Below are 57671 nucleotides of genomic sequence, written 5' to 3' on the forward strand. Positions count from 1 at the left end.
ATTGAGTCATGATGAATCCCTCCATTGAATGTCGTCTCGACAACTTCATTCTAAAGGAAATAATTCATCATGGCTCTTCTTATTTTCTTCCAGATGCATTTTACACAATTATATGGACTTTACTGCTTTCTATGACCTTTATACGATAAATCGTACAAAACTGGCAGTTCTAGCGGCTTTCTATGACCTTTCATATGATAAATCGTACAAAGCTGGCAGTTCTAGCGGCTTTCCATGACCGTTTATACGATAAATCGTACAAAGCTGGCAGTTCTAGCGGCTTCCATGACCGTTTATACGATAAATCGTACAAAACTTGCATTTCTAGGAGCTCTGTTGGGGCGTTCAGTAGAACCTTTCACTGACTGAACAGCCCTTTTTTAAATTAACTATGTTCAATTAATTCCAACCACTCATTGTATTCATGCTGCAATTTTTCATATTCTGTTTTTAATTTCTCATGCTCTAGTTCTAATTGTTTGAATTGTTGCTGTTGATGTTCATGCTCACTAGTCGATCCAGCAGCAACTTCCAATTGACTTAGAGCAATTCGTTCGCGCGCTGCTGTTATTTCTAACGTTTCCATTAGTTCTTGCTCACGCTGTTCATACTGCGCCAGTTGCTGCTCAAATTGTTTTCCTTGTTCTTTAGCTTGAGCTAGCCATTGTTCTCCTGCTTCTAACTGCTCCGACACGTTAGCAAATTTACGTTCTACATCATTTGCTCGTTCCGTACTCTCCTGCAATTGGTCTTGCAATTGATCCGCCCGTTGCTGTGCTTCTACTAACGATTTTGCCATCAAATCCATCTGTTGTTTCATTTGTTGTATTTCTTGTTCCAACTGCTCCACTTGTTGCAGTGCGACTAGTAGATCATCCTCATCCTTAGTAACTTTTAACTGGAGCTTTTCTATGCGTTGTTGATCCGTATTTCGCTGCTGCTTAAGTTGTTGTACCTGCTCTAACAATTTTGATTTTTCTTCCTCTAGCGCCACTCTATTCGTATGAAATTGTTCTTTTTCCTTTAGCGCCATTTTTTCTGATTGTTGCAAAATTGCTTCTAACTGCTGGCATTTATTTTCTAATTGTTTACTTTCTAACGTATATTGCTCAGTTAATGTCGCTTGTTGCGATTCCATTTCACCTATCAATTCCATCGCTTGATCGAATTCGAGTTGCAAAGCTTTCGAATTATTTTGCAGTTGCTGTACTTCGCGCTCTATCGTCTGTTGCTTTGCCCGTAGTTGCTGTATTTCCTGTTCCTTTGTTTCTTTGCTTAGTTGCAGTTGTTGCAATTGTTCTTTATATTGCTTATCTACCAATTGTTGTTGCTCGGCTTGTTCTTCGACCTGTAATTGCAAAAACTGCTTTTCTTCTGCCTCCGCAACTAAGTGAGTATTGCACAGTTCCAACTGTTCAGCTACTTGAGTAATCTTTTGTTCGTACTGCTGCTCACTCTCTGACCAGTTCTCGATTAATTGTTCTCGCTCGGCTATCCATGTTTGCTGGAGCTGCTGCTCTTGACGTTGCAACAATTGTTGCAGTCTTGCTTCATGCTCTCCTTCTAATCTAGCTATATTGCCAGCATGCGTAATTTGAAGTTCAGAAACAGTTTCTGATGCGTACTTCCGTTCCTTATCCAATTCCATATTACTATGATTTTTTTGTTGTTCTAATTGCTCTTCCAACTCCAAAAGACGTAACTCTAACAGCTCCACTGTTTCCTGATGTTGTTGTTGTAACGTTGCTGTGTTCGCTTCGTACTCTGCTTGTTGTATCGTCGCCTGCTCTTGTAGTGTCTGAAGCTCACCGTGCAATTCTGCCACTACTGACTCTCGTTCCGCTTTCAACATAATAGTCGATGTTTCATGTTGTTTGTGCAAACGTTGAATAGTTGCTTCAAATGTTTGTTTGCTTTCCTCTTCTTGCTGAAGGAACTCTACTTGTAACGCATCAATTTCTTTTTCTTGTTGCAACTGCATTTGTGCAGTATTCTCTTCTAATCGCTGTTCCCATATCCCTCTTTCGGATAACAACTCTGCTTGTAACGATTCTTTCATCGTTTCTAACTGTTTTATCGTATCCGCTAATTGTAACTCCAAGCTTTGTTTTTCTTGCAGTGCAACTTTATTCAATTCGTCCATTTGTTGATCATATTCTTTTTGCACTTGTTCTAACTTGTGCGTATAGCTTTGCTGATTTTGATGCAATTGTTTATTATACTGTTGTTGTTCTTGCTGCAACTTACTCGTATAATTTCCCTCTAATTGTTGTTGTAACAATTGTTGCTCATTTGCCGCTTGTTCTTTTAATTGAGCAAGTGTCGTTGTATATTGTTTCTCCTGCTGTTCCAATTGTTTTAGCACTTCATCTAGTCGCTGTTGTACACGCTCTAGATTAGGTTCTAATTCGGCTCGAATTTCCTTTTCTTTCTCTAGCAATTGCTCCGCCGACTTCGTCGTTACTTCTTGTAGCATTTGACGCAACTGACTCATTTCTTGTCGTTCATACTCTAACAATTGCGTTGCCTCTAGTAATTTTTCTTCTTCGCGATACAAACGAGCATTTTCTTTGCGAATGCGAAAAACTTCCTCCGTTACTTGAACAGCTGATAAAACAGCTAATTTATGCATATCAAGTGATGGAAAATTTTTTGCCAATTTTCTCATCGAATCATCGATGGAACTAGCAATTTGCTTCATGTAGTCACCATTCGTGTGACCTTTTAATTTATACTGCATGCCATATATATCAACGGTAACAACAATTTGATCCGATTCCATATCTAGTATTCCCTCCGTCAATTACAGTCATTGACTTTGATTGCATTTTTTTCTATATTATTTGGGTATGAATTACAAAATCAAAAAGCCGCATCAAAGTCCACTAGGATTATTTCGATACGGCTTTGCCTGTTTCCTGCTTATTTTCTTAATTGTGCAGCAAAAGTTTGCTCTAGCTGTTCCACTACATGTTGATGTCGCTCGGTAACTTCTTCATCTGTCAACGTTCGTTCGCTATGTCTGTAAATTAATGCCACTGCAACACTCTTTTTCCCTGCACCAAGCTTATCGCCAGTATACACATCAAATATACGAGCCGACTCTAACAATTCACCTGCTGCTGCTCTTGCTACAGCTAATAACTGTGCCGCTGCAATCGTCTCATCTACAACAAGCGCAATATCTCGTTCAATCGCTGGGTAACGTGGTAGAGGTATATACTCAATTTCAGCATCAGCTCTAGCATATAATGGTTCTAACGCTAATTCTACCACATACGTATCCGCCAAATCTGCCGCCAACTGCAAGGACGGATGCAATTGTCCCACATAACCGATAACTTGCTCGCTACCGTCTGCCAACTGCATATAAATGGCTGCCGTTCTACCTGGATGGAAGTTTTCTGGCTGCGCAGCAGCATATGTCATATACTCTGTTACACCAAGCACTTCAAATATCGTCTCCGTAATTCCTTTTGCATCATAAAAATCAACCGACTGAGCTTTCACATTCCATTGCTCCTGTTGCTTTTGACCAGTAATTAAGGCAGCAAATCGATGCTTTTCATTCGGCAGTTTTGTCAATTTCACTTCATTCGTATGATAGACACTTCCGATCTCAAAAAACGCCAACGAATCATTTTTACGATTACGGTTATGTGTTGCAATATCTATTAACTGTGCAGCCAAAGTCGTTCGAAGTACACTGCGCTCTTCACTCATCGGCATCGCTAATTTAATCGGCTCTACCGCTTCCGCTAGTTGAGGGAATAATGTTGCTTTATCCGGTGCAGTAAGAGAATAACCGATAACCTCGTACATACCAGCACTAGCTAAACGTCGACGCAACTCTCGACGAATCACTTGTTCTTTCGTCAACGCACCCGGTATAACTTCCCCATAAATTGGTGTTGTCGGAATAAGATCATAGCCATAAATTCGGGCAACTTCTTCAATCAAATCAACTTCTCGCGTTATGTCACCCCGTCGTGATGGGACAGTCACTTGGAATGTACCTTGATTAAGCTCACGATTGTGTTCATAGGAAAATCCTAAACGTGTAAATATAGCTGCTACTTGCTCGCCTACCAATGTTGTTCCCAAATAGCGGTTAATACGATCAACATCAAGCGCAATAACGGTATCCGCTTGCTCACTTACACGATCTTCCACTACGCCACTAGCAACTTCTCCACCCGTTAACTCTGCAATCAATGCAGCTGCACGATCTAACGCCGGCAATACATAATTACGATCCGATCCTTTTTCAAATCTAGCACTTGCTTCAGAACGTAGCCCCAACTGACGAGATGTTTTTCGAACGACATCTCCAGCAAACTTCGCAGATTCAAGTATAATACTCATCGTAGTATTTGTTACTTCTGAACTAGCTCCACCCATGACACCAGCTAAGCCAATCGCACCTTCGTCATCTGCGATAACGAGCATATGCGCTTCTAGCTTACGTTCTTGGTTGTCTAACGTCACTAGCTGTTCGCCTTGTTCAGCTAAACGTACTGTTATGTTTCCATTTGCTATTTTGGCTGCATCAAAAGCGTGCAACGGTTGTCCATACTCCAGCATAACAAAATTGGTCACGTCAACTACGTTATTAATCGGACGAATACCGGCTGCTAGTAGACGATTTTGCAACCATTGTGGCGATTGGGCAATTTGAATATTCGTAATATAACGAGCACTATAATGGGTACATTGCTCAGCAGCTGCTATTTTTACAGCGATGTGTTCTTTTGCCTGTACAGCACTTTCTTGAACATTCAGCTCTGGCAATTGCACTTGCTGCTCTGTTAAAGCTGCCACTTCATAAGCTACTCCAAGCATACTTAAACAATCGGAACGATTCGGAGTTAAATCTAATTCTAATACTTCGTCGTCCAAATCTAACCATTCTATAATAGGCGTACCAATATCAGCATGCTCCGGCAATACTAATATTCCTTCTTGCTGTTCCTTCGGTAACAATTTATCATTAATACCTAACTCTTTGGCAGAGCAAATCATTCCTTGTGATTCTACTCCACGCAATTTGGCACGTTTAATTTTAAAATCGCCAGGTAATTTTGCACCAACTACAGCAACAGGCACTTTTTGACCGGCTGCTACGTTAGCTGCTCCACATACAATTTGCAGTTTTTCTGCTTGTCCAACATCAACTTGACAAACATTTAATTTATCCGCATCTGGATGCTTTGCAATAGACTCGACGTAACCAATAACAACGCCAGTAATTCCTTTATTCAATTGCTCAATTATATCTATTTCAATACCACCGCTAGTCATCAATTCTGCTAACTTAGCAGCGGACATTTGATTAAGATTTACATATTGCCCTAACCAATTATAAGAAACTTTCATCGTTACTCTGTCCTCCCTTTACGATCACATTTTGGCAAACTGTTTCAAAAAGCGTAAATCATTCGTATAGAAATGGCGAATATCATCAATGCCATACTTTAAGAGTGCAATTCTTTCAATCCCCATACCAAAGGCAAAACCACTCACTTGCTTCGCATCGTAGCCACCCATTTCTAGTACACGAGGATGAACCATACCACAGCCCAAAATTTCAATCCAACCGGTATGCTTACACATTCTACATCCACTGCCATGACATTGCGCACAACTAACATCTACTTCAGCACTTGGCTCTGTAAATGGGAAGAAACTAGGACGCAAACGAATCTTCGTATCTGCGCCAAACATTTGCTGTGCAAACTGTAGTAACGTTCCTTTTAAGTCACTCATCCGAATATTTTTCCCAATAACAAGTCCTTCAATTTGGTGAAATTGGAAGGAGTGCGTAGCATCATCATCATCTCGACGATACACTTTACCTGGACAAATAACTCTAATCGGTGTTTCCCCATTACTCGCTTGCATCGTACGAATTTGTACAGGGGACGTTTGTGTACGCATCAATATTTCATCTGTTATATAAAAAGAATCTTGCATATCACGAGCCGGATGGTTTTTCGGCAAATTAAGTGCTTCAAAGTTGTAAAAATCCGTTTCTACTTCCGGACCTTCTGCAATCGAATAGCCTAAGCCTATGAAAATATCTTCAATCTCTTCCGCCACTTTGTGCAGGGGATGAATTGCTCCAGTCGCCAGCGCCTTACCAGGTAACGTCACATCAATCGTCTCTGCTTGCAATCTACGATTCGTTTCTTCTGCCACAAATGCAGCTTGCTTACTAGCAATAATCGATTCAATAGCCGTTCGCACTTGATTCGCCACTTCACCAACTTGCGGTCTTTCCTCCGCAGACAAACTGCCCATTCCTCTTAATACTTCTGTTAACGCACCTTTTTTACCCAAATATTTTACCCGTAGGTCATTCAGCGTTTGTGGATTAGATACGTCTTGCAACTGCTGCAATGCTTCTTCTTTCAGTTGCACTAATCTTTCTTTCATCTCTTTCGCCTCCATCGACATCATACTTGACAACAAAAAAAGCCCTTCCGTCAGCCAGGGACGAAGGACCGTGTTACCACCCTAATTTAGATTAAATAACGCTCTACAAATAAGAGCTATTAACATTAACCTCTTCAGACCCCTTTAACGGTGGGCAACCGGACTACCCTACTCTAGCTTCGCAATAGCAACATAGTTACATCTCGCACTGAGCTAGCTATTCAGGCATCTGCTCCAGAGTGAATTTCAACAATTCGGCTTCATAAAGTCGCTTGCAGTCTACGGCAACTTCTCCCTGTAAGATCGATACTGTTTACTTATCTCCATCATAGCAATTTCCAACTTTGCAATCAGTACAATTATAAGCAATAAGTCCGTTTGATGCAACTATTACTCTGCTTTTCATTGAAATTTGCTCACTAACCTACTAACTAAACTGAATTAGCGTTGCTTTCGTATCATTTACTTTTACCGGATCTTGATAGTTAGTATTAGTTTCTTGCACTCGATAATAAACTGAAAACTGTGATATACTCAAATGGTAAGCTTTAGCATTCATTGGTTTACTGTGTAGTACAAAAAATAGAGTATGCACGTATTAATGAAGGAGGAAATTCAGCTTATGGCTAGCCAAACAGACATAATTATTCAACAATCCTTGCAATCTCTAATGGGGGATATTACTTATTTACCGACTGTAACCGATCAACATCGCGAGCAAGTTTTTCAATCGATTGCGGCTATTTTATCTACCCCAAACAAAGTACACAAAGCTTTTTTACGAATTCCGTTGCAAAATGGTACGGTACAGCGTATACCAGCATACCGCGTGCAACACAATGATACACTTGGTCCGTACAAAGGCGGCATTCGATTTCATGAGCATGTGAACGAAGCAGAAACTATTAATTTAGCAGCACTTATGACACTGAAAAACGCCCTACACGAAGTACCTTTTGGTGGTGGAAAAGGCGGTATCAATATTAATCCTCGGGATTATACAGAAAAAGAACTGAATCTAATTTGCAAAAAATATGTGCAAAATTTCAACGATATATTAGGGCCTGATAAAGATATTCCCGCACCTGACCTTGGTAGCGGCGAAAGAGAAATGGATTGGATGATGGCTGAATACAAAAGCATTAATCCAGGAAAGGCATATCTCGGCAGCTTCACAGGAAAAAGCATTGTAAACGGAGGATCACTTGGGCGAAAAGAAGCGACCGGCAGAGGCGTTTATTTCACTTTCCGCTATCTGTTACATGACTTTCTCGTGAGGGAACATGAACAAATAAAACAAAGTACACAAGTATACGCTCAAACGTTGTTAGATATATCGAATCGTCCACGACCTTTGTCTTTAGCTTTTCAAGGCTTTGGTAATGTTGGAGCTGCTGCTGCACTCGAAGCTTACAATTGCTCACATATTAATGGACAAGTAGTTGCTGTCAGTGACCGAAATGTAACTTTATATTGTGCTGATGGTCTACCGATTCCGAAGCTAATTGCTTTTGCTGATGCTAATCGTGGTGACTTACCTACTGAAGCTGAACAACTGGAAGCGCTAGGTATAACAGCTGAAATATTAGATCGTGAAGCTGTTCTTTATTTGGATGTTGATGTGTTATTTTTAGTAGCGCTCCAAGACCAATTGCGCCAAGATAATGTCGAGCGAGTCCAAGCTAAGCTTATTGTAGAAGGTGCGAATGCACCGATTACTGGTGAAGCAGATCAAGTGCTTTCGGATAAAGGAATCGTTGTTATACCTGATATATTAGCTAACGCTGGAGGCGTAATAGTTTCTTATTTCGAATGGCTTCAAGGACGAGAGACGCAATTTTATAGCGAAGAGCAAGTTTACGATCAGCTTTTTAATAAAATGGAACAAACAATGAATAGTGTTTTGCCACTGTTTTTCGCCAACTCTCAACCGTTACGACAAAATTGCTACATTCATGCGATGATGAAACTATCTACTGCACTTTATCGTCAAGGAAAATTATTTTAGATTGTGTTAGACGCAAAAAAGACTACTTGCGTAGTGAGGATATACGACGATATCCTTCGCTACAGCAAAGCAGTCTTTTTTATTCTTTATAATACTGACTTAAGGTTTAACGACAACTTCCGGTGTTGTTAAGCGATCATAAAATTGTACAGCTTTATCTTTATCCGCAGAATTACGAAGTGCCATTGCCGAACGTGGATGCTCATCTAATATACCAGTAATCATATAAGGAATTAAATAACCCCATTCTTCTTTCTCACGCAATGGAATCATATACTTTTCAATCATATCCAGTACTGGACGTACCGTATACTTCGTACTTGGCAGCTCTGCAACGATCAGTTCCGTATTACAATTTCCAGCTGCTCGTCCCATACCATATACCGATGCATCCAGCAATTCTACTCCGCCTTCAGCTGCAATAAGAGTGTTAGCAAAAGCCAACTGCATATTATTATGAGCATGTACACCTAATCGTTTATTAGGCAAATGTTCACGGAATTTATTTACTAAATAAGTCATATCGCTTGGTTTTAAACTACCGTATGAATCAACGATATATACAACGTCTACCGTACTCTCTGCAATAGTTTTAAATGCATCCAACAGTTGGTTTTCCATCACATTGGATAGAGCCATAATATTAATCGTCGTTTCATATCCTCGATCATGGAATGTTTTCACTAGTTCAAGCGCTTTATCCACATCTTGTATGTAGCAAGCAACACGAATCAAATCTAGCATACTTTCGCTACGTGGCAAAATATCATTTTCGTCCACTCGACCAATATCAACTAATGCTGATAGTTTGGTGTGTCCTTTTTGCGGAATAACTTCTTTCAAAAAATCATCGTCCAAAAAGCGCCATGGGCCAGCAGCTTCTGCCCCTTGTAGTAACTTAGGAGAGTTTTTATAGCCGATCTCCATATAGTCTACTCCAGCTTCATTCAAACTGTTATACAAATGCTGTACAAATTCTACGCTAAAATCCCAATTATTAACTAACCCACCATCGCGAATTGTACAATCGACAATTTTGCAATGTTTCTTGTTTGCTGTCATCCAACATACCCCTTCAACTAGAACAAAATTTAGTCCAACTCTCAACACTTGACTACTATTTTAGCTTGTATTCCATCATACTTGAAATTGCCTATAAACGCAAAGCAAAAAGCAATATTTTAGGAGCCAGTTGAACGATAATACCGAACACCAAAACGCCAAAACAACAAACTGACCATTAAAAATAAAAGCGCTGTCCACGGTAAACTTAATGCAGCAAGCAAAGACACCGATTGTTTATCAAGTAAAAAGAGCAGCGGATAGTAGCCAACGGCTCCAAATGGAATAACAAAAGTATAAAAAATCCGCACCCATTTCTCATAAATATGTAGTGGATACTGTACTAACTCTCTACTGCCATCTGTAAATATATTTGCAACTTCCAACGATTGAACTGTCCAAAAGCATAGTGTTGCCTGCAATATAAAAATAGACCCGAAAATAACGATTCCGCCGACAATCATAAATATAAGTACTAACACTTTTTCTAACGAAAAAGCAATAGGTAACTGATACAGTACTACAATAAAAATAATAACACCTTGCAGCAATCGACCAATTCTAGAATAATCTATTTTGGAGCCGAGTACTTGAATAAGCGAATGACGAGGTCTAACCAGTAATCGGTCAAAATTACCACTGACCACTAAAGATGAAAACGTGTCGAAGCCACGAAAGATAAACTCGCCCAAAGAGTAAGCCATGTGCATAATCGCATAACATAGCGCCACTTCCAAAAAAGTCCATCCTTGCAAACTACCAAATCGTTCAAACATGAAATAAACTCCGGCAAAGACTGACAACGGCACAAAAAGCTGCCCAATTAAAAGTAATAGTAATGATGTTCTATACTCTAATTGAGCTTTGAGATGAATCGCCATATATTTTAAAAAGAGTCCCATCGCCTATTATCCTCCCTGTATAACCACTTGTCGTAATGCTTTCTTCATCAGCCAATAGCCTGTAATTACAATGAACACCAACCATAACAATTGAATACCGACTCCTATCAGCGCTTCCGGAATACCAATGTGACCAGAATAAATTCGAAACGGAAAATCGGCGGTAAAACGAAATGGTAATAAATAAGTGAGCTGTTGTAGCCACGATGGCATTAACGGAACCGGAATAATAAGTCCAGCGAGAAATTCAGCTATAATCGCAATAATTAACATCGAGCCGGTCGGATTCATCGTCCAAAACACAGAAATATAAATATACATGGATATAGCAACGACTAACAACGTACTAATCGTCAAAGCAACTATAAACAAGAGAAAATGAGTTGTAGAATCCGGCATTTGTAACCGATATTTCTCTGGCAAAAATAATACAATTGGTATAATAAGCACACTACGTAACAGTGCATTAATCATCCTTTCACCGAGCAAACGCATATACCAAAGTGGATAAATAGCAACTGGTCTCGTCAATTCATAAGCTAAATTGCCATCCGTAATTAACTGAAACAACTGCATGTTTCTCACCCAAAATACGATCAGCGACAAAAATATTTGAGTAAGCCAAACGTAGCTAACTACTTGTTGCCAATTCATCGGCTGCTTTGCAGAGGAGCTTTTATAAAAAGCAGCGTAGACCATTATAAATACAAAACCAAAAAAAATTTGCGTCAATAATCCCGCCACAGCAGCAGCGCGATATTGTAAACCATTCATAAAATTCATCCGCCATACTGCCAAATAAACTTTCATACTTTATACTCCTTGTATAATTTCAAAATAAGTTCTTCTACCGGTGTCGTATGTACAGCAATATTAGCCACATCAACATGCACAGAGAGATCTGTTACTAACTCCGTTAACGTAGCTGCTGCTGGATCAAATCGAAATACCGCTTCCGTATTGGTCCAACTGACACATGTGAATTTATCGTGCTGATGAAACGTAGAGAGGAATAATTCTCGTTCAAGCGCTGAGTTTGAGCTAGTAGGAGCAAATTTCACTGTTACTTGACTTAACGAATCATACTGATGACGCAACTGTGTCAGCGAGCCGTCGTAAAGTTTTTGACCACTACCAATCATAATAATCCGACTAGTTAATGCTTCAATATCACTCATATCATGCGTAGTCAGTAAGACCGTTACACCTGTTTCTTGATTGATTTGTTTAATAAAACTCCTTACCGCTAACTTACTTTCTGCATCAAGCCCAATGGTTGGTTCATCCAAAAACAGTATTTTGGGATGGTGCAACAGTGAGGCTGCTATTTCACAGCGCATTCTTTGCCCCAAGCTTAGCTGCCGCACGGGACGTTGTAACAATGACGTCAGTTCTAATTTCTCACTCAGCATCGTGAGCGTATGTCTGTATTCCTGTGACGGAATTTTATATATATGGCGAAGCAATTCGAATGAATCGAGAACGGGTACATCCCACCATAGTTGAGAGCGCTGTCCAAAGACGACACCAATATGCTGCACATATTGCACACGGTCCTGCCACGGCGTCATACCAAGCACCTGACAAACTCCTTGATCAGGCACTAAAATACCACTCATTATTTTGATCGTCGTTGACTTTCCTGCACCATTAGGACCGATATAACCAACGATTTCTCCTTCATACATCGAGATAGATACTTCTTTTAATGCTTCGACATACGTATACTTTCTTTTAAACAATGCTTGTAGCGCCGCTGACATCGTTTCCTTCCGTTCTGCTATTCGGTACGTTTTGCTTATACTTTCCAATCTAATAATTTCCTGCATTATCTTTCCTCCTTTTCATTGCTTATGTTAAAATAACGATAGCTTTCCATATAAATAGTAATGATGTAACGAAACGTTACATAGAAAGAAGTTGATTGCTTGGCAACCCAAAAACAAATTTCACCTCATTCTTTGCCAAACAAATGGAAACATCGGTTTATTCAACTGCTACATTTTGGTTATCATCAAGCGATGAGCTGTTTATTTCCAGTCATTATCTTTGCAACACTAGCCATTTCCAAATGGGTAGAGATCCCCTTTTTAGCTCGTTATGACTTTATATTGCTCGTTTTATTGCTGGTGCAGGTAGCAATGGTAAAAAGCGGGCTAGAATCTATCGATGAGTTAAAAGTCATCTGTATGTTTCATCTCATTGGTCTAGCGATGGAGCTTTACAAAGTGCATATGGGATCTTGGAGTTATCCGGAATTTGCTTATAGTAAAATCGGTGGAGTTCCACTATATAGTGGATTTATGTACGCAAGTGTTGCCAGCTTTATGTGTCAAGTTTGGCGTAGACTAAAGATGGACTTAACTGGGTGGCCACATCCCTTCCTTGCCATCACGCTTGGGGCTGCTATTTACTTTAATTTCTTTACCCACCATTTCATTGTCGATTTCCGCTGGTGGCTCACTGCGGCAGTATTTATCGTATTTTTGCGAACAAAAATATATTATACTGTTAGAAACACCACATACACGATGCCACTGACAATTGCTTTTTTATTAGTAGGTTTTTTTGTTTGGTTAGCAGAAAATATAGCTACATTTTTGGACGCATGGAATTACCCTAATCAACAAGATGTTTGGAGAATGGTCGGGCTTGGGAAGTTAAGTTCTTGGTTTCTATTAGCTATCATTAGCGTCATCATCGTTGCCCAATTAAAAGTAATAAAAGCGAAACAAACGAAAAAACATACTTAGATACAGTTACACAAGTTACACTTTGTAACCGTAAACAAGGATTGAAGTTTGTTGCTTGAAAGTAGACGAGTGAATTTCTCATGAAGAATGAAATAGAAGATACTCTAGAAGTGAATGCCATTTGAAAAACGAAACGGATTGATAATATACCATATCATTGTAGAATAAGCAATAACTTTTTATTGCATGCCAAAAAATCTCGTTTCCTTTTAGATAGAAAGGAAGGCGAGATTTTTTATATAAGGCATAGATGTTAGATTAAATTATATGACCGAATATTAACGTACTAACCAACCACCATCTACTGCCAATATATGACCGTTCATATAGTCAGAAGCAGTCGATGCGAGGAAGATTGCTGGACCTACTAGATCTTCAGATTCTCCCCATCTACCTGCTGGAATACGCTCTAGTATTTGTTTACTACGAACAGCATCATTACGAAGTGCTTCCGTATTATCTGTACTCATATAACCAGGAGCAATAGCGTTTACTTGCAAACCTTTACTTGCCCACTCATTAGCCATTGCTTTCGTAAGACCAGCAACTGCATGTTTACTTGCAGTATAACCTGGAACATTAATACCACCTTGGAAAGAAAGCATCGAAGCAATGTTAATAATTTTCCCTGATCCTTGCGAGATCATATGTTGCCCTGCTAGCTGACTAAGTACGAATACAGCATGCAAGTTTACATCCAACACCGCTTGCCAATCTGCATAGCTATGCTCTGCTGCTGGCGTACGACGAATAATACCAGCATTATTCACTAGTACATCAATGCGACCTAAACTAGACAATGTTTGCTCTATAACAGAAGGCAAGTTATCTGTGTTACCTAGATCTGCGGTAATCGTAATAGACTTACGACCAAGTTTCGCAATTTGCTCCGCTGTTTCATCAGCTGGTGTACTATTTGTGACAAGTGCTATATCCGCACCCGCCTCTGCAAGTCCGATAGCGATTGCCGCTCCAAGACCTCTACCTGCTCCGGTTACAATTGCTGTTTTTCCAGACAAATCGAATAAATTCATTCGATAGTTCACACCTTTCCTCGCGATCGCTTATTGTTACCTTTAAGTGGTGCTCTACAGAGCTTCACACCGCTTTGCTCGTATTTCATTGCCACATCATCCGCAATATTAGCATCTGTAAATATCATATCTACTTCGCTCAGTGAAGCATAAGTAATAAGTGCCCCTTTATCGAACTTACTATGATCAGCTAAACAATAGACATGTTTGGCATTTTGTATATATATCTGCTTTAATTTCAATAATTTCTCGGTAAATATCGTTAACCCGTACTCCAAATGAATACCAGTAGTTGACAAAAAAACTTTATGCACATTTAATTTGGCAATCCAATCGAGCGATTCTTCCCCAATTAGCAAATTATTTTGTCTGTATCCGCCCGGCACAACTAGCCGTACTTGCTCTTTCATCGCTAATTCACGAATAATAAGCAAATCGTTCGTTAGTACAGTAATCGGCGCATTCGGCAGCAGCTTAGCAAGTTCAAGTGTAGAGCTGCCGGCATCGAGTGCAATGATATCATTTTCTTCAATGCAATCCAAAGCAAGAGAAGCGATAGCTTGCTTCTCTTGACTTTTACGGCTATTCGGAATTTGTAAAGGAAGAATACTATCTTCCCCTTCTTGCATAAGGACAGCACCACCATGAATTCTTCTCAAGAGGCCTTTTTCCTCTAGCTTCTCCAAATCTTCGCGAATTGTTTTCTCGGTAACTTGAAACTGGCTGCTTAGCTCGGATACTTTTACTGCACCATCACGTTCTAACAGGTCTACAATTGTTCGATGACGTTCTGCTGCTAGCATAGTTCTCCTCCTAAACCAATCTCGTTTCCTCTATTTTACTTCAATCCGCTTGCTGGTACTACATCCATATCAGTAAAAGTGTAATTTTCACCAGCCATTGTCCAACAGAATGTATAATTGCTCGTACCTACACCAGAGTGAATCGACCATGGTGGTGAAATAATAGCTTGCTCATTCGCTACAACCAAATGTCTTGTTTCACTTGGCTCTCCCATCATATGAAACACTCTTGTTTCTTCTTGCATATCGAAGTATAGATAAGCTTCCATTCGACGATCATGTACGTGTGATGGCATAGTGTTCCAAACACTACCAACTTGTAGGCTTGTAACTCCAAGCATCAATTGACAGCTTTGAATACCGTCTGCATGAATATATTTGTACAACATACGCTCATTAGAAGTTTCTTGCGATCCAAGATGGTTAGGATTCGCTTCTTCCATTGTCATTTTACGAGTTTCAAATTCACGATGAGCTAATGCTGAACAGAAATATAGTTTAGCTGGGTTAGCTTTATCAGCACTTGCTAGTTGTACATTGCGCTTACCTTTACCTACATATAGTACGTCAAGGCGGTTCAATTCATAAACTACACCTTCAACAGTAATTACTGCTGGACCACCAATATTCAAAAATCCAATTTCGCGGCGCTCTAGGAAGTATTCTGTACGAAGTGCATCACCAGCATCAAGTGCAATTTCTTTGCTCACAGGGTAAGCGCCACCTACGATCATTCGGTCATAATGCGTATAAGTCATACTTAGCTCGTCTGCAATAAATACTTCTTCCTTCAAAAACTCTTCACGTAAACGTCCTGTATCATACTGCTTAACATCTGTTGGGTTAGTTGTGTGACGAATATCCATTGTTTAAATATCCTCCTCATAATCGTGCGTTTTCCGTTCGAAAAACAACACATTCGGTTTGTTATTGTTCGTTATTAACTATAACACACATTTCCGAACATTAACACTACTATTTACAGATGTTTCAATTACTTTTAACAAACTTCAGTACATTAACCGCTTACAGTTACAAATTCGTTAGATATTACTCATATACTAGAAATCAGTAATTTTCCCGGTTATAATAGATATTGCTGTATTACTTTTCAGTTATTAACAATTGCGATTTTCGACTTCCACATATAGCCATATTTCTCTTTTTGTTGTAAACTTAATGTAGCAATAGTTTATGTTGAAGGAGGTAACGCATATGACATCTTGCACTTGCAGAGAAAATATTGAAGCATTACGAGCTTCAATGGAACTTACTTATATGAAGTATGAATCATTTACCCATGCTAATGTTCTCGCAGCTAGTCAACAATTAGATGATGCTTTGGTCAGTTTTCGCAAATGCCCCTGCTATAACTATTGCATCTCACCTAATTATCTCGTTGCCGATGATCACTCTATTATAGTAGTAACGAAGAGTGTTGCTGTGTAATTTCATAGATGTTCCCTTCATATAAACAACTAATTTCTATTATAGATAGAACTCTAGGTAAACCATGAAAAATAGCTTGTTCCATCTTCGTGGTAGTAAATTGGATTGCTCCAATCGTCTGCACACATCGATAGGACAAGCTATTTCTCTTTGCTCATCTATTTAATTAAAATTGAAAGTAGTTTTTTGCATTGTAATATGAAATATTTTGCACCATATCACCAAGTAATTCGATATCATATGGAACTTCTCCGCTTTCCACCCATTCACCCAGTAGATTACAAACAATTCGTCTAAAATATTCATGCCTTGTGTAAGATAAAAAACTGCGAGAGTCCGTTAACATACCAACAAATCTACTTAGCAAGCCTATATTCGCAAGCGAGTTTAATTGAGCTAACATCCCTTGCTTCGTATCATTAAACCACCAAGCAGAACCAAGCTGCATCTTTCCAGCAACGCCACCACCTTGAAAACTACCAATTAATGATGCCAATACATCATTATCTTTTGCATTCAACGAATATACGATTGTTCTAGGTAATTGCTCAAGTGCATCTAACAAATTAGCTAATGGAGCAGCTATTACATTATCATGAATCGAATCAAAACCAGTATCTGGCCCAAGCTTGGCAAGCATTGCAGTATTGTTACTGCGAGATGCATTAATATGAAGCTGCATCGCCCAATCTAGTTCCGCATATTTACGTGCCATATATAAGAAAGTAAATGTTCTATATTGTTGCTCTTCATGGAACGTAACTTTTTCTCCGGCAAGTGCTTTGGCAAAAATTGCAGCCGCTTCCTCTTGTGCAACTGGAGCATAAGCAACATAATCAAATGCATGATCAGATACTCTACATCCTACTTCATGGAAAAAATGGATTCGTGCTTGTAGCGCATCTAACAATTGCTCATAATTTGAAATAGCTGCTCCATTTACGGACGCTAGTTTTTCAATCCATGTTTGGAATGACACTCCATTAATGTCCAATGCTTTGTCTGGACGAAACGACGGTAACACCTGCACATTAAAATCATTTAATTGTTGAATAGCAATATGGTATTCCAATGTATCCGTTGGATCATCCGTTGTACAAATTACTTCTACGTTAGACATTGTAATTAAATCACGCGCTTTAAAGTTACCGGATGCTAACTTTTCATTTACTTTTTCCCAAATAACCGGAGCATTTTGTTCATTAATTAATTCTTCAACACCAAAAAAACGACGTAATTCCAAATGCGACCAGTGATATAGCGGATTACCGATCGTTTGTGGCACTGTTTTCGCCCACTCTAAAAATCGATCATAATCTGAAACGCCTTCTCCACTGGTAATGTACTTCTCCTCTACCCCATTTGCCCGCATAGCTCGCCATTTGTAATGATCACCGTACAACCATGCCTCTGTTACATTGGAAAAACTAGTATTTTCGTATATTTGCTGTGGCAACAAATGGCAGTGATAATCGATAATCGGCATCTGTTTCGCATACTGATGATAAAGATTAACAGCCACATCATTTTGTAATAAAAAATTATCGTCCATAAAAGTTTTCACATCTATCATCTCCTCTTGTTTTTATTTGCAACCACTTACTTATAAAACTTTACCAAATCAGCAATTTTCACTTCTTGTCCCGTAGCGATTGAACGATTAGCGGCAATTCCTGTTAATATGGAACGGGCTCCATCTACATGGTTAGCAGCCCGCTTAAACGGATCTTCTCCCGGTTCACCGAATAAATCATTTAGCAAGACAGGATCTCCGCCACCATGACCACCCGCTTTTTCTTCTACTTCGACTTCATATGGTTGTCCAAACATCGGATAAACAATCATCGTTTTCCCTTTTAGAGCACCTTCTAATGCTTTGTCTCCGCCGGAGTTGACATAAGATTGTTCTATAATATTCATTTCAATTCGTCCTTTAGTACCGTTAAAAGCAATTTTGTATCCTTCCCAAGGCAAGTATGCATTCAAAGAGTACGTTAATATAGCTTTGTTTTTATAACGAACGAGCACTCCCATCGTATCCTCGATGTTAATGCCATCACCAAACACACTTTGATCTCGTCTATAGCCATCTTCATGCTCTGCATCATAATACATCGCTTTTAAGTGCGGATTATCATCTAAAGTTAAGGCAAAAGGATCATTCGCTGCATTGCTATTGCCAGTCGCTCTGTCATAAAACTTTGTGACCCCTCTATTTTCAGCATTTTCTCGACCATAGAACAACAAATCACCGTATGCAAATACCGACTCCGGCTCTGAATTTATCCAAAAGTTAACAAGATCAAAATGGTGAGTAGATTTGTGTACTAGCAATCCACCACTATTTCGTTTGTCACGATGCCATCTGCGGAAATAATCAGCACCATGTCTTGTATTAAGTAACCATTCAAAATGGACGGACGTTACTTGCCCAATCGTATCATTAGCGATTAATTCTCTAGCTTTTGTATGATGCGGTGCATAACGATAGTTAAATGCAACACGCATGTTGCGTCCTGTTCGCTCTACTGTATCTAAAATTAATTGCGTTTTTTCGCTATCTACTGTCATCGGTTTTTCAGTAATAACATCACAACCAAGCTCCATAGCACGAATAATATACGTGTGATGAGTACGATCCATACTAGTTACAATAACGACATCTGGTTTTTCTGTTGCTATCATCTCATCAAACTGATCCGATTTGTATATAGCTATCGGCTCCGTATTATATTTTTTCTGTAAAATCTGATTGGCATACTTCATGCGAGTTTCATTAATATCACAAAAGGCTAGTAATTGTGCTGTAGCCTGATACTCCGTTACTAGAGATCCATAAAAAAACTCTGCTCTTCCCCCACTACCTACTAATACATAACGTTTTTTTGTCATTACAATTCCTCCTAGACGATTACATTTCAATAGTAAGCGATCGCAAATATCAATTTCCTCTACATCATAACGCATATTAATGATATAATTCTCGTGATATTATGCTTAAATTCCATAAAACACCGCTTTTCTTGTCATTTTGTTAAGGAGATATTTATTATGCAAAAAAACGAAACACTTTTATTCGGTACATTAGATCATTTGTTCATTGAAAATTTACGACGTAACGTGCAATATTCGATGACATCGGATCACTATCACCCTTACTTTGAAATTTATTACTTACATCATGGACAGCGTGTCTATTTTATACATGATCAATCTTATACAGTAGAACAAGGAGACCTAGTCTTTATTAAGAAACATATTTTACACAAAACATTAATAGGACAAAGTGTATCGCACGAACGAACGATTATTCACTTTAACGAATCATTTCTCTTTCATTTACCAACCGAAACAAGTAACTGGTTATTAACACCATTTGATCGACCCGGATTCGTCATGCGATTAGCTGCTAATCAACAATATCAACTGGAACAATTGTTTCGAAAAATACTATTTGAAATGTCCGCAAAACAACAGGGATTTGAACTGATATTAAGTCACACCGTCCAGGAATTGTTAGTAATCGTCTCTCGTGCTATGGAAGATCAACAAAACTTTGTGTCTCCACAGTCTGATTCAGCGATTCATAATAAAGTAGTGGAAGTAGTTCGTTACATTAATTTAAACTTTCACCAACCACTTTTTTTAACTGATTTAGCAAAGCAATTTTATATTAGCCCTCACTACTTAAGTAGAATGTTTAAAGCTGTAACTGGCTTTACCTTTTCAGACTATGTATCACTTATTCGTATTAAAGAAGCACAACGATTACTGATGGAAACAGATATAACTATTTCGAATATCGCTACAACGGTTGGATTCGACAACTTTTCTCATTTTGGAAAAACGTTCAAGCGAGTGACTCATGTCTCCCCACGTGATTATCGCAAGTCCATGTCGTAATATTATATATATAAAGTCGTTTTATTGTAGTTAAATATTACGGCATATATGATACATTGTATGTGTTGAACTATTCTTCACAAAAATTATAATGTAATAGCAGGAGGCTGGTAGGCGTGATACGCATAGGCAAAATAAGTTATTGGCACGTGCATGCATGGGATTACACAAATCAAGCACTTCAACATGAAGATACAGAAATTGTGGCAGTATGGGATGAAATTGTAGAACGTGGTGAAGCATCCGCCAATAAACTTGGTGTTCCTTTTGTCGCTAATTTGAATGAAATGCTGGCTCGCCCAGATATCGATGCAGTTATCGTAGACGCACCTACGAATATACACACGGAAGTAATCCTTGCAGCTGCAAAAGCAGGCAAACATATTTTCACGGAAAAGGTAATCGCACCTACGTGGAGAGAAGTTAATGAGATTTTACAACAAGTAACAGAAAGCAACATTAAATTAACAGTATCGCTACCGCGTTTGAACTTTGGTTACACGCTAGCAATTCAAGATATAATTAATCAAGGATTATTGGGACAAGTTACGCAAGTACGCAGCAGATTGTCTCATAATGGTGCAACAGCTAATTGGTTGCCAGAACACTTTTACAATATGGAGCAATGTGGAGGCGGAGCACTCATCGACTTAGGATGTCATCCTATGTATTTGACTAGAATGTTCCTTGGCGAATTGCCAACCGCTGTATCTGCTCATTTCGGGTATATGACAGGTCGTGAAGTAGAAGATAACGCTACGGCAATACTAACAACTAAAAGTGGCGCAATCGGTATAGTTGAAGCTGGCTTTGTTAATGACTTTTCACCATTTGTTATTGAAGTACAAGGCACAAAAGGTACAATTTTATATAACGATGCTGACAATAAGCTATTATTCCGTAGTTCACAAGGAAGTGGCATGTGGAGTAAGGAATGGAACGAACTTCCGATACCAGCAGATCGTCACACCGCTTTTGATCAATGGGTAGATCATATCAAACAAAATACGATAGCTGATCACAATATAGAAATGGCTGCTGATTTAACAAAATTGATGGAAGCTGCTAATATCGCTGCTCGCGAAAGCCGTTCCGTACAATTGACAGAATTAAATAGCTAAATGTAGCTAATATTAACTATAAAATTTGTTTTCACTTGTTCACCAAATTTTATTAGACAGGCTTCTATTATTCTTGCTATACTGTGCAGTAACTGAAGCTGGAAGCTATCGTCATAGGAGGTGATTCATCCGATGTCAATAGAATTACTGCCATATAAGCAAATGTATGAACGAATGGATGCTTTGGAACGATTAGAATTAAAAATTCGTTGGGGTGCCTACGATATACATGTGCTGCGTTTTCATCTCGTTCAATTTGCACCAGGAAAAGCTATAAATTTTCATATGCATGCAGAGTACGAATTTCACTTCATTCCTGGTGGCAAAGGTTTTGTTATTATGCAAGATCGTCATTACCCACTGAGTGCTGGACAATTTTATCTAACAGGTCCCGGACTTCTCCATTATCAAGAAGCGGATATGAATGAACCTATGGAAGAGCTTTGCCTGCATATAGATATTATTGAACGTGATGATGATCAAACCGATCCAGCAGAAGCATTGGAAGCGCGAAATTGTATAGAAAAGTTGAAAACGCTCCCCCCTATTCCAGCTCATGACGTTTATAACGCTATGAATAGTTTTGTAGAAGCTTACCAAGCAACACAAAACTATTCTCTCGGTAGTTATATGACGATTAAACAAGCAATTATTCAAATTCTATTACGTGTCGTTCGCGTACATGAACAAGGAAATGAACAAATATCTATTCCAATTCGAGATATGAAGCAATATCGATACAAGTTAGCATTGGAATATATTCATACGAATTATGCACAACCTATTTCTATTGAAGATGTTGCCGAAAAATTACGGGTAAGTACACGTCAATTACAACGGTTGCTAAAAGAGCTGAATGATGGTAAAACATTTAGTAAAACTGTAGAAGAAATTAGACTAGCTGCTGTATGTAAGCATTTACTTTCTAACGAATCTTCTATAGAAAAAATCGCCCTTCAATGTGGCTTCTCTAGTGGTAATTATTTGCACACCGTCTTCAAAGAAAAATTTGGTGTAACTCCAGCACAATATCGTGCTGCTTACAAAAATAATTAAACAAATAAAATGAACTAAACAAATGGAGGTTTAAATAATGTCAAAAATTTATCGTGTAGCTATTGTTGGTTGTGGTGGTATTGCTAATGGGAAACATATGCCTAGTCTAAGCAAACTAGATCAAGTAGAAATGGTTGCTTTCTGCGACATTATTGAAGAGCGCGCTCAAAATGCTGCTGAAAAATATGGTGCTGCTGGTGCTAAAGTTTATACGGATTATAAAGAAATGCTCAAAGACGCTTCTATCGATATTGTACACGTTTGTACGCCAAACGATTCTCACGCTGCTATTGCTATTGATGCACTAGAAGCTGACAAACACGTTATGAGTGAAAAACCTATGGCAAAAACAGCTGCTGATGCAAAACGCATGATGGAAACAGCTGAAAGAACAGGTAAAAAACTAACGGTTGGTTATAATAACCGCTTCCGTAATGATAGCCAACATCTAAAAACTCTTTGCGAAGCTGGTGAATTAGGTAACATTTACTACGCAAAAGCACATGCGATTCGTCGTCGTGCTGTACCTACTTGGGGCGTGTTTTTGGATGAAGAGAAACAAGGTGGCGGTCCGTTAATCGATATCGGTACTCACGCACTTGACCTTACACTGTGGATGATGGATAACTACCAACCAAAAGTAGTACTTGGTAAAGCTTACCACGAACTATCCAAACGTGAAAATGCTGCTAACGCATGGGGACCATGGGACCCAGCCAAATTTACAGTAGAAGACTCTGCATTCGCAATGATTCTAATGGAAAACGGCGCTACTATTATGCTGGAATCTAGCTGGGCATTGAATTCCCTTGACGTAGATGAAGCAAAATGTTCTCTTTCTGGTACAGAAGGTGGAGCGGATATGCGTGGTGGTTTACGTATTAACGGAGAAGAGAATAGCCGTTTGTTCACTAAAACAGTAGATCTTCAAGCTGGCGGCGTGGCATTCTACGACGGAAAATCAGAATCAGATTCTGACCTAGAAATGCGTCTATGGATTAAAGCAATCGATGAAAATACCGATCCAGTAGTAACTCCAAAACAAGCATATGTCGTTTCGCAAATTTTGGAAGCAATTTACGAATCATCTAAAACTGGTCAAGCAGTATACTTGTAATAATATTTTAACATTGGAAAACACAATAAGGGCTGTCCAATAAGACTCCCAAAATAAAAAGTTGGACGCGAAAACATAAACATAACGTTTTCCGTCCAACTTTTTTTGTACTTTTGTGCACGTCCCCCTTCCCCCTTTGTACGATTTATCGTATAAACCTTGCGCTACAGCATCTATATATGATCCTTTATACGATTTTTAGTATAAAGCATTCGTTACAACCATCTATACATGAACGTTTATACGTTTTCTCTTACAAAATCTACGAATCTAGCCCCTTCCATAACCGTTTATACGTTTTTTCATATAAAGCTTGCGCTACAGCATCTATATATGAATTAACTCATTTGCAATTTACCCTCCAAACATTCATTCTGATGAAAGGTCAGTTTTTCGATGTATTTTTTCAATAATTAACTAAAGGGGGTGTTCAGTAGTCAGTTTTCACTGGTTTTCTGGACACCCCCTTCTAATGTTGAGAGAACGATCTATTCTAGTTTAACTGCTTGTTGCTGTGCATTAAGACATAATTCTGCTGCTTTGAATGCATGTTCTTGCGTCATTGCTTTTTCTGTACCATGGATAAGGTCAAGAATCATAGCTCCGAAAAATGGAAAACCAACTTTCCCATGTAAGCTCAAATGTTGTTCCCCTTCATGATTGACCAAATACAGTTGATCGCCTTCGCGATCACGAGCAACATCAATGTACTTACGCAGTTCAATGTAGCCATCTGTCCCTAGTATTAATGTTCTGCCATCTCCCCATGTTCCTAGACCATCAGGAGTGAGCCAATCTACTCGGAAATAACCTGTCGCTCCATTATCACCGACAACAGTGATATCGCCAAAATCCTCTAACTCTTCATATTGCTTGCTATTATAATTAGCCACTTTACTACTCGTTATCTTAGCGTTACTATTCCCTGTAAATGTAAGGAATTGTTCTAATTGATGCGATCCGATATCACACAAAATTCCGCCGTACTGTTCTTTCTTAAAAAACCAGTCTGGTCGTGATGGAGCATTCAAGCGATGAGGCCCGAGACCAATTACTTGCACTACTCGACCGATAGCGCCTTCTTCAATCAACTGACCAGCGTAGACCGCACTCTCTACGTGTAGACGTTCGCTGTAATAAACCATGTAACGTTTACCCGTTTCTTTGCAAACCTCTTTAGCCTCTTCCAATTGGGCATGCGTAGTGAACGGCGTTTTGTCCGTAAAATAATGTTTGCCGCTTTTCATCACTTTCACACCAAATGGACCGCGTAAAGATGGAATAGCCGCTGCTGCTACTAATTGAATTTCAGAATCTTGTAACACTTGCTCTTCCGATTCTGCCACTTGTACGCTAGGAAAACGTTCCTTGAACGCCGCTACTTTTTGTGGATCTGCATCATACACCCATTTTAGTTCTGCTCCCGCTTCAACGAGACCATTACTCATCCCATATATATGACCATGATCTAATCGCATTGCAGCAAACTTAAATTGCCCTGCTTCTACTACTTTATTAAAGCTACCTTGAGGAGCATAATTCATGCCATCCGCTTTACTCATTTACTATTTATCCCCCTTTATTTGGTGATTCAGCAATTCGTTTTTGCAAATGTTCATTAAATAATTCTTCATCTATCGGCATATCTACCCAATCGTCTAACCACGTAGATAATAACATTGCATTGGAAATCATTAAACCTTTAATTCCTTCTTCACCAGGAGCAATTAATGGCTCATCATGTAAAATAGCATTAACAAAGTTTTGCATAATACCTTTATGATCAGGATTTGTTCCGACTATAGGAACTTCACACGTCCAACATTCTGGACTACCAAATCCACCAGTAAAGCGTTTGTTAAACTCTGTTTCGGATTCACGTAAGCGCCAAAACGTCAACTTACCATCTTCAATGACAACTTTTCCTCGATCTCCAACTACTTCATAACGATTCGTTCCTGGTGTCTCACCTGTAGTCGTTACAAAAACACCTGTCGCACCATTTTCATATTCTACAAACGCTGTCACATCATCTTCGACTTCAATGTTGCGATGTTTTCCAAAGTAACAAAATGCGCGCACACGTTTAGGCATCATATCGACTGTCCATTGCCACAAATCCAGTTGATGCGGATCTTGGTTAAGCAATACACCTCCGCCTTCTCCCGCCCATGTCGCTCGCCAGCTACCAGAATCATAATAACTTTGCGTTCTATACCAGTTCGTTATAATCCAATTCGTTCTTCTAATTTCTCCTAATTCTCCACTATCGACTAGATCTTTCAACTTTTGATAGATTGGGTTAGTACGTTGATTGTACATCATACTAAACTTTACATTTGTTTTTTCCCATGCTTCATTCATTTCTCTTACTTGTTTTGTATACACACCTGCTGGTTTTTCTACTAGCACATGCAAATTACGTTCAAAACATGCAATCGATAATTCAGGATGTGAATAATGTGGTGTTGCAATTAATACAGCATCAATTTCTCCACTATCAAGCATAGCGTTCGGATCTGCATAACGTAAAACTTGTTCACCTAATTGTTCTTCCGCCCATTTTAAGTTACTTTCCAATTTATCACAAACAGCAACTAAAGTTACTCCTGTCACTTCTCCTGCTTGCAAATAACGAATATGCCCTTTTCCCATATTACCAACACCAATAATACCTAATCGTACATTTTGCACAGTTGACCTCTCCTTTGATTGCCAGTATATTAATCATCTTCTCATTCAATGATAACAAATGATAGTATAAGCAACTTCACTTGCATTATCTAATATTGCCTTTAATTTGACTGTAATTGATGTATAATAAAACTACAGAAAGAAGGAGGACTTAACATTGCGATTTGATCCTACAGGACATCAAGCATTTTCCATTGGAACGAGGCAAGACTACAACCCAACATTGTACTATCATACCCATACCCAATATGAAATATATTATTTCTACGGAGATAAGGCAAATTATTTGATCAATGATCGAATTTACGTACTTGAGCCTGGTGATCTTATTTTAATGCATGGCATGACACTGCACAAAGCTCACGTTGAACCGGATATTGCTTACAAACGAACGACTATTCACTTTGATCCGTATTATTTCACAAAGTTTATGCAACCTGCTTACGCCAATGATCTACTAGCTCCTTTTCGCAAATTACACAATCTAAGATTACAACTACGCGGCGAACAGAAAGAAATGGTTGAACAATTGATAGAACAGATGGAAACGCTATTTTCACAGAAAACTTCCTATTCATTACAACGTTTTCAAACTTATTTGATTGATTTGATGATTATTATTAATCAACAATGTGAACAACCTTTACAAGCAATTGAGCAATTTCCATCTACAAAGGAAGAACATGTGCAAAGCATCATTACGTACATCGAGAAAAACTTTCGTGAACAGTTTACTTTAGAAGATTTGCAAGATGAATTACATTTAAGTAAATATTATTTAGCTAAAACCTTCAAAGAAATTACGGGCACAACTATATTTTATTTTTTAATGCAACGTAGAATATATGAAGCAAAATTAAAGCTGATCGATAGCCAAATGCCCATCACTGATATTAGCTATGAAGTAGGCTTTAAACACCCTTCTCACTTTAGCAGAGCATTCAAGCAACATACAGAGAAGACAGCAGAACAATATCGCAAAGAAAACCAACGTACTATTCAACCTGCCAAACCACTAATGGCTGAACGCGCTATATATGAATCTAACAAAAAAAATTAACTCCATTAGATTAAATCTAAGGAGTTAATTTTTTGTATGTGTATGTGTACATATTTTATTATTTAATAGTTTACATCATAAGCTTGTGCAATATAGATTGTACGACTTAACCTTGTAGAAGCAATTGTTCTGGATCTTCTAACATTGCTTTTACTGCTACTAGGAAACGAACAGCTTCACTACCATCTACAATACGATGATCATAAGATAGAGCAATGTACATCATTGGTCTATTTTCCATTCTTTCTTCGTCAATAGCAACCGGTCTAATTTGGATTTTGTGCATACCTAGAATACCAACTTGTGGTGTATTCAATATCGGTGTAGACAACAAGGAACCAAATACTCCACCATTCGTAATCGTAAAGCTACCACCTTGCAAATCATTCAACGAGATTGTATTCGTACGAGCTTTTTGTGCTAGCTCGCCAATCGTACGCTCAATTTCTGCAAAGCTTAGACGATCTGCATCACGAACTACCGGAACAACTAATCCTTCTTTTGCAGAAACCGCAATACCAATATCGTAGAATTTCTTCACGACAATGTCATCGCCATCAATCTCTGCATTAAGTAATGGAAATTGCTTCAATGCTCCAACTACTGCTTTTGTAAAAAATGACATGAAACCTAAATTCACTTCGTTTTTCTCGGAGAATGATTGCTTATGACGTTTACGTAAATCTAAAATAGCTGACATATCTACTTCATTAAATGTTGTAAGCATTGCAGCTGTATGCTGTGCTTCTACCAATCTGCTAGCAATTGTAGCACGACGACGTGACATTCGCTTACGCTCTACTGGCTTAGCATCATTAACAGCAGCAGATGCTGATGGTGCACTAGCAGCTTTCGGTGCAGCTGTAGGCGCTGGTGAAGTAGCTTGTACATTATGTGCTCGTACATCATCAGGGAATATTCTACCAATAGAGTCTTTCCCTTGTACTTGTGTCAAATCTATTCCTTGTTCACGAGCAAGCTTGCGAGCTGCTGGTGTTGCATTGACTGATGCCGCAGTTGATGATACAGCTGCTGGTGCAGTTACTTGTTGCTCAGAAGCAGCTGCTGCTGCTTTAGGCTCAGTTGTTTCTGTCACTGCTTGAGGAGCAGCAGCTTCTTTAGCTGGTGCTGCCGAAGCAGCACCAATGATACCAATTGTTTCACCAACTAATACTACATCGCCTTCTTGCTTTAGAACAGATGCAACAGCACCACTTTCATCTGCACTAATTTCGATATTAACTTTATCTGTCTCAAGTTCTAGCAATACGTCACCTTGATTAACGTTATCGCCTTCTTTTACATACCATTTTGTAATGGAACCTTCTGTGATTGAATCGCCTAATTCTGGAACGATAATATTTGCCATCTATGTCTACCCCCTGACCAAATTCGATTCGAATGGCTGGCCATTCAAAGCGGAAGAAATAATAGTTTGTTGTTCAATCGCATGTACTTCTTGATGACCACTCGCAGTACTAGAACGATCTGGACGACCAATATATCGAACTGCCACTTTATCTGAAGTAAGTGCACGTAAACGTGGTTCCATATAACTCCACGAACCTTGGTTTTTCGGTTCTTCTTGTACCCAAACGATTTCCTCTAGTTTACTAAACTGTTTAATAATGCGGTCCAATTCAGCATGTGGCAATGGATATAGTTGTTCTACGCGAGCTACTCGCAACCAATCGAACTGCTCATCTCCACGTGAGGATAGCGCTTCTGCTATATCAATCGTAATTTTTCCAGAACCAAGCAATAACCGTTTCACTTTATCTCGGGTTGCTTTTGGTTCAGTTAGACTAAATTGCGGCAATACTGGTTTGAAACTGCCTTCACTAAACTCCAAACCATGCGATGCAACTCTTGGATTACGAATTAAACTTTTTGGAGCCATCAAAATAAGTGGACGTACATTTTCACTTTTTAGCATAGCCGCTTGTTTCCGCAATAAATGGAAATAGTTTGCTGCTGATGTAAGATTTGCAACAGTCCAATTGTTATCCGCAGATAACTGCAAGAAACGTTCCAAACGCGCACTAGAGTGCTCTGGTCCTTGTCCCTCGTAACCATGCGGTAACAATACAGCAATACCAGATTTTTGCGACCATTTTGCACGACCAGCAGCTATAAACTGATCAAAAATTACTTGTGCAACGTTGGCAAAGTCACCATATTGCGCTTCCCATATAACAAACGTTTCTGGCGCAAATACATTGTATCCATATTCAAAGCCAAGTACCGCTGTCTCCGATAGTGGACTATTATAAACGGCAAAGGATGCTTTCGCTTGCGATAATTGATGTAGTGGCGTAAATTTAGCTCCAGTAACTGCATCATTAAGCATAATATGACGATGTGCAAACGTCCCACGTTCTGAATCTTGCCCGCTTAGTCGAATTGGTGTTCCATCAGCAACGATGGTAGCAAATGCCAACGCTTCGGCATGAGCCCATTCAACCTTTTCACCATCATCAAGCGCAGTTGCTCGACGTTGCAAAATACGTTTTAATTTCGGATATTCTGTAAATCCTTCTGGACGATTTAATAATTCCATATTGATTTCTTTTAATTTTTCTAAAGGTACAGTTGTCGCTACATCTTCCGCCACAATAAAGCTAGCATCTTCTCCATGATGTTTCACTTTCTTACCATCATTAGATTTGATACTTTCATAAGCCGATTGCAACGCATGCATTGTTTTTTGACGCAATTGCTCCACTTGTACTTCATCAAGTGATTTGTTCGCCAACAAGTGTTTGCTATAAATAGTAGCCACTGTTGGGTGGTTGCGAATATTGTTATACATTAGCGGCTGTGTTACATCCGGATCATCCATTTCATTATGACCATAGCGGCGGTAACCTACCAAATCTATAACGAATCCTTTATTGTATCGTAGTCGATACTCACAAGCGAGTCGTACTGCAGCCAAGCAAGCTTCTGGATCATCCGCATTAACGTGAACGATCGGAATATCAAAGCCTTTGGCTAAATCCGAAGCATAATGAGTAGAGCGAGAATCTACGCTATCTGTCGTAAAACCAAGTCGGTTATTAGCAATAATATGCAGAGTTCCACCATTACGGTAACCTTTCAACTTGTTAAAGTTAAGCGTTTCTGCAACAATTCCTTCACCGATAAATGCAGCATCTCCGTGTACACAAATAGTTACTGCGCCGTTCGTATCAACAGTTGGGAATCCTGGCATATTTCGCTCTTCTTGAGCGGCACGAGTAAACCCTTCAACTACTGGATTAACAAACTCCAAGTGACTTGGGTTGTTCGCCAGTATAACATTTGTACGAACCGTTTCACCATCACGAACAGCTCGATCGGCTCCGAGGTGATACTTCACATCGCCGGACCAACCAAAATTAATACCAATAGATCCTTCTGAAGGACCAAGCTCTTTATTCGGAGAATGATGAAATTCAGCAAAAATTTTCTCATATGGTTTGCCCAATACGTGAGTTAACACATTCAAACGACCACGATGAGCCATACCAATTAATATATGATGCGCACCATCATGAGCTACAGCACGTACGATTTCATCTAGCACAGGTACAAGCATATCTACACCTTCGATAGAGAATCGTTTTTGCCCAACAAATGTCCGGTGAATAAATCCTTCGAACTGCTCTACTTGCATCAATCGCTCAAGCAGTGCTTCTCTCTCTCTGTTGGAAAGCGGAGCTGGAAAAGTAGCAGATTCGGCTTGCTTATGAAGCCAATCACGTTCTTGCTCATCATGAATATGCGTAAATTCATACGCAGCAGAACGAGTATATATTTCTCGTAAACGAGAAATAGCATCCCAGCCATTTTTCATATCACTTGTTGCATTATGCCAAATTAATGAAGCTGGCATTGCTGACAAATCTTCTTTGGTCAAACCAAATGTAGACGGTTCCAGTAAAGCTGTATCCGCTGTCGGACTTAAATTAAGTGGGTTAATATCCGCCGCCAAATGACCATATCTACGAATATTTAGCATTAATTGATGAGCCGCTACTACTTTTTCTAGCGCTTTAATATCAAGCGGACTACTTGCCGTCTTAGCTTGATTAGCGACTATCGGTTCACGCTGTAAGTCGTTACTTGCAGTAGAGGTAGTCGGTGGCGCTCCCCAAAGCTCGAATTGCTCTCTTACTGATGGCTCCACTTTTGATGGATCGATCAAATAAAGTTCATACTGTTCTTGCACATAACCTAAATTGGGGCCATAATAACTTTTCCAAGGCGAAAGATTGCTCTCTTCATTGAAGCTCATTGCAGAAATTTCCACCCTCTCTGATAATAACCATCCTATATTTTTCACAATAGTAATTGATGCAACGACGATTATACATGCTTAGTACATGATAATCTAACTGTTCCAACCGTATCAGAAAGCGACAATACAATGATCACAGACAAAAACTTGTTAATCACGTCATGTCGCTTTCTGCAGAAAGAACCAACTTATCAGATGACTTCATAAATATTTCATAATTTAATCATGCAATAAGTTATTGCATATATTATCTTCATTGTAGTACAATACGTCGATTGCTTCCATACTCATATTAGCATAGGTTTCATCACTTTCAAGCATCAATTAGTTGTTAATTATTCTTATCATCGACATATTTACAGTTTTTCATAAGGAAGTTGATAATAATTCCACCAACGTGCGTACCATTACACCGGTACCACCTTTCGTTTCATATTTCCGATTACTGCCAAGCCATGCAGTTCCAGCAATATCTAAATGCACCCACGGCAAGTTTTCAGCAAAATGACCAACAAACAACCCGCCGGTTATCGTACCCGCTTGTCTCCCGCCAACATTTTTCAAATCAGCAGCTTCACTTTTCAATAACTTTTTATACTCATCATAAGCAGGTAATGGCCAGATTCGTTCGCCAGTTTTGTTCGAAGCTGCAATTAACTGTAGCAACAAAGGCTCATTATTCGTAATTGCTGCCGATGCTTCTATACCAATCGCCACAGACACCGCTCCGGTTAATGTTGCTACATCAATAATTTTGGTAGCTCCTCTAGCAATCGCAACTGTCAACCCATCCGCCAGCACTAATCTACCTTCTGCATCAGTGTTCACTACTTCAACCGTATAACCACTCATCGTTTGTATCACATCACCTGGCTTTAAAGCCCGATCTGATGGCATATTCTCTGCCGTTGGTATAACAACAACTACGTTTATAGCTGCTTTCAATGTAGCAAGTGCTTTTATAGCGCTTAACACAGCTGCTGCACCGCCCATATCAGATATCATTTCTTCCATTCCAGCAGCCGTTTTCAACGAAATACCACCCGTATCAAACGTAATACCTTTACCGACTAGTCCATATACCTCTTCGCTATCTGGGTTTCCTCTATAGTGCATGACGATCATCCGAGGTGGGTTCACACTACCTTGCCCTACACCAAGCAAACCACCCATACCTAGCTCTGCGGCTGTCCATTCATCCATCACTTCAATATCTAGTTCCAATTCGAGCGCTATTCGCTCTGCCTCTTCTGCTAAAAGTTCCGGTGTTAGTTCATTTCCAGGCTTATTTACCAAATCACGTGCAAAGCCTACTGCCTCCGTTATAACTTGCGCACGGTTCATCGCTTGCTCCCATGCCGCTTGGTCAAACCATGTCGGAACTACTTCTTCATCCGCCCACTCCGGTACCAGTGTTAGCTTATCCAATACGAATCGTTCGTCCATTTCTTTCTTCCATGCCACTCGTGTATGTAACGTCAACAACAGCCCTTCCATTACTGCTTGCACAATTGCTGCGCTGTCTTCCACCGATATCGTTCCCATATTTTGTTCGACTTCTGCAAATATACTTTCTTTCAAAATAAGTTGTATCGTTTTTGCTTGTATCGCTTTTGCCGCTCGAGCTACACCCGCTGCCATTACTCTCCATGCTTCTAAATACATATCTTCTCTATTTTCTAAATATGCGAAAACAACATAGTTTGCAGAAAGCATACCGTAAGTTGGTAACGTTAACGTCGCTTCACTTGCACATTTAAACTGCCCGCTAACTATTGCTTTTTGCACTTGCTCATTAATAGCCGCTACACTAGTTAACGGTTCCGTTGCCATATGATCTATACTATTTTTAGTCACCACATAAACAATGACATCTACTGATTGTTCCAATTGTTCGTTTTCTTGATACATTAATGTTGTCTGCATTTCCATCATCCCTTCAATTGGTTCACTTTATTTAATATACTATTTATTTAATCAATTCATTATTAGTTTACCATATAAAAAAAGAGTCGAGGCACTTTCCTCCACTCTTTCTTCGTTTTATGTAAGTAAGGGCAAGCTAATTACAAATACCGTTCCACAATTTTCAATACTGTTCACTCTAATAGACCCACCGTGGTTCCTTATGATGCGTTCACTAACCGATAAACCTAATCCTGTACCTGTTGACTTGGTCGTGTAAAATGGTTCGAACAACTTACTCATTGTAGCTTTATCCATACCTTTTCCATTATCTTGAATCGTTATTTCAGCAAAGTTACCGTTGCTGTTAACTTCCACTGTAACTTTACTTCTATGGAATTCATCCGTCATTTGTACCGCTTCCAAAGCATTTCTCAAAATATTAAGTACAACCTGCTTCATCTGCTTTACATCAATAGATACAAATAAATCAGTAACTAACTGGTTAAATATTAATTCGCAATTTTGCATTAACGCCTGCCCATCAATTAAAACGATTGCATCGTGCAGCAAACTGTTAATTGAAGCATTCTCTTTCATCGGCGCACTCGGTTTTGAAGAATTTAAAAACTCATGAATAATGTCATTAGCACGATCGATTTCTGACAGTATAATACGAGCATAGTCTTCCTTACCAATATCATAGAGATAAGGTCTAATAAGTTGAATAAAGCCTCTAATGCTTGTTAATGGATTACGAATTTCATGGGCAATAGAAGCAGATATCTTTCCCAGCATCGCTAGCTTTTCATTTTGCAATGCACTTTGTTCGACGAGTCTAAACTCCGAAACATCTTTTAAACTGAACAAGTAATCTCCTTCTAAAGGATCACCACATGTAAGCGTTGCCTCCAATTGCCTACCATCCACATATCGAAACTCATAACTAGTACGTTCTTTCAAAACCATTTCACGATACACTTCGATCATAATTAGTTTCAAAGAACTATCAAGTTCGGAATGAAACAATAATTGCTTCATCGTTAAGCCATACAACAACTTATCAGGAATTTGTAATAACTTCATTAGTTGATTATTAGCAAACGTTAACCTTCCCTTACTATCGAATAAAGCAATACCGTTGTCCATTTGTTGCAGAACGTTTTCATATTTGTTTTTTATTTTTTCTGTGAACGGATCTTTTATAATATGCAACTCTCTTATGGCAGTGGTCAGTTCAGTTTTGTGATTAAATGAGGGATGTAACATCACTTCATCTTTTGTCCCGATGTTTGGTTCGAAAAACTGCATGCTGTTGCTTTCATTACTGGACAAATAACTAGTTTCCATCATTTCCATAAAAAAAACAAACGAACGATCATACAATTCAACGACTTTTGTGGGATCTGCATTTACAGCCAGCGACTTTGTACACTCATCATGTATAAATAATACTGTGTCTAGATCAATTCGAGCAAACCGCTTTCCTATCTTATTGGCTCTAATTAGCGACGCTTCCCCTCCATAGCGCACATACTCGGCAAGCGCCGGGAAATAATACTCTTTTAAGATCTGCAACGACCTCTCCTCCCGGACAACATTCACGCATATGGACAACGAATCCTATCTATCTATTATAATGTGTTATTTTACAAACTCTGTCAATCAGAGATTATGTCGAATGAAGGTACTATTTTCTTTGTTTGTTCGTCAAGTTATCATATCTAAATTAATATTTTTACTCCAGTAAGTAGTAAATTTTCTCATTATTTTAGTTTTTATCGCACAATAATTCGATTTTAATACCACTTTCCTGAAAAATGTTAACTTTTTTATCCACATATTCTTCAAATTAATCTTTCAATCGACAAATTTTATGATGAAATATTATTCTAGTAAACTATCAAAAAACTTATTATTAATATCTTTCCTCTTTACCTATGCAACATATTACGCCGACTATTCAACAATTGCAGCCTGCGCTTCAATGCATATTTCCAGCCTTTATCATCGATTTGCTCAGCAAAGTTTAATAGATCCAGCGCCATATCAATTTGATTATAAATAATAACGTGTGTATCCTCATCTTCATGGTTCACACAATTTTCTAATAGCACCTCGTAAGAACAATCGATGTAATCGTTGAAATCAACGTCTACTGCGCCATCATTACTAGAAAACTCCGCTAATAATTCATAATCTTCTCGGATAATATAATGAACTTCCACTCGTTGACAGACAATGCAATATAACACAGGCACGTGATGAATATAGGATTGCTGATGAAACATTGTTCCTCTCGATCCTAACATACTTGCCCCACAACAAAAACTCATCGCCCAATCCCCTTTCAGAGCTCCATTTATTTCATTACTGATGCATATTCAACTTGCTTTGTCCTCATTCCGTTAGATTTATATTATTCACACCACTATTAAACGCAAAAAAAGACGGCATAGTTCAGCAACTTCGCTGTTCTACACCGTCTATTTTGTCGTTAGCTATTTCAAATTCTGACGTATTATTATTTTTTCATTGCAGCAATAATCAAATCACCCATTTGGCTTGTGCTTAGTGCTTTGCTTTTATCTACTGCAATATCCGTTGTACGGTTACCCGCATTAAGTACTTCTTCTACCGCATCTTCAATTGATTTTGCTGCATCATGATAACCAAACGTTAGTCTAAACATTAGCGCTACCGATAAAATCGTTGCGATTGGATTAGATATCTCTTGACCAGCAATATCTGGAGCTGAACCGTGTACAGGCTCATATAGGCCAAAGCTACCTTCACCTAATGATGCAGACGATAGCATTCCGATAGAACCTGTTAACATCGCTGCTTCATCACTCAAAATGTCGCCAAACATATTTTCTGTTACGATAACATCAAAGCTCGACGGACGGCGTAGCAACTGCATTGCACAGTTATCTACCAAAATATGTTCTAGTTCCACTTCTGGATATTCTTCCGCTACGCGAATAACTACTTCACGCCACAAGCGAGATGTTTCCAGCACGTTTGCCTTATCAACAGAAGCTAGTTTTTTGCCACGAGTCATTGCAATGTCAAATGCTTGACGAGCAATTCTTTCTATTTCTTGTACACTGTATGCACACGTATCTACTGCTTCTTCGCCATTTGCACCTTCACGACGGAATTTTTCACCAAAATAAATTCCACCAGTCAATTCACGAACAACGATTAGATCAGTACCTTCCAACACTTCTGGCTTCAATGTCGACGCTTCTTTCAAGCAATCAAATACGTTTGCTGGACGAATGTTAGAAAACAATCCTAATTCTTTTCTAATTCCCAATAGCCCTGTTTCTGGACGTAATTCTTTAGAATTATTATCCCATTTCGGTCCACCAACTGCTCCTAACAATACAGCATCTGCTGATTTACAAAGGTCTAGCGTTTCCTGCGGAAGCGGTGTTCCTTTCTCATCAATAGCGATTCCACCGAACAAACCGTGCTCCGTTTCAAATTTATAACCAAACAGTTCTTCTGTTTTTTGCAATACTTTCAATGCTTCGCCCACTACTTCTGGACCAATACCGTCTCCACCGAGAACAGCTATTTTTTTCACTTCTGACATAATTTTCAGCACTCCTTGTCTCATTCTCACTCTATTATCATTTGTACCATACATTACTTATGATTACAAAGATATAAAAACTATTTAGATTATAGGCTGTATCTATAGAGCAGCTCTTTTTCGCTATCATAACATAGCCATTTACAAGAAAAGACAGTACATGTAAGTCATACTTTCATGTACCGTCTTCCTATAAACTACGAGAAAAGTGTCTGCCTCTTGCTTACTTCTTGATCCAGTGCATCAATTCGCGAAGTTCTTTACCAGTTTGCTCGATTGGATGTGCCGCTTCGTTACGACGAGTAGCTGTAAGCATAGCACCACCTGATTGATTTTCAAGGATAAAGTCACGTGCAAAACGACCAGATTGAATATCTTCAAGTACACGTTTCATTTCTTTTTTCGTTTCGTCAGTTACGATACGAGGTCCAGTTACATAGTCACCATATTCTGCTGTATTAGAGATGGAATCACGCATAGTAGCTAGTCCACCTTCATACATCAAGTCAACGATTAGTTTCAATTCGTGTAGACATTCGAAGTAAGCCATCTCTGGTGCATAACCAGCTTCAACAAGTGTTTCGAAACCAGCTTTTACTAGAGCAGTAGCTCCACCACATAGAACAGCTTGCTCACCGAACAAATCTGTTTCTGTTTCTTCTTTGAAAGAAGTTTCGATTACGCCAGCACGTGTACAACCGATACCTTTTGCGTAAGCTAGACCGATTTCTTTTGCTTTACCACTTGCATCTTGATGAATAGCAATAAGACCTGGAACACCAAATCCTTCTTCATAAGTACGACGAACCATATGTCCTGGTGATTTTGGAGCAACTAGAAATACGTCTGTTTCGTTACCAGCAACGATTTGACCGTAATGTACGTTAAAGCCGTGTGAGAACATAAGTGCTGCACCTTTTTTAAGGTTTGGAGCAATTTCTTCTTTATATACTTTTGCCTGAGTTTCATCAGGAAGTAGTATTTGTACAACGTCAGCAAGTTTAGTAGCTTCGCTAACAGATAGTACTTCAAAACCATCTTTTTTAGCTGTATCTGCTGATTTACCTGGGCGAAGACCGATAACTACCTTCACACCGCTATCACGCAAGTTTTGTGCTTGTGCATGACCTTGACTTCCGTACCCGATTACTGCAATTGTTTTTCCTTGTAGTACGCCTAAATCGGCATCTTTTTCATAATACAATGTAGCTGACATAATTATAATTTCCTCCTTTAATGTAACCCTCTTGAGCGGGCGTACTAACAGGCAACATCCAGCTTATCTACTCGTTACCTAGTAGCACGCCCGCTCAAGATAGTATAACAATCATTATAGCTTGATCATCTATTTTTTGCACGATAGATCATCTATCGTTTTACTTAGAATTTCCACGATTTAATGCTGTCACTCCGGTGCGTGATAATTCACGAATACCATATGGCTGTAGTAGCTCCACCATCGCATCAATTTTGGTCGTTTCGCCCACAACTTGTACCATGAGTGAATGAGTTCCGATATCTACTACAGAAGCACGGAACGTTTCAACTACCCCAAGTAATTCTGGACGAACTGAAGGTTCTGCATTTACTTTGATAAGCGCAATTTCTCGTGCTACTATAGCATTTGCACTCAAATCAATAACTTTAATAACATCGATTAGTTTGTATAATTGTTTTGTAATCTGCTCTAGCGTGCGCTCATCACCATCTGTGACGATAACCATTCTAGACAATCCCGGCTCTTCACTCGCTCCTACTGTAATGCTTTCGATATTGAAGCCGCGGCGTCCGAACAAACCAGCTACTCGCTGTAATACGCCCGGCTGGTCATTAACGATGACTGCGATCGTATTTTTCTTCATCATTCCGCATCCCCCATTATCATTTGATCAATCGTACTACCTTGCGCAACCATCGGAAAAACATTTTCATCACGATTAACGACAAAATCTACTACTACTGGTCCATCATGACGAAGTGCTTCTTCCCAAACAGCTTTTGCTTCCTCTTTATTCGTCGCACGTAATCCTTTTACGCCATATGCTTCAGCCAATTTAACAAAATCTGGGCTACCAGCAAGATCAATATGACTAAAACGATTTTCGTGAATTAACTCTTGCCATTGGCGAACCATTCCAAGTACTTGATTGTTAATAATAACAACCTTCACCGGTATTTTATTGATCGCACAAATTGCTAATTCTTGCGCACACATTTGCATGCCGCCATCACCGTTGATCGAAATAACAACCCGATCAGGATTGGCCATTTGTGCACCGATAGCAGAAGGGAATCCGAAGCCCATCGTTCCAAGACCACCAGATGTCACCCATGAACGTGGTTTGTTAAACGGATAATATTGCGCCGCCCACATTTGATGCTGTCCAACGTCTGTTGTTACTATTGCATCACCGTTTGTCGTTTGATGAATATGCTCAATTACCCATTGTGGTTTCAACACTTCTTCTGAATCGTTGTACGTATACGGGAATTCAGCTTTGGAATCTCGTCTTGACTGTCTCCACTCATCAGCAAGTGTCGCTTTACTTACTAGTGTATTTAGTTGTGTAAGAACAGTCTTTACATCACCAACGATAGGGATATCTGTCGGAACATTTTTCCCGATTTCTGCTGGATCAATATCGATATGAACTATTTTTGCTTTTGGCGCAAAACCGTCTAATTTACCTGTCACACGGTCATCAAATCTAGCTCCGATATTGATTAACAAATCTGCATTTTGTAAAGACAGGTTCGCAGTATACGTGCCATGCATTCCCGGCATCCCTAACCACAAATCATTGCCACTCGGGAAAGCTCCTAGTCCAAGCAATGTCGTCGTAATCGGAATTTCTGTTGTGGTAACAAACTCTAACAATTCCTCATGTGCGCCAGAATAAATAACACCGCCACCAGCTAATATAATCGGTTGTTTCGCTTCTTTAATCGCTTTTGCTAACTTATCCAATTGAAGCTTGTTTGGAGAAATCGTCGGATTATAACCGCGAATATTGACCGATGTAACTGGCTCAAATAACATTTTTGCTGCTGATACATCTTTTGGTATATCGATTAATACTGGACCTTTGCGACCGGTATTGGCAATATGAAACGCTTCATGAATAACACTTGCCAAATCCTTCACATCTCGCACCAGATAACTATGCTTCGTTATTGGCATTGTTATTCCTGTAATATCCGCTTCTTGAAACGCATCCGTTCCAATAAGAGATGAAATAACATTACCAGTAATAACTACAAGTGGAACCGAGTCCATATAGGCAGTAGCAATACCAGTAACTAAATTGGTTGCTCCCGGACCTGATGTCGCTATACATACACCAACTTTTCCACTTGCCCTTGCATATCCATCCGCTGCATGGATAGCTCCTTGTTCGTGCCTTGTCAATAAGTGATTGAAGTCTGGATTCCCGTGCATCGCATCGTAAATATACAACACTGCTCCACCAGGATAACCAAACACACAATCTACACCTTCCAGTAGTAAACTGCGCAGTAAAATTTCTGACCCAGACACTACTTCAGGTTTCGATAATCTTTCCATTAATTCTGCTTTCGACTTTAGCGTTGCATCTTGCGTTGCCATTAGTCATCCTCCTCTCAAGAAAAAAAAGCCTTTCGTTCCTCTTGCTTCAATACTGAAGCGAAGAGGGACGAAAGGCTGTGCTTCCGTGGTACCACCCAAATTCATTGCTATCTTGCGATAGACAATCTCAATAAGTAACACAAATAAATGTGTATTACTTTGGGCACTGTAACGCTTGCCTTGCGATTTCCCCTAATAGGTTAATACTTTTCAGGGAAACAGCTCCGAGGTGAGCTCGTAGAAAAGGGATTTTGGCGATGGTTTCAGCTAATCCAACCGCTCTCTGATCAAAAGGGCCCTTGACACTTCGTCCTCATCATTGCTGATACATTATGCGATCTACAGATCGAGATAATAACAATATCTTGTAACACTTTAGACTATTATATGCTGTTACTAGCTATCCGTCAAGCATTAGCATATGCAATTTTACCAAAAACCATACGAATCATTATAACCATAATGACCTTGATTTCCGCAGTCACCTTTTCCACAGCCACCGCCAAAATTAGCAGATGCTCCCCAAGCAATGGCACCGATCGCAATAATACCTAATAGCGTAAGGGCGATAATACACTTGGTATGAACTTTTTTTCCTTTTCGACTACTTTTCGATCTGCTCGGCGATATATAAAGCGTATTGCCTTGTATTTTTACTAATTTTCCAGAAACGACTTTACCGTTTTTCTGTACGGCGTATATCTTTTTTCCGACCAACTTACGCGCACGCTGTTTGGTAACGGTATTTTTCATCATTTTCCTCCTCCTTTTCTACACTATCCTCTAGCGTATGTTTTGGAGGAACGAAATGCTTGTTCATTCGTCTCTAGTTGTCCATAATATAAAAAAACTGCCTCTCTTCTCCAAGCAATGCTGGAGTGGATAGACAGTTTGATCTATTCAGAAAACGATACGTTCACTGAACTAAGAAGCGTTAATTTTTTGTTTTGCTACAGTAGCTAGTGAATTGAAAGCACCGATATCATTAACAGCTAGTTCAGCCAAAATTTTACGGTTAACTTCTACACCAGCAAGACGCAAGCCATGCATAAATTTGCTGTATGACAAGCCATTGATACGAGCAGCCGCGTTAATACGAACGATCCATAGTCTACGGAAATCGCGTTTTTTGTTGCGACGATCGCGGTATGCATACATTAGTGATTTATTTACTTGCTCTTTTGCTGTTTTAAACAGACGATGTTTCGAGCCAAAATAACCTTTGGCTAATTTCATAATTTTCTTACGACGACGAGCACGGACAAATCCGCCTTTAACTCTTGCCATGAAAGGAACCCTCCTGTTAGTAAGTGTTGCTTACTTCACCTATTATTTTTTCAAATTTCCTAATTGTTGTTTCAAACGACGTACATCGCCAGCTGCCATAAGCGGTTGCGTACAAAGTACACGTTTTTGACGAGCTGATTTATGAGAAAGCAAATGGTTACGATATGCTTTATAACGTTTTACTTTACCAGTACCAGTAATTTTGAAGCGGTCTTTTAGACTGCTATGTGTTTTCATTTTAGGCATGTCTCAATGTTCCTCCCTGATTTTCACTACAAAATTAATTAGTCTTAGGAGCAAGGATCATAATCATATTACGACCTTCTAGCTTCGGAGTACGTTCTACCATACACATATCTTCAACTTCTTTAGCAAGGCGCTCCAATATTTTCCTGCCAATATCTGCATGTGTAATTTCACGTCCTCTAAAACGTACAGAAGCTTTAACTTTGTCGCCATCTTTGAGAAACTTAACTACGTTACGAAACTTCGTTTGGTAGTCATGTTCTTCAATGTTAGCTCGAAACCATACTTCTTTCACATCAACAACTTTTTGATTTTTACGAGCTTCTTTTTCTTTCTTTTGCTGCTCATAACGGAATTTTCCGTAGTCCATAATACGACAAACAGGTGGTTTTGCTGTTGGCGCTACGTTAACCAAATCAAGGTTAGCATCAACCGCCATCTGTAATGCTTCACGAATCGGTGTAATACCGATTTGTTCCCCCTCTGGACCTACTAAGCGCACTTCTCTAGCCCGGATATCATCATTGACTTGATGTTCTCTGCTAATTGTGTGACACCTCCAATATTATTTGTAATCATATATGAAGATAAAGGATTTACCTTGCCTCTTCCCCTATAAAAACTAAAAAACGCAGGCTCTGAGAGAACCCGCGTTTAATAATCAATTGACACACACCACATACTAATTACTGAAGTTTTGCTAAAAACTTAGCTTAGATACGGAGCGTAACAGATTATAGCGAACCAGACAGCACTAGCTGCAAGGTGAGAAGCGGGTGCTTCTACTTAAGCGCAATATCTTTTACTAATATTACCTTGTATACTATAGCATAGTCCATTTCACTCTGTCAAACACTTTCTCTATTCGCCGCGTACTTCTTCTAAACGAAGCACTCTCGTGTGCCTCGTATGACTCCACGTCTTATTGTTCTGCGTAAAAAAGGCATATAATGTAATCGGCCACCAAGTAATTAAGAAAAGCGGTAATGTTAATAGCTGCATATACATTTTCCCATTAGTAACACCTTCAGCTTTAAGTGCAATCGGAAACTGTAATACCATAGCAGAAACAGCAACAGCTAATACCCACCACGGCAAGTGTTCATAAACCGTACTAATGGTATTCGCCCCAGGCAACATGTGATCCACCCAGTACCACGCCGTAAGAACAAAGCCAAGTAACGTATTATATACCGAAACTGTATAAACTGCTGCATCAAATTTCGTTATATTTCGTTCTTTAATACTCGCCCATAGTAATGGGAAAAAATATTTACGAGCGACAATAAAGTGCCCTTGCATCCAGCGCAATCTTTGTATGACAGATGCTTTTAAACTGACTGGCTTTTCATCGTACACTTTCGCATCATAGTTCAGTACAGGATATATTCCCCGTTCGACACAACGCATCGAAAATTCGAGATCCTCCACTAGACTAGTTGCTCCCCAACCCATCTCTTGTAACACTTTTGTCTCAAAGCACATCCCTGTACCACCAAGAAAATTGCTCATTTGCAAATTTTTCCGCGACAATTGCCATAATCGATTACAGTACCAATACGTAATGGCATAACCTGCTGTTATCCATGAATCATCCGGATTTTTCGTATCCAAATATCCTTGAATGACTTGTTTCCCCGCACACAAATCATCATTCATATGCTTGAGAAAGTCTTTTTCTACTAAATTATCGGCATCAAACATAACTACAGCATCATACTTTTCTGGCAAATCCCACAGTTTTTCTAACATCCATTCAATAGCATAGCCTTTTCCTCGTTGTTGCACATTTTTTCTAACAAACGCCTTCACACCATGCGCTTTAACAATTTGTTCCGTTTGATCCGTACAATTATCACAGATAACAAAAATACGATACAACTCATCTGGATAGTCCAATTGTTTCAAATTTTCGATCAAAGCGCCAATAACTGTTTCCTCATTGTGTGCTGCAACTAAAACAGCAAAAGACTTTTTTGGTGCTTGTCGCTCACTACTTTTATTTTTCTTTAGTCCAAACAGCGACAAACCAAATTGATAAACTGCAATAAACACAAGTAATATTTGCAATGTCAAAAACAAAGCCGAAGAAATCATACACGATGCCCCCTTATTTATTTCATTTATGGTTAGACCCTAGACCCATCATGGAATTTGCTCATCTGACCTTTATAAAAATAGAGCAATTCGAGTTTATTCTGCCCCAAAATCGAAATAATAAAAATTATTTTGCTATTTCAATAAAATATTGCTAGAAAGCAATGGAACTTTTGCAGCATTAGGTTTATACTCAACACATCATTACATGCTACAATTTATCGATCAGCTAACGAATCAATGTCCAGTTATTCCAATAAATGCTGGCAACAAGTTTAAAAGGAGGGCATGCAGATGGATAATTGGATTCAAAAATGGCGAGCACGTGAAGAGATTTTTTTCAATATTATGAATGAACGAAGACATGGCAGAAAACGTTATCGAATCATTAATCAATGGCTTAGTTTTATTACCCATACAGGCGGAGCAAGCTTTACACTTGCCGCTTCCTTAGTCATTGCTCTTATAGCAAATAAACAATGGAGTACAGCCGGCTGGCATTCTTTTTTGGCTGTCATCCTTAGTCATATCCCTGTTTTTTTAATTAAACGGTTTTTCAAAAGACTTCGTCCCTATCAATCGCTCGAAAAGGTATTTACTGGAAACAAATTATTAAAAGATCCTTCCTTTCCTTCCGGTCACACGACTGCTTCTTTCGCTTTTTTAACACCTTTAGCCCTTGGAAGCGGAGCAGTGGCATTTATCGTTTGGCCAATAACGTTGGTCATCGGCTTGTCAGTAGCTTGGTCACGTATGTATTTGGGACTGCACTATCCTTCTGATGTTATTGTTGGCATGTTTATCGGTAGTATTACCGGTTTGTGCGTTAGTTTGCTCGCAGGTCCTTTTCCATTTTAAATAAACAACTCAAAATAACCACCCTATCGCTGCTCGCTTGAGCAATATCAATAGGGTGGTTTCCTTTGTGAACTAATGCTTTTATATTTAATGACGTATAATACCAAAATATTTTGCTAAAAACTGTTCATATTGCTCACTTGACTGAGCTACCAATACTTCGACACGATCATTTGTAAATATACGAAACTCATCTCCATGAAGTGTGTTTCGACCATCGGCAGTACGAATGGCGACCATTGTAATTTGAGTAAAAATCGACGCAGGGCTATGCTCGCACCAATATGATGCCATCACATAATCTTTGGCAAGTTGTGGCTCTTCCGTAAACGAGTACAACCATTTCCAATCTCCACGTTTCCGCTCCAGCAATACCCAACCATACAAGGGATGTTGCTCCAACTTATAGCATTCGTCCCCTTGCTGCTGCTCTTCTGCTTCCACGAGTAAGATAGGAGTTTGTGGAACAATGCCGCCTACCCCTACATCACAAAGCCATCTTTCCCCTTCTGCTTCCACTACAAGTACTCGATGTCTTCTTTTAGGAGGTGGGTCTTCTTCATCTCGCCAAGATCCGGTAAAGCCTATCCGCTTTAAGTAATCATCAACGCTCAGATGAGGCTGCTCTTGCATCACAGTACCCTCCTACCTACACTCTATCAGCTATTTCACACTTGTATTGTTTCTCGAAACTTTCGGATCGCCTGCTCACCTACAGCTGCTTCTAATCGATAAATCGGCATTCCTTGTTCCATAAATTTCGATTCATATTCCGTAAATACTAAATCTTCACGTGGACCGTCTTTATGTAAATCAAGTGCAATATTGCCTAACTTCCATTCTAACTGCGCAAAGCTATTCAACGAAAATTCAAATAAAGAGCGAGAATCTGTTTTAAAATGAATTTCTCCACGATCATTTAAACTTTCTTTGTATTTATTTAAAAAGTTAGGATGCGTTAGGCGACGACGAGCATGCTTCGCTTTCGGCCACGGGTCACTAAAGTTCAAATAAATTCTTTCTAATTCATTAGCTGCAAATATCGTTTCGATCGATTCAATGTTCGCACGTAGTAATAGTAAGTTTGCTGGAGCCGCATTGTGTTGTTCTAGGTGAAGCTCCTTTCCCTTCTCACTCGCACGATATATAAGTTCGTCATACATATCGACACCTATAAAATTTATATGCGGGTAACGAACGCTCATTTCCGCTATAAAACGACCTTTCCCCATTCCTAGCTCTACATAAATAGGTTGATCGTTACCAAATAACTGCTGCCATTTCCCTTGATGTAAAGCACCATCGAGAACGACTAGTTCTGGTTGTGCTTGCAAAATTTCTAGTGCCCCTTTTTTCCCTCTTAAACGCATAGTAATCTATTTCCTCCTGCCGTAAATTTCAACTCATATCGAACTTATTATATCATTCTTCTTCCCGTTTACCTATCAATAATTACGCTGTTAATATGCTGAATACTAGCTACTTTGATACAAATGGATTTCCGGTCTCCCAAAATCGATAAGGATAATGTCTCGCCGCTCCACTATTTGGAATACCGATTCTTGGACCTATACTAATTTCCTCTACTTGTCTACCAACAGCAATAAATAACGGACGTTTTGTCGCATGATTTCCATAGTCGTTCATCGTAATACCTAGTGCTTTCGTCAGTTTCCCAGGACCATTCGTTAATTGATGTAACGATTTATCTAATCCACGTCGCTCCTGCATTAAGGATAAACCGATATGTGGTTCAACCGCCCGAATCAATACTGCTTCCGCTACTCCTACTGGTTCACAAACGATATTAACAAGACAATGGGTATGCATCGTGTAGGTGTACACATGTCCCGGCTCATGATACATTATTTCTGTTCTAGCCGTTCTACGATTGCCAAAAGAATGAGCGGCTTGATCAGCTACTCCAGTATATGCTTCTGTTTCGACAATCCACCCTGCTGCTATTCCTTGCTCTGTTTCTTTTACTAATAACATGCCAATTAACGACTGTGCTAAAGCTACTGTACTTTGTCCGAAAAACGATGCCTCTACTGGTACTAACGACATAAACAGCTCCTCCTATACGTTCTGCGTACTTACCACACATTATATATCTAGCCCCTATAGAACAGCCATTTCTATTTACATTTCTATTTATAAATTAACATTCCAATCTAATCATCTTGTTAGTCATCTCACACATGCACTTATTTTATGTAAATATACAGCAAAATGAGGCTGCTCTTACGGGACTCTGATGACCCTCGGAAGATAACCTCATTATAAAACAATATATGTTTGAACTCCGCTACTCTATGCAGAATCCGTACTTTGACTAGCAATTTGTTCCATAGCCAATTGTAATTTCTTGCGAGCAGATCGTTCTATAGAAAGATCCTCTCGAAACCTAACTCCGGTAAGTACCATCAGTTCCTTCTTCGTTAATGTTATTGTAATTTGTTCTTCACCACCGGGAACTTTTACATTACTGCTCATTAGATACCACCTCATCCATTCATTTCTTTATCGATTGGACTCATTCCTTTATACTTTCAATTATAACACTCTCTGTAAGGGTTTTCAAATGAATTGATTGATCATTTCACAACCTATTTTATTTTTTAACAAAGGTTTGTCATAGCATTTGCGAGTAATATTCGTTAAAATATATGAAGTTATAAGTGATTATAGAAAGGTGAATCTATTCCCTCATGCTAACTACTAACACCTCCAATACACCGTTATTATGGAGTGACAAACGATTCCACACGTGGAATTATGAAATGCGTGAGCAATTTGGACAAAAAGTATTTAAAGTGATGCTTGATGCCGGCTTTACATGTCCCAATCGGGATGGCACAATAGCCAAAGGCGGCTGTACCTTTTGTAGTGCACGAGGTTCAGGTGACTTCGCAGGAAGTCGTCGTGATGATTTGATTACACAATTCAATACTATTCGTGATCGACAGCATCAAAAGTGGCCCCATGCGCAATATATTGGTTATTTTCAAGCCTATACGAATACTTACGCTCCAGTAGATACATTGCGTGATTATTTTGAATCTATTTTACAACAACCAGGCGTAATAGGGTTATCCATTGCTACTCGACCCGACTGCTTACCTGATGATGTCATTGCCTACTTAGCTGAGCTCAATAAACGCACCTATTTATGGGTAGAGATGGGATTACAAACGGTACATGAATCTACATCTGAACTTATTAATCGAGCGCATGACACATCTTGCTTTACCGAAGCTGTCCAAAAACTACGAGCACATAACATTCGGGTTTGCGCCCATATTATTTATGGTTTACCAGAAGAATCTCACGAGATGATGTTGCAAACTGGGCAAGCTGTAGCCAATATGGATGTACAAGGAATCAAAATTCACTTGCTACATCTTATGCGAAAAACACCAATGGTGCGCCAATACGAGGCTGGTCTCCTGCGCTTTCTTGAACAGGATGAATATATCAAACTAATTGTTGATACGTTAGAATTTTTACCGCCGCATATGATTGTTCACCGACTTACTGGTGATGCACCGCGTGATTTATTAATCGGCCCCATGTGGAGTATGAAAAAATGGGAAGTACTTAACAGCATCGATGCTGAATTAAAAAGACGTGATAGTTGGCAAGGAAAGTATTGGAGGTAAACGATGGGGTTTTTATCTGTACTAAGCACCGCTCATCTTTGGATTAAACAGCGAGTACAAGTAGGCGAACCAGTAATTGATGCAACTTGTGGTACTGGTGTCGATACGTTAGCATTAGCGGAGTTAACTGGCAAACATGGCTTCGTCTATGCATTTGATATCCAGCAAACAGCAATTTTGCAATCCGAAAAACGATTAGCAGCTACGCCCAATTATGAATCTTTAGCATCTGTACAATTTATTAAAGGCAGCCACAGTAATATGAACGACTATATTAAAACAGAACATCAGCAAAACATCGCCGCCATTATGTTTAATCTCGGATATTTGCCTGGTGGCGATGAACAGATTATAACAGAACCAAGCAGTACGATTGCTGCACTAGAACTTGCTATCTCTTTACTTCGTAAAGGGGGTATAATAACATGTGTATTATATCCTGGTCATGCGGGAGGGGCAGAAGAAGCACAGCTCGTAGAAAGTTGGACACGACAACTTCCTGTTCATTTAGTACAAGTAGTGAAGTACCAACAAATGCAACGCGAACGTTCCCCCTACTTAATTGCAATCGAACGTAAATAATTTATCAATCTCTCATTTCTATTGAGATTTACACACTTTATGAAAATATTACATCACAGGATAGGAGAATAATTATGTTGATACAACCATACCCTTTACGCTTTACACCTTTACTAAAAGAACGAGTTTGGGGCGGCAATGCTCTGGAGCGATTTGGTCTACAACTACCAAACGATCATATTGGTGAAGGATGGATGATCGCCGATCACCCTAACGGTGTTACTACTGTAGAGAACGGGCCACTTGCTGGCAAAGGACTAGATGAGATTCGCCAAACTTATGGACAAACATGGTTCGGTACGAATGGCTCGACTAGCGACAACGGACGTTTTCCGCTTCTTATCAAGCTTTTAGATTGTAATGATGACCTATCTGTACAAGTACACCCGACAAACGATTATCAATATTTGCCTGAAGGTGAGCTTGGAAAAACAGAAATGTGGTACGTTTTGGACGCAAAACCTGGCGCACACATTATTTATGGATTACAAGAAAATATTACACGTGATCAGCTCGAAGCTGCAATCAACAATGGAACGATTATGGACACGCTCAATACCATTACGGTAAAAACAGGCGATGCTTTCTACATTCCTGCTGGAACAGTTCATGCACTTTGCTCCGGCATTGTTGTAGCCGAAATTCAACAAAATTCAGATACTACGTACAGACTATACGATTACAATCGTCCTGGTCTAGACGGTCAACTACGCGAACTGCATATTGAAGATTCTTTAAATGTCATTGCTTATGATGGAGCGGGTGCAACGTATACAGCAACAACCGACGTTGACAACAAACAGTGGCTAGAAATTGCCGCTTCGCCTTATTTCACTGTCCACTATGGTAAAGTAACCGATCAATGGCAACTGCAAACACCAGCAAATAGCTGTGTTATCCTCGTCATCGCTACCGGCGAAGGTAACATCATCTGGGGAGACCAATCTCTCTCCGTAACGAGCGGACAATGCTTGTTGCTACCAGCAACGCTAGGTTACTATCAGCTTACAGGAACGATGACTGTGCTACAGAGTACCATCCCTAATCAATAAGCAGCCATACGGCAACACCACAGGATAGATTTGTAAGAAAAAACGTACAAAGGGACTTCGGCAGACCGATGAAATGAGGGCTTTGTATGATAATTCATATAAACGGACTGGGATTGACCTTTGAAGTGGGAGTTTTGTATGATATATCATATAAACGGCCTGGGATTGACCTTTGATATGGGAGCTTTGTATGATATATCGTATAAACGAGCTGGGATAGATCACTAGAGCGTAGGGTTTGTACGATAAAATAAGGCATAAAAAAGAATGATGGAAAACGCGATGTTTTCCGTCATTCTTTTATTTTTGGAACTTATTAAATAGCACATTTAGCACATTTTTTTGCAACTCTATATTTTAGATGAGCGATGGGTGCCCGGCATCTACTAGCTTGGTGAAAATTTCTGGTTTCTCGCCTGGTGTAAGTGCATAGAGCACAATTAGCCATGTACTCACTTGTTTGCGTATGACACCTGTCGTTAAAAATAACGGTAGATCAAAGGCAACTTGCTCGATTACCGCATGTTTTTGCAATTGTCGCTCATTTAATTGGAGCGCTGCAAATTCATCAGAAACGAGTGCTGGTGACTCGATGAGTTCACGAATTTGTTTATTCCAATCTGCTTTATCACGCCCATGCTCCCACCAGATTTTACGTGGTTTGTAGTTATGGGCTTGAAAATAATCCAGCTGCATCAAACCAAGCACGACTGTCAAATCTAATTTACTTATCGTATCAGTGACCTCTGTCGATTGATCACTCGCTACTTTTTGCAAAAACTGCCACAGCCTCATAAACAAATCTTCTAACTGGTGTCCAATTTTTTGCCATCCTTGTTCTTCCCAGAAATCTCCGAATAACTGAAAGAAATCGAAGGGAGAATCAAATACATGATCGACCAAATATAATAATGTATGATCCATCCGATGTGCATTCCAATACTTTTCCAACACATCTTCTACCCGTTTAATGCGGACGATATCACCAAATGGCATCAGATCGTTACCAAGCATTTCGTATGGTGCTTCATCCATATAGGTGTAGCCCCACTTTTCCGCATCAATCCGTAATCCGGTTCCACGCAACATCTTCAAAAATCCAAGCTGTAGTTCTTCTGGACGTAAAGCGAACACATCATTGAATGTTTGGCGAAATGTATCGTATGTTTCCAGCGGCAAACCAGCAATGAGATCCAAATGTTGAGCAATTTTCCCTGAATCACGAATAGTTGTAACGGTACGTTTTAGCTTATTCCAATTTTGTCTCCGCTTCACCGCTAAGTTGGTCGGATCATTCGTTGATTGCACGCCGATTTCGAACCGAAAAACACCAGGCGGAGCATGTTCAGCCAAATAATCCAATACTTCCGGGCGCATAATATCAGCGGTAATTTCGAACTGAAATACAGAACCACCATGATTTTCGATTAAAAATTGGAACATTTCCATTGCATATTCACGCTTAATATTAAATGTACGGTCAACAAACTTAATCAGTTTGGCGCCCGATTCAATCAAATATAAAATATCCGACTTCGTCCGTTCAATATCAAAATATCTAACCCCAACTTCAATACTGGACAAACAAAATTGACAACTAAATGGACAACCTCGACTCGTCTCGAAATAAACCACTCGATTACCCAACTGCTCGATATCTTCTTTAAAGCGATGCGGCGACGGTATATCGTCCAAATTCAGCTTCGGTCTTGATGGCATAATATATATTTCTTCTCGATCTTCTAATTGCTTGCGATAGGCAGCGCCGAATACCATATGATACTTTTGCGTTGTCGTTATTTCAGTTAGCAGATGATGGAACGTTTCTTCCCCTTCACCCATTATAATAAAATCAACTTCTGGCAATCGTTTCATCCAATATTCGGTGTCGTAGCTCACTTCCGGTCCACCCAGAATAATTTTCAATTGCGGGTTAATTTTTCGCAACATTTTAATAACCGTAATCGACTCTTCAATGTTCCAAATATAACACGAAAAACCAATCACATCCGGCTGTTTCGCATACAAATCAGAGACAATATTCATCGCTGGATCTTTAATCGTATACTCTACGATTTCAATATCAAAATCACGCTCACTATACGCTTTCAAATAACGTAAAGCTAACGATGTATGAATAAACTTGGCATTCAAAGTCGTTAGTACAATTTTCATAGCTGACATCTTCGCCTCACTTTTATAAACACACTCTTATTTCATTTGTTTAAATATCTCTTGTTTTCATATACATTTGATCTTTAAATTGCAGTTCAAACACAGAATAACGCACTTTCCACTTTTCATTCGACAATGATGTCACTTCACCATCGGTAAGCCCTCGCGGCTTAAAACTATAATCTCGCTCGAATGAAATTGTTAGTTGTACCGTTTCATTTGGTAGCATTTTGTGCAATTGGTTACCAAGTTGAATTAACCACGCTTGTATTTCCACTTTGGCACTCGTACTATGGTACAAATAAAAAATCGGATCAATGTTAGCATTAATAACTAGCCAATTACTTGCATCTCGTTCTACTTTCCAATCGGTTAACTTTGCCGAACCATAGGAAGTATCAATAGAACTATAGTTTTCCCGAATCACTCGAGTAATATCCGTAGGCGATGAGCCTACTAAACTAGCAGGTAGTTTTGATGGTAGAAATGCAGCCTTTTGTTTTGCCTGCTCCGTTACTTCCCCAACTAATTCATTCATATAGTAGCCACTGATCGCATAGCCAATACTAGCACTCGTATGGGGAAGTTTCGCTGTAGTCATCCCAATAATGTTACCATACTCATCAATCAAAGCACCACCTGAGCTACCATGATCAATCGGAGCGCTGAATTGAAATATAGCAAAGGACAAATTACTAATAAGCCCTTCACTGATTGTATTTGTTACTCCTAGTGGGCTACCAAGTGCGTACACTTTGTCACCTTTCTGAACATGGAAACCACTATCCACAGTAGCTGCTTTCAGCCCTAACTGTTGATCTGTCATCACTATCGCTATATCACGCATCTCATCTGTTGCTACAACACCTTTGACTTTCAAAGAGTCTCCATTGATTGTCTCAATTATCGCTTCTTGCGCACCTTCGATGACATGATAATTAGTTACTACAAGCTGATCACCAATTACTATGCCGGTTCCTTGAGCTTCATTTGTTAATATAGTAACAATACTTTCATCTAGCATTTCTACTATTTGCGCACCTGATAATTTCGATTGATTGGAAGTAACAGCTGGTTTTCCTGGTTGTTCTGTTAGTTTAATTGCTTCATACATAGCTGTCGTCAAATGAATCGTTTTTTGTGATGCGTTTACTGCTAATTTAACTTCAAAAAGCTCTGCAAACGCTCGAACCGGTACATATATTCGGTTATTTTTCTGCATTGTAGTAGCGGTAAGTTTTTTCATATCTCCATTTATGTAAGCTTTCGCTTCTCCAACTTTAAATGTTACTGTAGTATTACCATTTTTTGCAATGACTGTATTGGTTGTTTTTTCATATTGATAGCGGATCGCTAGCGATGAAAACAAGTCTGACATCGTTACATAAGTAACTCCCTTTTCTTGCAGCAATGCCGCTTTTAGCTTTACTTCTTTGTCATCCACTATCAATCTATATGGACTTATTTGTTTGTTATTTGCAGTTACTACCGAAGCTACCTTTTCGTAACTTGCAGCTTCCACATACATTTGATGCTCCGCTCCATTCAAAAAAACACCTATGGACGGCACCCATAACAAAGCGATGAGTAAGGCAGCTACCCATTTGTACTTAAACTGTTGATGCATTTCTCCAGCTCCCATTCCTATCTTATTGCAACTATCGTAACCTATCAATCTACCACTGTCTATATCATTGGAAAAAAACATCAAATAAGGTGCTATCTGCATGGATCAGATTGCACCTTACTTCATTTCCTACCCATTATCCTCTGTAGTGCTTAACTATTATTGCGCGTCTGGCACAAAAGAACGAGCTGCAAATTCACTATCTAACATATAAAATGCATTACTATCTTTGTCAATACGCTTCAGCTTATTAATAATGCTATCGAACAAAGCTTCTTCTTCTACTTGCTCATCGATAAACCATTTCAAAAAATTAATTGTTGCATGCTCACGCTCATTTAACGCTAGATCAGACAGATTATAGAATCGCTCTGTGTTCAATTGTTCATGTGCATAGCCTTGTTCGAATGTATCTAACACTGACTTGTAGTCATTCTTCGGTTCACCTAGTTCTTGCAATGTAACACGGCGACCCCGATCATTTAAAAACTTATATATTTTCATCGCGTGAAATCGTTCTTCTTCAGCTTGTACGATAAAGAAATTCGCAAAGCCATCCAAACTATCCCCGGAGCAATACGCAGCCATTGCTAAGTATACATGCGCAGAATAAAATTCAAAGTTCATTTGATCATTTAGAGCTTTTGCCAGACCATCATTCATCTCCAGGCACCTCATTTTCTATTTTTTAACTACTGTATTATTTTAGCATACTTTAAGCTGTTTCACTAATGAGATATTTCCTGTTGCAACAACTCAAGTGCTTTTTTCATTTGCGTATCTTCTTTTGTTAATTTGTCGCGGAGCTTTTCTACTATTAAAAAACCTGTTTTATCATCGAAATTTCCATTTACCGGAATTCCTTCTGCCTGTTGTAATTGTTTTAAAGCTTCTTTCGTCTGTTCATCGAATATGCCCAATGATTGCTTGTTTGCTAAATAGCCGAGTGCTTGTAGCATTTGCTGCAACGTTTTGACATCTTCACCGTAACTGCCTACTTCGATCTTTGCTCCTATAGCTAGTGGTCGCAAATAAGCATACTCCGGCATTTTCACCTCTATATCTGGTTTCACACCTTCTTTATTTATCCAAACACCAGTAGGTGTTTTCCACTGCGCTTCTGTTAAGCTAAGAACCGATTGATCTGGAAAATTAGAGACAGATTGTACAATCCCTTTGCCAAATGTTTTCTCCCCTACGATCGTCATTCCGGCGGATTCTTTCAGTGCAGCAGCCAACACTTCACTTGCACTCGCTGATTGCCCATTCACTAATACGACGACGGGAACGTCTAACTTTTCTTGTTTATAAGCTTCGTATGAATCTACTCTACGTTCATTTTTATAAACAACATCTAACACCTTTTTACCTTCTGGAATAAATTCACTCGCAATCGCAATCGTTTCATCAAGTGCCCCACCTGGATTCGAACGCAAATCTAATACAATACCTGCTATCGGTCCTTGTTGTTTTAGCGCACTTAATACATCTTTAAACTCTTCATGAGTTCTACCTGCAAATCGGTTGATCGTAATGTGGGCAATATTATCGGCTAATCGTTCAAATGTTACGGTCTCTACTTTGATCGCTTCTCTTTTTAACACTATTTCTATTGGCTCAGCGACACCCGCTCGTTGAAACCGAACAGTTACACTGGACCCTTCTTTACCTTTTATAACAGTGATCAATTGCTGCAAGCTCTTACCACTAATTTCCTCACCATCTACCGCAACAATCACATCTCCTGCCATTAGTCCACCGCGTTCAGCGGGCGTATCCTTTAGTACAGCATTAATAATAAATTTCCCATCCTCCTCCCGCATTTCTGCACCAATACCATAAAACTGTCCAGATAAAGATTCACTATACTGCGCTCCTACTTCACCAGATAAATATTGGGAATACGGATCTTCCAAAGAGGCGAGCATTCCCGATGCTGCACCGTTAATTAATTGACGAGGCTCAGCACCGTTCAAATAATTACCCATCACTTTATTATAAGCTGCTGATAAGTTTCTAAACTCCGTTTCCTTCACAATCGGATGCTTCATCTGAATCCAAAAAATACCTGCCAAAAATCCAAAAACAAACAAAACAATAGCTCCCACTAATAATAGCTTTGTACTTTTTTGTTTATTCGTCTGATCATATCCTTGTTTCATGTTTATATCTCCTTGTACGATTTGCTCTAGTTCGCTACAATCATTAGTAGAAGAAAAAAATAATAAATGGTTCGATAATGAAAGGAGCTTTACTACATAGTATGTATAAATTAGTTGCAATTGATGTAGATGACACATTACTTAACGATGAACTTATTATTTCGGCTGCCAATCAAGCTGCTTTGCAAAAAGCAGTAGAGCAAGGAGTGACGATTACACTTGCTACAGGTCGCATGTATGCTTCTGCCAAACAAATCGCTCGTCAAATAAATCTCGATGTTCCTATTATTACGTATCAAGGAGCTCTAGTCAAAACTTTGCAAGACGAAGTGGTTTTATACTCTCAATCTGTACCAAAAGAAGCTGCTGCAATTATCGCAGATTACGCCGCTATGCATCAATTACATTTACAATTTTTTATCGATGATCAATTATACGGATTAGAAGATAATGAGATCATTCAACAATATGCACAAATACGACATATCCCTTATCAAATTGAAACGGATTACAAATCTTTAGTTACCAAACCACTAAATAAACTACTTATTATCGATGAACAGCAAGATCTCGATCAAATAGCTAAGGACTTGCACCAATTAACAGGTCAAGAGCTTAATATTACAAAATCCAAATCATCCTTTTTAGAAATTACACATCCAAAAGGAACGAAAGGACATGCCTTACAGTTTCTAGCCGAACATATAGGCTGCACAATGGAAGAAACGATAGCCATCGGTGATTCTTGGAATGATCACGATATGATCGAACTAGCAGGATTGGGTGTAGCAATGGGCAACGCCACGCCACAATTAAAAGCAATCGCCGACTACATTACCGCAACAAACAATGACGACGGCGTAAAAGAAGTTATTGACAAATTTGTACTCCACTCATAAATCGTCCGTAATATACGACAGGCCCCTACTCGTCATCAGTTGACTGAATAGAGGCCTGCACTATTATTCGAACTTTAAACCGCGGACTTATCGCGTTTGCAATTACCTTTTTCACATTCATTAAATGTACCTATAAAATCAAGACGATGGTCGTGTACTTTGAAACCAAACTCTTTTTCTAATTTTTCTTCTAAGCTCGTAAGCCAATCTTCTTTTATTTCTTCTAACG

The 57671-nt window shown here is 39.2% G+C and carries 50 protein-coding genes (1 of these 50 running past the window's edge); 13 read left to right on the forward strand and 37 right to left on the reverse strand.

What is annotated here, in order from left to right; genetic code table 11:
• Positions 1 to 385: 385 nt before the first annotated feature.
• The 3 genes from ACFSTH_RS15220 to pheS all read right to left on the reverse strand — a co-directional run bounded on the left by ACFSTH_RS15220 (position 386) and on the right by pheS (position 6435).
• The gene (locus ACFSTH_RS15220) at positions 386 to 2782 is read right to left on the reverse strand and encodes a hypothetical protein (protein ID WP_377769392.1); all 2397 of its coding nucleotides are present in this window, start codon (positions 2780 to 2782) and stop codon (positions 386 to 388) included.
• Between the two features lie 140 nt (positions 2783 to 2922).
• Positions 2923 to 5376 carry a phenylalanine--tRNA ligase subunit beta gene (gene pheT / locus ACFSTH_RS15225; protein WP_377769393.1) on the reverse strand — a complete coding sequence of 818 codons (2454 nt, stop codon included), beginning with the start codon at positions 5374 to 5376 and terminating at the stop codon, positions 2923 to 2925.
• A 24-nt stretch (positions 5377 to 5400) separates the two neighbouring features.
• Complete coding sequence (gene pheS, locus ACFSTH_RS15230) at positions 5401 to 6435, reverse strand: phenylalanine--tRNA ligase subunit alpha (RefSeq protein WP_377769394.1); 1035 nt, start codon at positions 6433 to 6435, stop codon at positions 5401 to 5403.
• Between the two features lie 622 nt (positions 6436 to 7057).
• On the opposite strand from pheS, the gene ACFSTH_RS15235 reads away from it, so the two are divergent.
• The gene (locus tag ACFSTH_RS15235) at positions 7058 to 8443 is read left to right on the forward strand and encodes a Glu/Leu/Phe/Val family dehydrogenase (RefSeq protein ID WP_377769395.1); all 1386 of its coding nucleotides are present in this window, start codon (positions 7058 to 7060) and stop codon (positions 8441 to 8443) included.
• Positions 8444 to 8542: 99 nt separating this feature from the next.
• Here ACFSTH_RS15235 and ACFSTH_RS15240 read toward each other — a convergent pair whose 3' ends face one another.
• From ACFSTH_RS15240 to ACFSTH_RS15255, 4 genes are all read right to left on the reverse strand, one after another.
• Positions 8543 to 9505: an aldolase catalytic domain-containing protein gene (locus ACFSTH_RS15240; protein WP_377769396.1), complete on the reverse strand. Its 963-nt coding sequence runs from the start codon at positions 9503 to 9505 to the stop codon at positions 8543 to 8545.
• Positions 9506 to 9624: 119 nt separating this feature from the next.
• Positions 9625 to 10407, reverse strand: a complete 783-nt coding sequence (locus ACFSTH_RS15245) for an ABC transporter permease (protein WP_377769397.1) — start codon at positions 10405 to 10407, stop codon at positions 9625 to 9627.
• A gap of 6 nt (positions 10408 to 10413) precedes the next feature.
• On the reverse strand, positions 10414 to 11217 hold the full coding sequence (locus tag ACFSTH_RS15250; protein ID WP_377769398.1) for an ABC transporter permease: 804 nt from the start codon (positions 11215 to 11217) through the stop codon (positions 10414 to 10416).
• Positions 11214 to 12236, reverse strand: a complete 1023-nt coding sequence (locus ACFSTH_RS15255; RefSeq protein ID WP_377769399.1) for an ABC transporter ATP-binding protein — start codon at positions 12234 to 12236, stop codon at positions 11214 to 11216. Before ACFSTH_RS15255 ends, ACFSTH_RS15250 begins: the two co-directional genes overlap by 4 nt.
• A 159-nt stretch (positions 12237 to 12395) precedes the next feature.
• Here ACFSTH_RS15255 and ACFSTH_RS15260 point away from each other — a divergent pair, with 159 nt between their 5' ends.
• Positions 12396 to 13160 (forward strand): DUF817 domain-containing protein, encoded by a 765-nt coding sequence (locus tag ACFSTH_RS15260; protein WP_377769506.1) that lies wholly within the window; start codon positions 12396 to 12398, stop codon positions 13158 to 13160.
• 278 nt (positions 13161 to 13438) lie between these two features.
• Here ACFSTH_RS15260 and kduD read toward each other — a convergent pair whose 3' ends face one another.
• Genes kduD through kduI form a run of 3 tightly spaced genes read right to left on the reverse strand, consistent with a single transcriptional unit; the run spans position 13439 to position 15863 of the window.
• A complete protein-coding gene (gene kduD / locus ACFSTH_RS15265) occupies positions 13439 to 14194 on the reverse strand; it encodes a 2-dehydro-3-deoxy-D-gluconate 5-dehydrogenase KduD (RefSeq protein ID WP_377769400.1) in 756 nt (251 codons plus the stop codon).
• Between the two features lie 8 nt (positions 14195 to 14202).
• Positions 14203 to 14997 (reverse strand): DeoR/GlpR family DNA-binding transcription regulator, encoded by a 795-nt coding sequence (locus ACFSTH_RS15270; RefSeq protein WP_377769401.1) that lies wholly within the window; start codon positions 14995 to 14997, stop codon positions 14203 to 14205.
• A 35-nt stretch (positions 14998 to 15032) separates the two neighbouring features.
• Positions 15033 to 15863: a 5-dehydro-4-deoxy-D-glucuronate isomerase gene (gene kduI, locus ACFSTH_RS15275; protein ID WP_377769402.1), complete on the reverse strand. Its 831-nt coding sequence runs from the start codon at positions 15861 to 15863 to the stop codon at positions 15033 to 15035.
• A 349-nt stretch (positions 15864 to 16212) separates the two neighbouring features.
• Between kduI and ACFSTH_RS15280 the strand changes: the two genes are divergently transcribed.
• Positions 16213 to 16446, forward strand: a complete 234-nt coding sequence (locus tag ACFSTH_RS15280; RefSeq protein WP_377769403.1) for a Spo0E family sporulation regulatory protein-aspartic acid phosphatase — start codon at positions 16213 to 16215, stop codon at positions 16444 to 16446.
• A gap of 166 nt (positions 16447 to 16612) precedes the next feature.
• Here ACFSTH_RS15280 and uxaC read toward each other — a convergent pair whose 3' ends face one another.
• Both uxaC and ACFSTH_RS15290 read right to left on the reverse strand, forming a co-directional pair.
• A complete protein-coding gene (gene uxaC / locus ACFSTH_RS15285; protein WP_377769404.1) occupies positions 16613 to 18010 on the reverse strand; it encodes a glucuronate isomerase in 1398 nt (465 codons plus the stop codon).
• A gap of 35 nt (positions 18011 to 18045) precedes the next feature.
• Complete coding sequence (locus ACFSTH_RS15290) at positions 18046 to 19338, reverse strand: Gfo/Idh/MocA family protein (RefSeq protein WP_377769405.1); 1293 nt, start codon at positions 19336 to 19338, stop codon at positions 18046 to 18048.
• Positions 19339 to 19497: 159 nt separating this feature from the next.
• Here ACFSTH_RS15290 and ACFSTH_RS15295 point away from each other — a divergent pair, with 159 nt between their 5' ends.
• The 4 genes from ACFSTH_RS15295 (at position 19498) to ACFSTH_RS15310 (ending at position 23643) form a co-directional block, all read left to right on the forward strand.
• Positions 19498 to 20349 (forward strand): AraC family transcriptional regulator, encoded by an 852-nt coding sequence (locus ACFSTH_RS15295; RefSeq protein WP_377769407.1) that lies wholly within the window; start codon positions 19498 to 19500, stop codon positions 20347 to 20349.
• Positions 20350 to 20465: 116 nt separating this feature from the next.
• Entirely contained in the window at positions 20466 to 21470 is a 1005-nt protein-coding gene (locus ACFSTH_RS15300) for a Gfo/Idh/MocA family protein (protein ID WP_377769408.1), read from the forward strand.
• A 132-nt stretch (positions 21471 to 21602) separates the two neighbouring features.
• Entirely contained in the window at positions 21603 to 22526 is a 924-nt protein-coding gene (locus ACFSTH_RS15305; protein ID WP_377769409.1) for an AraC family transcriptional regulator, read from the forward strand.
• Between the two features lie 37 nt (positions 22527 to 22563).
• Positions 22564 to 23643: a Gfo/Idh/MocA family protein gene (locus tag ACFSTH_RS15310; protein ID WP_377769410.1), complete on the forward strand. Its 1080-nt coding sequence runs from the start codon at positions 22564 to 22566 to the stop codon at positions 23641 to 23643.
• Positions 23644 to 24131: 488 nt separating this feature from the next.
• Here ACFSTH_RS15310 and ACFSTH_RS15315 read toward each other — a convergent pair whose 3' ends face one another.
• Positions 24132 to 25205: a Gfo/Idh/MocA family protein gene (locus ACFSTH_RS15315; RefSeq protein WP_377769411.1), complete on the reverse strand. Its 1074-nt coding sequence runs from the start codon at positions 25203 to 25205 to the stop codon at positions 24132 to 24134.
• A 7-nt stretch (positions 25206 to 25212) separates the two neighbouring features.
• Entirely contained in the window at positions 25213 to 26337 is a 1125-nt protein-coding gene (locus ACFSTH_RS15320) for a Gfo/Idh/MocA family protein (RefSeq protein WP_377769412.1), read from the reverse strand.
• 157 nt (positions 26338 to 26494) lie between these two features.
• Between ACFSTH_RS15320 and ACFSTH_RS15325 the strand changes: the two genes are divergently transcribed.
• Complete coding sequence (locus ACFSTH_RS15325; RefSeq protein WP_377769413.1) at positions 26495 to 27397, forward strand: helix-turn-helix transcriptional regulator; 903 nt, start codon at positions 26495 to 26497, stop codon at positions 27395 to 27397.
• Positions 27398 to 27503: 106 nt separating this feature from the next.
• Here the strand turns inward: ACFSTH_RS15325 and odhB are convergent, their stop codons facing one another.
• The 14 genes from odhB to ACFSTH_RS15395 form a co-directional block, all read right to left on the reverse strand.
• Entirely contained in the window at positions 27504 to 28766 is a 1263-nt protein-coding gene (gene odhB / locus ACFSTH_RS15330) for a 2-oxoglutarate dehydrogenase complex dihydrolipoyllysine-residue succinyltransferase (protein WP_377769414.1), read from the reverse strand.
• Positions 28767 to 28772: 6 nt separating this feature from the next.
• Positions 28773 to 31676: a 2-oxoglutarate dehydrogenase E1 component gene (locus tag ACFSTH_RS15335; RefSeq protein WP_377769415.1), complete on the reverse strand. Its 2904-nt coding sequence runs from the start codon at positions 31674 to 31676 to the stop codon at positions 28773 to 28775.
• Between the two features lie 369 nt (positions 31677 to 32045).
• The gene (locus tag ACFSTH_RS15340; RefSeq protein ID WP_377769416.1) at positions 32046 to 33605 is read right to left on the reverse strand and encodes a leucyl aminopeptidase; all 1560 of its coding nucleotides are present in this window, start codon (positions 33603 to 33605) and stop codon (positions 32046 to 32048) included.
• A gap of 117 nt (positions 33606 to 33722) precedes the next feature.
• A complete protein-coding gene (locus ACFSTH_RS15345; RefSeq protein WP_377769417.1) occupies positions 33723 to 35162 on the reverse strand; it encodes an ATP-binding protein in 1440 nt (479 codons plus the stop codon).
• A gap of 356 nt (positions 35163 to 35518) precedes the next feature.
• Positions 35519 to 35920: a hypothetical protein gene (locus ACFSTH_RS15350; protein ID WP_377769418.1), complete on the reverse strand. Its 402-nt coding sequence runs from the start codon at positions 35918 to 35920 to the stop codon at positions 35519 to 35521.
• 188 nt (positions 35921 to 36108) lie between these two features.
• Positions 36109 to 37188 carry a 3-isopropylmalate dehydrogenase gene (leuB, locus tag ACFSTH_RS15355; protein ID WP_377769419.1) on the reverse strand — a complete coding sequence of 360 codons (1080 nt, stop codon included), beginning with the start codon at positions 37186 to 37188 and terminating at the stop codon, positions 36109 to 36111.
• Between the two features lie 223 nt (positions 37189 to 37411).
• Complete coding sequence (gene ilvC, locus ACFSTH_RS15360; RefSeq protein ID WP_377769420.1) at positions 37412 to 38404, reverse strand: ketol-acid reductoisomerase; 993 nt, start codon at positions 38402 to 38404, stop codon at positions 37412 to 37414.
• A gap of 160 nt (positions 38405 to 38564) precedes the next feature.
• Positions 38565 to 39053, reverse strand: a complete 489-nt coding sequence (gene ilvN / locus ACFSTH_RS15365) for an acetolactate synthase small subunit (protein WP_377769421.1) — start codon at positions 39051 to 39053, stop codon at positions 38565 to 38567.
• Positions 39050 to 40795, reverse strand: a complete 1746-nt coding sequence (ilvB, locus tag ACFSTH_RS15370; protein WP_377769422.1) for a biosynthetic-type acetolactate synthase large subunit — start codon at positions 40793 to 40795, stop codon at positions 39050 to 39052. The genes ilvN and ilvB overlap by 4 nt, the downstream gene beginning before the upstream one ends.
• Before the next feature lie 429 nt (positions 40796 to 41224).
• A complete protein-coding gene (locus ACFSTH_RS15375; protein ID WP_377769423.1) occupies positions 41225 to 41551 on the reverse strand; it encodes a hypothetical protein in 327 nt (108 codons plus the stop codon).
• Between the two features lie 168 nt (positions 41552 to 41719).
• Positions 41720 to 42082: a 50S ribosomal protein L20 gene (gene rplT, locus ACFSTH_RS15380; RefSeq protein WP_377769424.1), complete on the reverse strand. Its 363-nt coding sequence runs from the start codon at positions 42080 to 42082 to the stop codon at positions 41720 to 41722.
• A gap of 42 nt (positions 42083 to 42124) precedes the next feature.
• On the reverse strand, positions 42125 to 42328 hold the full coding sequence (rpmI, locus tag ACFSTH_RS15385) for a 50S ribosomal protein L35 (RefSeq protein ID WP_377769425.1): 204 nt from the start codon (positions 42326 to 42328) through the stop codon (positions 42125 to 42127).
• A gap of 34 nt (positions 42329 to 42362) precedes the next feature.
• Complete coding sequence (gene infC, locus ACFSTH_RS15390; protein ID WP_377769508.1) at positions 42363 to 42875, reverse strand: translation initiation factor IF-3; 513 nt, start codon at positions 42873 to 42875, stop codon at positions 42363 to 42365.
• Between the two features lie 314 nt (positions 42876 to 43189).
• Positions 43190 to 44422 carry a glycosyltransferase family 2 protein gene (locus tag ACFSTH_RS15395; RefSeq protein ID WP_377769510.1) on the reverse strand — a complete coding sequence of 411 codons (1233 nt, stop codon included), beginning with the start codon at positions 44420 to 44422 and terminating at the stop codon, positions 43190 to 43192.
• Between the two features lie 297 nt (positions 44423 to 44719).
• Between ACFSTH_RS15395 and ACFSTH_RS15400 the strand changes: the two genes are divergently transcribed.
• On the forward strand, positions 44720 to 45283 hold the full coding sequence (locus ACFSTH_RS15400; protein ID WP_377769426.1) for a phosphatase PAP2 family protein: 564 nt from the start codon (positions 44720 to 44722) through the stop codon (positions 45281 to 45283).
• Positions 45284 to 45370: 87 nt separating this feature from the next.
• On the opposite strand, the gene ACFSTH_RS15405 is transcribed toward ACFSTH_RS15400, so the two are convergent.
• From ACFSTH_RS15405 to ACFSTH_RS15420, 4 genes are all read right to left on the reverse strand, one after another.
• Complete coding sequence (locus tag ACFSTH_RS15405) at positions 45371 to 45916, reverse strand: arylamine N-acetyltransferase family protein (RefSeq protein WP_377769427.1); 546 nt, start codon at positions 45914 to 45916, stop codon at positions 45371 to 45373.
• A gap of 35 nt (positions 45917 to 45951) precedes the next feature.
• Complete coding sequence (gene trmB, locus ACFSTH_RS15410; RefSeq protein WP_377769428.1) at positions 45952 to 46653, reverse strand: tRNA (guanosine(46)-N7)-methyltransferase TrmB; 702 nt, start codon at positions 46651 to 46653, stop codon at positions 45952 to 45954.
• Between the two features lie 109 nt (positions 46654 to 46762).
• Entirely contained in the window at positions 46763 to 47350 is a 588-nt protein-coding gene (locus tag ACFSTH_RS15415) for a DNA-3-methyladenine glycosylase (RefSeq protein ID WP_377769429.1), read from the reverse strand.
• Positions 47351 to 47596: 246 nt separating this feature from the next.
• Entirely contained in the window at positions 47597 to 47779 is a 183-nt protein-coding gene (locus ACFSTH_RS15420) for a hypothetical protein (protein WP_377769430.1), read from the reverse strand.
• A gap of 215 nt (positions 47780 to 47994) precedes the next feature.
• Between ACFSTH_RS15420 and ACFSTH_RS15425 the strand changes: the two genes are divergently transcribed.
• From ACFSTH_RS15425 to ACFSTH_RS15435, 3 genes are all read left to right on the forward strand, one after another.
• Positions 47995 to 48945 carry a TIGR01212 family radical SAM protein gene (locus ACFSTH_RS15425; protein ID WP_377769431.1) on the forward strand — a complete coding sequence of 317 codons (951 nt, stop codon included), beginning with the start codon at positions 47995 to 47997 and terminating at the stop codon, positions 48943 to 48945.
• A gap of 3 nt (positions 48946 to 48948) precedes the next feature.
• Positions 48949 to 49527, forward strand: coding sequence for a class I SAM-dependent methyltransferase (locus ACFSTH_RS15430; protein ID WP_377769432.1), 579 nt, complete (start codon positions 48949 to 48951; stop codon positions 49525 to 49527).
• Positions 49528 to 49604: 77 nt separating this feature from the next.
• On the forward strand, positions 49605 to 50579 hold the full coding sequence (locus ACFSTH_RS15435) for a type I phosphomannose isomerase catalytic subunit (RefSeq protein ID WP_377769512.1): 975 nt from the start codon (positions 49605 to 49607) through the stop codon (positions 50577 to 50579).
• A gap of 357 nt (positions 50580 to 50936) precedes the next feature.
• Here ACFSTH_RS15435 and ACFSTH_RS15440 read toward each other — a convergent pair whose 3' ends face one another.
• The 4 genes from ACFSTH_RS15440 to ACFSTH_RS15455 form a co-directional block, all read right to left on the reverse strand.
• Positions 50937 to 52754: a B12-binding domain-containing radical SAM protein gene (locus ACFSTH_RS15440; RefSeq protein ID WP_377769513.1), complete on the reverse strand. Its 1818-nt coding sequence runs from the start codon at positions 52752 to 52754 to the stop codon at positions 50937 to 50939.
• Between the two features lie 49 nt (positions 52755 to 52803).
• The gene (locus tag ACFSTH_RS15445) at positions 52804 to 54483 is read right to left on the reverse strand and encodes a trypsin-like peptidase domain-containing protein (RefSeq protein WP_377769433.1); all 1680 of its coding nucleotides are present in this window, start codon (positions 54481 to 54483) and stop codon (positions 52804 to 52806) included.
• A 57-nt stretch (positions 54484 to 54540) separates the two neighbouring features.
• Positions 54541 to 55044: a ferritin gene (locus ACFSTH_RS15450; protein WP_377769434.1), complete on the reverse strand. Its 504-nt coding sequence runs from the start codon at positions 55042 to 55044 to the stop codon at positions 54541 to 54543.
• A gap of 65 nt (positions 55045 to 55109) precedes the next feature.
• Entirely contained in the window at positions 55110 to 56543 is a 1434-nt protein-coding gene (locus tag ACFSTH_RS15455; protein WP_377769435.1) for a S41 family peptidase, read from the reverse strand.
• A gap of 101 nt (positions 56544 to 56644) precedes the next feature.
• On the opposite strand from ACFSTH_RS15455, the gene ACFSTH_RS15460 reads away from it, so the two are divergent.
• Positions 56645 to 57442, forward strand: a complete 798-nt coding sequence (locus tag ACFSTH_RS15460; RefSeq protein WP_377769436.1) for a Cof-type HAD-IIB family hydrolase — start codon at positions 56645 to 56647, stop codon at positions 57440 to 57442.
• Positions 57443 to 57516: 74 nt separating this feature from the next.
• On the opposite strand, the gene fur is transcribed toward ACFSTH_RS15460, so the two are convergent.
• On the reverse strand, positions 57517 to 57671 hold the final stretch of the coding sequence (gene fur / locus ACFSTH_RS15465) for a ferric iron uptake transcriptional regulator (protein ID WP_377769437.1). Its footprint extends 319 nt past the window's final position; only the last 155 of its 474 coding nucleotides appear in the window; the start codon falls outside the window, past its right edge — the gene reads right to left on this strand; its stop codon occupies positions 57517 to 57519.

This window comes from Paenibacillus yanchengensis (genome assembly GCF_042684845.1).
GTDB lineage: Bacteria > Bacillota > Bacilli > Paenibacillales > Paenibacillaceae > Pristimantibacillus > Pristimantibacillus yanchengensis.

Bases quoted from the DNA above. Each gene is read 5' to 3' on its own strand.
- ACFSTH_RS15440 (WP_377769513.1), bottom strand. From the start codon at position 52,754: ATGAAAATTGTACTAACGACTTTGAATGCCAAGTTTATTCATACATCG.
- trmB (WP_377769428.1), bottom strand. From the start codon at position 46,653: ATGCGTTTAAGAGGGAAAAAAGGGGCACTAGAAATTTTGCAAGCACAA.
- ACFSTH_RS15305 (WP_377769409.1), top strand. From the start codon at position 21,603: ATGTCAATAGAATTACTGCCATATAAGCAAATGTATGAACGAATGGAT.
- ACFSTH_RS15245 (WP_377769397.1), bottom strand. From the start codon at position 10,407: ATGGGACTCTTTTTAAAATATATGGCGATTCATCTCAAAGCTCAATTA.
- ACFSTH_RS15340 (WP_377769416.1), bottom strand. From the start codon at position 33,605: ATGCAGACAACATTAATGTATCAAGAAAACGAACAATTGGAACAATCA.
- ACFSTH_RS15310 (WP_377769410.1), top strand. From the start codon at position 22,564: ATGTCAAAAATTTATCGTGTAGCTATTGTTGGTTGTGGTGGTATTGCT.
- ACFSTH_RS15255 (WP_377769399.1), bottom strand. From the start codon at position 12,236: ATGCAGGAAATTATTAGATTGGAAAGTATAAGCAAAACGTACCGAATA.
- ilvC (WP_377769420.1), bottom strand. From the start codon at position 38,404: ATGTCAGCTACATTGTATTATGAAAAAGATGCCGATTTAGGCGTACTA.
- ACFSTH_RS15250 (WP_377769398.1), bottom strand. From the start codon at position 11,217: ATGAAAGTTTATTTGGCAGTATGGCGGATGAATTTTATGAATGGTTTA.
- pheT (WP_377769393.1), bottom strand. From the start codon at position 5,376: ATGAAAGTTTCTTATAATTGGTTAGGGCAATATGTAAATCTTAATCAA.
- ilvN (WP_377769421.1), bottom strand. From the start codon at position 39,053: ATGATGAAGAAAAATACGATCGCAGTCATCGTTAATGACCAGCCGGGC.
- ACFSTH_RS15280 (WP_377769403.1), top strand. From the start codon at position 16,213: ATGACATCTTGCACTTGCAGAGAAAATATTGAAGCATTACGAGCTTCA.
- ACFSTH_RS15335 (WP_377769415.1), bottom strand. From the start codon at position 31,676: ATGAGCTTCAATGAAGAGAGCAATCTTTCGCCTTGGAAAAGTTATTAT.
- ACFSTH_RS15450 (WP_377769434.1), bottom strand. From the start codon at position 55,044: ATGAATGATGGTCTGGCAAAAGCTCTAAATGATCAAATGAACTTTGAA.
- ACFSTH_RS15220 (WP_377769392.1), bottom strand. From the start codon at position 2,782: ATGGAATCGGATCAAATTGTTGTTACCGTTGATATATATGGCATGCAG.
- ACFSTH_RS15290 (WP_377769405.1), bottom strand. From the start codon at position 19,338: ATGACAAAAAAACGTTATGTATTAGTAGGTAGTGGGGGAAGAGCAGAG.
- ACFSTH_RS15375 (WP_377769423.1), bottom strand. From the start codon at position 41,551: ATGATGAAAAATACCGTTACCAAACAGCGTGCGCGTAAGTTGGTCGGA.
- odhB (WP_377769414.1), bottom strand. From the start codon at position 28,766: ATGGCAAATATTATCGTTCCAGAATTAGGCGATTCAATCACAGAAGGT.
- ACFSTH_RS15270 (WP_377769401.1), bottom strand. From the start codon at position 14,997: ATGCTAGCAGCAGAACGTCATCGAACAATTGTAGACCTGTTAGAACGT.
- ACFSTH_RS15295 (WP_377769407.1), top strand. From the start codon at position 19,498: ATGCAAAAAAACGAAACACTTTTATTCGGTACATTAGATCATTTGTTC.
- rpmI (WP_377769425.1), bottom strand. From the start codon at position 42,328: ATGCCTAAAATGAAAACACATAGCAGTCTAAAAGACCGCTTCAAAATT.
- ACFSTH_RS15425 (WP_377769431.1), top strand. From the start codon at position 47,995: ATGCTAACTACTAACACCTCCAATACACCGTTATTATGGAGTGACAAA.
- ACFSTH_RS15400 (WP_377769426.1), top strand. From the start codon at position 44,720: ATGGATAATTGGATTCAAAAATGGCGAGCACGTGAAGAGATTTTTTTC.
- pheS (WP_377769394.1), bottom strand. From the start codon at position 6,435: ATGAAAGAAAGATTAGTGCAACTGAAAGAAGAAGCATTGCAGCAGTTG.
- ACFSTH_RS15445 (WP_377769433.1), bottom strand. From the start codon at position 54,483: ATGCAGATAGCACCTTATTTGATGTTTTTTTCCAATGATATAGACAGT.
- ACFSTH_RS15455 (WP_377769435.1), bottom strand. From the start codon at position 56,543: ATGAAACAAGGATATGATCAGACGAATAAACAAAAAAGTACAAAGCTA.
- kduD (WP_377769400.1), bottom strand. From the start codon at position 14,194: ATGAATTTATTCGATTTGTCTGGAAAAACAGCAATTGTAACCGGAGCA.
- ACFSTH_RS15460 (WP_377769436.1), top strand. From the start codon at position 56,645: ATGTATAAATTAGTTGCAATTGATGTAGATGACACATTACTTAACGAT.
- ACFSTH_RS15405 (WP_377769427.1), bottom strand. From the start codon at position 45,916: ATGCAAGAGCAGCCTCATCTGAGCGTTGATGATTACTTAAAGCGGATA.
- ACFSTH_RS15350 (WP_377769418.1), bottom strand. From the start codon at position 35,920: ATGAGTTTTTGTTGTGGGGCAAGTATGTTAGGATCGAGAGGAACAATG.
- ilvB (WP_377769422.1), bottom strand. From the start codon at position 40,795: ATGGCAACGCAAGATGCAACGCTAAAGTCGAAAGCAGAATTAATGGAA.
- ACFSTH_RS15240 (WP_377769396.1), bottom strand. From the start codon at position 9,505: ATGACAGCAAACAAGAAACATTGCAAAATTGTCGATTGTACAATTCGC.
- kduI (WP_377769402.1), bottom strand. From the start codon at position 15,863: ATGGATATTCGTCACACAACTAACCCAACAGATGTTAAGCAGTATGAT.
- rplT (WP_377769424.1), bottom strand. From the start codon at position 42,082: ATGGCAAGAGTTAAAGGCGGATTTGTCCGTGCTCGTCGTCGTAAGAAA.
- ACFSTH_RS15315 (WP_377769411.1), bottom strand. From the start codon at position 25,205: ATGAGTAAAGCGGATGGCATGAATTATGCTCCTCAAGGTAGCTTTAAT.
- ACFSTH_RS15415 (WP_377769429.1), bottom strand. From the start codon at position 47,350: ATGTCGTTAGTACCAGTAGAGGCATCGTTTTTCGGACAAAGTACAGTA.
- ACFSTH_RS15430 (WP_377769432.1), top strand. From the start codon at position 48,949: ATGGGGTTTTTATCTGTACTAAGCACCGCTCATCTTTGGATTAAACAG.
- leuB (WP_377769419.1), bottom strand. From the start codon at position 37,188: ATGTCAGAAGTGAAAAAAATAGCTGTTCTCGGTGGAGACGGTATTGGT.
- ACFSTH_RS15420 (WP_377769430.1), bottom strand. From the start codon at position 47,779: ATGAGCAGTAATGTAAAAGTTCCCGGTGGTGAAGAACAAATTACAATA.
- ACFSTH_RS15235 (WP_377769395.1), top strand. From the start codon at position 7,058: ATGGCTAGCCAAACAGACATAATTATTCAACAATCCTTGCAATCTCTA.